This window comes from Luteibacter sp. 621, assembly GCF_050435445.1.
Classification (GTDB): domain Bacteria; phylum Pseudomonadota; class Gammaproteobacteria; order Xanthomonadales; family Rhodanobacteraceae; genus Luteibacter.
Genome location: NZ_JBNDKI010000016.1, coordinates 1 through 57,671 on the forward strand (window position 1 = coordinate 1; position 57,671 = coordinate 57,671).

Consider the following 57,671-nt stretch of genomic DNA (forward strand, 5'->3'; position numbering starts at 1 on the left):
ACCCCCCCCCCCCCCGCCCCCCCCCCCCCCGCCCCCCCACCCCCCCCCCCCCCCCCCCCCCCCCCCCCCCCACCCCACCCCCCCCCCCCCCCCCCCCCCCCGCGGGGGCGGCCCCCCGCCCCCCCCCCCCCCCCCCCCCCCCCCCCCCCCCCCCGCTCCTACAGGGCCTCGGGGCCCGGGCGTGCCATAATCACGTCATCTTAGGTTTTCCTCATTTCCCCATGTCCCAGGCCAGCGAAACCCTCGTGCGCGGCGTGCTCGACCGCGTCGTTGATCCCCATTCCGGACAGCCCCTGAGCGCGTCCATTCGCGCCGTGGGCGTCGATGGCGACCGGGTGTCGGTCGATATCCAGCTGGGCTACCCGGCCGAGGGCTATGTGGCCCAGGCGGCTGCGGATGCCAAGGCGGCCCTGGAGGCGGAGCCGGGCATCGCGGCCGCCGCCGTCTCCGTGGGCCGGCGCGTGCACGCCCATAAAGTGCAGGGCCAGCTCGCCCCCATGCCGGGCGTGAAGAACATCATCGCCGTGGCCTCGGGCAAGGGTGGCGTGGGCAAGTCCACCGTTTCGGTGAACCTGGCCCTGGCGCTGCTGGCCGAGGGTGCCAAGGTCGGCCTGCTCGATGCCGACATCTACGGCCCCAGCCAGCAGCGGATGCTGGGCCTGTCCGGCAAGCCGGTGTCGCCCGATGGCAAGAGCATCGAGCCGATGCGCGCACACGGCCTCCAGGCCATGTCCATCGGCGTGCTGATCGAGGAAGACACCCCGATGATCTGGCGCGGCCCCATGGTCACCCAGGCCCTGATGCAGCTGCTGAATGACACCCGCTGGGAAGAACTCGATTACCTGATCATCGACCTGCCGCCGGGCACGGGCGATATCCAGCTGACCTTGTCGCAGAAGGTGCCGGTCTCCGGCGCGGTCATCGTGACCACGCCGCAGGACATCGCGCTCCTGGATGCCCGCAAGGCCCTGGGCATGTTCCGCAAGGTGGAAGTGCCGGTGTTGGGCGTCATCGAGAACATGGCCACCCACGTCTGCACGAACTGCGGCCACGAGGAGCACATCTTCGGCCACGGCGGCGGCGCGCGCATGGCGGATGAGGCCGGTATCGCCTTCCTGGGCGAGCTGCCGCTGGATATCCGCATTCGCCAGCAGGCCGACGAGGGCAAGCCCACCGTGGTGGCCATGCCCGAATCCGACCTGGCGGCGCGCTACCGGGCCATCGCCCGGAGCGCGGCGGCCAAGCTCTCGCTGCAGGCGAAGAACAAGGCCATCTCGTTCCCGAAGATCGTCATCCAGAACACCTGATTGGTGGCGTGTTCGCCGCCGTTCCGATACCTTTCCGGCTCCAGCGAGGGAGTAACTGTAAGTGAGCATCAAGTCCGACAAGTGGATCCGCCGCATGGCCGAGCAGCACGGCATGATCGAGCCGTACGCGCCCGGTCAGGTCAAGGAACGCGACGGCCACCGCCTGGTGTCCTACGGCACGTCCAGCTATGGCTACGACGTCCGCTGCGCCGACGAGTTCAAGGTGTTCACCAACATCAACTCCACCATCGTCGACCCGAAGGCCTTTGATAAGGGCAGCTTCGTCGACGTGAAGTCCGATGTGTGCATCATCCCGCCCAACTCGTTCGCCCTGGCGCGCACCGTTGAGTACTTCCGCATCCCGCGCAATGTGCTCACCATCTGCCTGGGCAAGAGCACCTACGCCCGTTGCGGCATCATCGTGAACGTGACCCCGCTCGAGCCCGAATGGGAAGGCCACGTCACGCTGGAGTTCTCGAACACCACGCCGCTGCCCGCAAAAATCTACGCCAACGAGGGCGTCGCACAGATGCTTTTCCTCGAATCCGACGAGGTTTGCGAAGTGTCTTACGCCGATCGCGGCGGTAAGTACCAGGGCCAGCGCGGCGTTACCCTGCCGAGCACCTGAACGCCTTCACGGTCGCATCCGCGCCCGACACCCGAGCGCGGTAGACTCGCCTTTTCCGCCCGTACCAACGATCCACGGAGACACGCATGACCCGAGTTCCCACCCTGATGGGCCGCATTGCCGCGGCGCTGTTCCTCGCCAGCATGCTGGTGCTCGCCGGCTGCCACCGTGGCGCGTCCAAGGGCGACGTGATCGCCACGAGCTCCGAGCAGGGCAAGTTCGATTACACCCTCAAGGCGTACAAGAGCGGCCAGTTTGAAACCCTGGACGGTGCCGTGCTCTCCGCTGCCGATGCCGGCAGCCACTTCGCCTACCTGAAGGACACGGGCAAGCTGCCGAAGACCGTGCTGCTGCTGCCCAGCGACGATTCGAAGATCCGCGACAACCACCTGGGCTTCATGGCTCGCATGGCGCTGGATTACGGCTTTGCCGTGTACTACGACAAGAAGGGCGAACTCGTCCGCCTGAACGCGGTGGAGAGCGAAGCCCGCCAGCTGGAAGATACCCCGCACAAGGCTGACCTGCCCGATCGCATGAAGGGCAAGGAAGCGTCCAGCGGCGCATACGACCCGCAGACGCAGCAGTAACCGAAAAGGCCGGCGCAAGCCGGCCTTTTTTTTGGTTCTTCACGTATTCCCGGGACATGCGCTGTGTCGCGCATCGTCATCGGTTCATTCGCTTACGCGAATGCATGTGTTCAGCGGCTTGCGCCGCCTCAGGCTGGTGGCCTGGCGAATTCGGGGGCGGTCAGGCCCTTGGGGCCGCCAGTCGCGGACCTTCGGACCGGGCCGTAGCGTCGCGTTCGCGATCATCGGGACTCAAGGCGGCCCTCCGCTCATGTCGGCCCCAAGGGCCTGACCACCCGCGGCTTCCTCAACCCGGCACGCAAGAGGCGGCGAATGCCGCTAACAACACGCGTTCGCGAAGCGAATGAACCGGTTCATAAGAGCTGGTTGCGGCATGAGGCCTGGAAATGTGCGATTAGCCCGGTAACAGGGCGCGCCGCACCCGTTCCGCGAACGCGTCGACATCGGCATAAGGCTCCGCCTTTCCCGATCCCCAAACCGGCCCTGGCCACGCCGCATCCCCCTCCACCCGCGCCACCACGTGCACGTGCAACTGCCGCACGATGTTCCCCAGCGCCCCGATATTGAGCTTGTCGCACGGTGCCACGGCGCGCAGCGCGGTACCGGCCTGGTCCACCTCGCGCCACAACGCCACCCGATCGGCTTCCGCCAGGTCCGACACCTCGACCAGCCCTGCCTGCCGCGGCACCAATACCAGCCAGGCGAACCGCTGGTCACGCATCAGCAGCACCCGGCACAGCGGCAGGTCGCCGACGACGACCGTATCGCCGGCGAGCCGTGCATCCAGTTCAAACCGGGCGCTCATGCCAGTTCGCGGGCGAAGAAGGCGAGCGTGCGCTCCCAGGCCAGCGTGGCGCTCGGTTCGTCGTAGCTCGCTCGGACATCGCAGTTGAAGCCATGGTCGGCCGGGTACACCCAGGTATCCATTTCCGGTTTCAGTTCGCGGTGCTTCTCCACCATCTCCGGCGGGATCGAGTGGTCGCGTTCACCGAAGTGGAAAATGACGTTGGCTTTTGCCGGTTCGGTCAGGAACGGCACATCGCGCGAGCCGTAATAGCTGGAGGAAGGCAGGCCCAGACGCAGCGCGGCCAGCATGGCCACCGTGCCACCCCAGCAGTAACCGACCGTGCCGACCTTCACGCCATAGGTCGCCTGCAGGTACGCCGCAGCAATTCCCACATCCTGCTGCGGCCGGAGCAGGCCCAGTTCGGCCACCATCTTTACGCCCTTGGTCATGCCTTCCTGGTCGTACCCTGTCTCCACGCCCTTCTCGACAGGATCGAACAGGGCGGGGGCGATCGCCACGTAGCCCTCGGCCGCAAAGCGGTCCGCCACGCTACGAATATGGGCGTTCACGCCGAAGATCTCCTGGATGACGACGATGCCGCCCTTCGGGGCGCCAGCGGGTTCGGCCAGGTAGGCATCCATGCTTTCGTGGGGACGGGACGTATCGAGGATCAGGGTGCGACCCATGGGGGAAATCTCCGGTTGGGGTGAGAACACTGCGCGAAGATTACCCGTGACGCCGTCCAGAAGTCGTGCCCGCTGGCACGGCCGGACCGGGCGGCCCCAACCCGCTATAATGCGCGGTTTCCCCTCCCCGGTACCCACGGCATATGTCCCAGGCCGCCCAGTCCCAGAAGATCGGCTTTGTCAGCCTTGGCTGCCCGAAGGCGCTCGTCGATTCCGAACGCATCCTCACCCAGCTCAAGGTCGAGGGCTACGAGATCGTGCCCAGCTATGGCGAGGCCGATGCCGTGGTGGTGAACACCTGCGGCTTTATCGATTCGGCGGTGCAGGAATCGCTCGATGCGATCGGCGAGGCGCTGCACGAGAACGGCAAGGTGATCGTCACCGGTTGCCTGGGCAAGCGCTCGGAGCTGATTCGCGAGAGCTATCCCGATGTGCTCGCCATCAGCGGGCCACAGGATTACGCCTCGGTGATGAGCGCCGTGCACAGCGCGCTGCCGCCCATGCGTAACAAGTTCCTCGACCTGGTGCCGGATACCGGCGTCAAGCTCACGCCCAAGCACTACGCGTACCTGAAGATTTCCGAAGGCTGCAACCACCGTTGCAGCTTCTGCATCATCCCGTCCATGCGCGGCGACCTCGTCAGCCGCCCGGTGGATCAGGTGCTGATGGAAGCGGAGAAGCTGGTAAAGGGCGGCGTGAAGGAGCTGCTGGTGATCTCGCAGGACACCAGCGCCTACGGCGTCGATACGCGCTACGCCGAGCGTGAATGGCGCGGTAAGCAGTACCGCACGCGCATGACAGAGTTGTGCGAAGGCCTTTCGGAGCTGGGCGCGTGGACGCGCCTGCACTACGTGTACCCGTACCCACACGTGGATGAGATCATGCCGCTGATGGCGGAAGGCAAAATCCTTCCGTACCTCGATATCCCGTTCCAGCACGCCAGCCCGCGCATCCTCAAGCTGATGAAGCGCCCGGGCAATGTCGACAAGACGCTCGAGCGCATCCAGAACTGGCGTCGCCAGGTGCCGGACCTCACGATCCGCAGCACCTTCATCGTGGGCTTTCCCGGCGAGACCGACCAGGAATTCAGCGAACTGCTCGATTTCCTGCGCGAAGCCGAGCTCGATCGCGTGGGCGCATTCGCCTACTCGCCGGTGGATGGCGCCAAGGCCAACGATCTGCCGGGCCAGATCGACGAGGAGCTGAAGGAAGATCGCCTGGAGCAGTTCATGGCGGTGCAGGCCGAGATCTCGGCCGCCAAGCTGCAGCGCAAGGTCGGCAAGACGATCAAAGTGCTCATCGACGAGATCGATGCTGATGGCGCCTGGGGCCGCTCCAGCGCCGATGCGCCGGAGATCGATGGCGCCGTGCGTATCGATGACGGCCAGCTGCTGAGGCCGGGCCAGTTCGTCGACGTGCTGGTGGAAGAGGCCGACGCCCACGACCTTTACGGTCGCCTGGCGTAAACCCCATGCGCTACGTGGCACCCCCGCGCGAGCAGCTCGATCGCCGCGTGCTGGCCGTGCCACCGCTGGCGCACTGGCGTGAATTTTCTGCGCTTATCGCGAGTGATGCCTGGCCGGAAACGGCCGGGCTGAACGCGTTGCTGCCGGCCGACGCGGGCATACGCTTCGTTGCCCAGGATCGCGCGTTGCTGGATGACGGTCTGCACTACGAAGAGCGTATCGCACAGGGTGCCATCGCCACGCGTGAAGCGAACTGGCATGACTTGTTCAACGCATTCGTGTGGTTGCGCTATCCCACACTGAAGCGCGCGCTCAACGCACGCCAGGTGGCCGAGATCGCGCGCATGGGCCCGCGCGAACGATCGCGACCCCAGTGTGCGCTGACCCATTTCGATGAGGCCGGCATCATCGTGACGCTGCGCGACAGCGACATGCTGGCCGCATGGGATAAGCATGACTGGCACACGCTGTTCTGGGTTTACCGTGATGCGTGGCAGCGCGGCGACGCTCGCGCCGAGATCTTCGGGCACGCGCTGCTTGAGCATGCGCTGACACCGGAAAAGCTGCTGGTGGGCAAGGCGCTCGTGGTGATGGGAGGCGACGATGCCGCCGCCGTGTGCTCGCGCGCCATTGCGCAGGGCGACGTGCTCAACGACCCGCAGGAACTGCGGCCGCTACCGGTTTCGGGCGTGCCGGGCTGGCACGAGGACACGGAAAACGAAGCGTTTTACACCACGGCCCCGTGTTTCCAGCCGATAAGGGCAGGGCGGATGTACCCGCCTGCCCTAGGGGGCGCTTAAACCAGCCCGTGATCGCGGACGTAATCGCCGAGCAGGCTGTCGTGATCCACGCCGAGCTTGCGCATGGCATCACGCTTCTGCCGGCTGATGGTTTTCACCGACTTGCCTTCGCGATCGGCAATCTGCTGTAGCGACTGGCCGTTGACGAAGGCCTTGATGACTTCCTTCTCGCGCGGCGACAGCGGCGCGCCGGGCATGGCGACCGAGTTGTCGTCAGCCTCGTTGAGGATGTCGAGCAGGGATTCGCTCAGGTAGGTCTCACCATCGTGGACGGCTTTTGCCGCGGTGGCCAACTCGTCCATGGGCGCCCGTTTGTCGACAATACCGCGGGCACCCCGCGACAGCATCGATTGCAGGGCGGCAGGCCGGTTGACCATGGTCAGGACGATCACGGCGAGCTTGGGATATTTCTCAGCAATGGTGTCGAGCAGGGCGAATCCGTCGTCCTGCTGATCACTCGGCATGAGAAAATCCGTAATCACGACATCGCAGGGGCGGTCCGCCAGCATGTCGAGAAGCTCGCCAGCGGCCTTGGCCTTACCGACAACGTCGATATGCGCGTTCTCCAGCGCCAGAGCGCCGCCAACGAGTACGAGCGGGTGGTCGTCTGCCAGAATGACTTTCAGTGGCATGCGTTTGATTCTCCTTCTTTCCTAGCGACGCCATGTGGTTCGATCCGATTATGCCCACGATGGTTCCCCTGACGAAGCCCGCCTGTGACCCGATATCTGCTTCCGTTAATGCTACTTGTGCTGTCAGCCTCGGCCTACGCAGGCCCGGACGTGCCCTTGAGCCCGGAAGATGCCGAGTGGATCCGCCACCACCCGGTCCTCACGGTGGGCGCCTACCGGGAGGGCTACCCGCCCTTTGAGGAGCTGCGGGACGGCCAGCTGGAGGGCCTGGGGCCCGATTACCTGCACGAGGTGGCCACCGAGCTGGGGGTGACCCTGAAGACCCGGGTCTACGACACCTGGCCCCAGCTGCTGGCGGCCCTGTCCCGCGGCGAGATCGATGTGGCGACCAGCGTCACCCCGCTGGAGCAGGGCATGCCGGGTATCCGGGTGGGGGCTACCTACTTCGAATCGCTCCCGGCCCTGGTGCAGCGTGCCGATACCACCATCATCCACCGCACCAGCGATCTGCGCGGCAAGCGCCTGGCGGTGCACGCGGGCTATTTCGACATGGCCGCCCTGCGCCGCGAGCTGCCCGACACCACCCTGGTCGAGGTCGGGTCCACCGCCGAAGCGCTCCAGCGCGTGCGCATGGGCGAGGTGGCCGCTTATATCGACAACCCGTATTCCGCCCGCGCCTTCGTCACCCGGCTGGGTATGGAGCACGAGCTGCACGTGGGCGACCCCCTGGCGCTGCCGATCAGCGCCCTGGCGCTGGCCGTGCCTGCCTCGGAGGCGCCCCTGGGCCGGGCGATCGACCACGCCCTGTCCGACCTCACCGCGGCAGATCACGGCCGCCTGCGTGCGCCCTGGGTGGGCCGGGATATCGCCCCGCGCCCGCGCCAGTTCGCCATTCCGCTCAGCGAGCGGGAGAAGGCATGGCTGCACGACCTGCCACCACTGCGCCTGGGGGTTGATCCGAGCTATGCGCCTTTCAGCCTGATCACGGGCCAGGGGCAGGCCGAGGGCCTGTCGCTGGATTACGTTCGAGAGATTGCTGCGGAGCTAGGCCTGCGCCTCACCCAGGTCCCCAGTGAGAACTGGTCAGGCACGGTGGCCAGCGTAAAGCGGGGCGAGGTGGACCTGGTCGCGGCGATCAACCCGCAGAGCGCCACGTGGCCGTACCTCGAGCCCAGCACGTCCTACCTCGATTTCCCCATCATGATCGTTACCCGTGAAGGGGCGCCGGTCATCGCCGGCCGTGACGACCTGGCCGGCAAGCGGGTGTTGGGCAACACCACGCGTGAGCCGATCCGCCGGCTGCTGGGGCGCATCTCCGGCGTCACGATCGTCCCGGTGGATACCGAGGAGGACGGCCTGCGCCGCCTGGCGGCGGGTGAGGGGGATGCCTTCGTCGGCAACCTGGCGTCGGTCGATTATCTGATTCGCGAACACTTCCTCGGCCAGTTGAAGGTCGCCGCGCCCACGGGCGATAGCGAGGCCATTGCCATTGGCGTGCGCCGCGAGCTGGCGCCGTTGCTCCCGCTGATCAATCGCGTGCTGGTGAACCTGCCTACCCATCGCCAGCAGGAAATCCGCAATACGTGGTTCGCCTCGCATTACGTGGTCGGCCCCACCTGGCGTGAAATCGCCAGTCGCGTGCTGCCGTTTGTGGCGGTGCTGCTGGCGTCGCTTATCGCCATCAGCTACGCGTACCTGAACCTGCGCCGTGAAACGCGCCGGCGCGAACGCACCGAGCGGCGCCTGGCGGAAGTGACGGCCCACGTGCCCGCCGTGGTCTATGAGGCCGTGCGCGATACCGAAGGGCAATACCGCATGGCGTACGTTGGCGGTGATCCGCAGACTTTGCTCGGCATGGAGCCGGGGCAATTGCTGGAAGGTGCGGGTGATAGCTTGCTGGCCCCCGTCGCGCCGGAAGATCGCGACGCCTTACGCGAGGCCTTCGAACGCTCGGCACGTGACACGGCCCCGCTGCACGTCACGGTGCGTGCGCAAGTGGGCGAGCGCGTGCGTTACCTCAGTTCCGATGCCGTGCCCCTGGCCGCCGCCGATGGCAGCGTGCGCTGGAATGGCTACTGGGTGGATGTGACGGCGCAGGAGCTTGCTTCGCGCGGCATGGCGAAAGCGCGTGACGAAGCGGAAGCCGCGACGCGCGCGAAGAGCGATTTCCTTGCGACGATCAGCCACGAAATACGCACGCCGATGAACGGTGTGATCGGCCTGCTCGATGTGCTGGAGCGCACGCCGCTCGATGGTGAACAGCGGCGTATGGTCACCACGATCGAGCATTCCGCCGAAGCGCTGATGCATATCCTGGATGACGTGCTCGACTTCTCGAAGATCGAGGCGGGCCATCTCGCACTGGATCCGCGTCCGTCCGATCCGCGCGCCCTCGTCGAGGACGCGGTGGCCATCATGGTGGGCCAGGCGCAGGCCAAAGGCCTTTCCATCCAGGTCAATATCGATGATGCGCTGGCGCCCGCCGTGCTGGTTGATGATGGGCGACTTCGCCAGGTGCTGCTGAACCTCATCGGCAATGCGATCAAGTTCACGGCGGCCGGACATGTCAGCGTGGATGTTCACGTCGACCAGGAACACGGCGGCCGGCAGCGGATTCGCTTCGTGGTGAGCGACACCGGTATCGGGATCCATGCCGCAAAGCTGCGGCATATCTTCGCCCCCTTCAGCCAGGCCGAATCATCCACGACGCGGCGTTTCGGTGGCACCGGCCTCGGCCTGAGCATTTCGCGCCGCCTGATCGAACGCATGGGCGGCCACATCGTGGTGCAGAGCGAGCCGGGCAAGGGCACCGTGGTAACCGCCACGGTGGAGTTGCCGATCGCGGATCCGCTCGCGGTCACGCACGCGGTCGTGGTGGATGAATCGCGCGAGGTATCGCCGGATGTGCGGGTTGCCCGGATCCTTGTCGCCGAAGACCATCCGGTCAATCAGCAGCTCGTGCGCGCACAGCTATCGATGCATGGCCTCGGCTGCGAGATCGTGGATGATGGCGTGGCGGCCCTCGCCGCGCTCGATGCGGCGGACTACGACCTGCTGCTGGTCGATTGCCACATGCCACGCATGGATGGCTATGAGGTGGCGCGCGAAGTGCGACGGCGTGAGCAGGGCACGGGACGTCACCTGCCCATCGTGGCGATGACGGCGGACGCCCGGGCTGACCAGCGTGAGCGATGCCTTGCCGCCGGCATGGATGATCTGCTGCGCAAGCCCATCCGGCTGGAAGCGTTCCACCAGTCGGTATCGCGCTGGCTTGGCGCGGCGTCCTCCGTGCCGGTTACGAGCGAAGCGAGGCCGGCGACCAGCCCCGTGATTGATACGGAGCGGATGCGTCGCGCCTTTGGTTCGGACGAGAACATCGCGACGGTAATCCGCGCGGGTGCCGCGGCCACGCGTGAAGCCCTGGCACGCTTTGACGAAGTGATCGCTGGTGGTGACGCCGAAAGCGTCGCCGGTTGGATCCATCACGTGCTGGGTGGCGTGAACGTGTTCGGTGACTCTTCGGTGGCCAGTGAAGGTGAAACGCTTGAGCTGGCGCTGCGGGAAGGGGCATCGCTCGATGTCGACGCGGTGGCACGGTTCGCCGCCCATGTGGAAACCTTCACCGAGCAACTGGAGCAACACACAGCAGGCTCTCTGTAGGAGCGCGCTCGCGCGCGATCCCCTCAGTCATTCCACCCCGATCGCGCGCAAGCGCGCTCCTACAGGTAGCTCACGGCGACTACCGCGAAGCGGGTGGGGCCGCCGGGCAGCACGGCCTCGAATTCATCGTCCACGCGCTTCTTCAGCACGGCACGGGCCATGGGCGAGTCGATGCTGATCCAGCCCAGCTTTGCATCGGTCTCGTCCGGTCCCACGATGCGGTAACGCACCGTTTCTCCCGTCTCCACGTTTTCCAGTTCGATGAGGGCGCCGAAGAACACGGCATCCGCTTGTGAGGGCATGGCTTCTACCACCTTCAGCACGGGGATCCGCTTGCTGAGGTAACGCACGCGGCGGTCGATCTCGCCGAGCTGCTTCTTGCGGTAGGTGTATTCCGCATTCTCCGAGCGGTCGCCTTCGGCGGCTGCGGCGGCAAGCGCTTTCACTACTTCCGGCCGTACCGTGTGCCACAGGTGGTCGAGCTCCGTCTTCAGGCGCTCGAAGCCATCCCGCGTGATGATGGCGGTCGAGGAGGGAGCGGGTGGGCGCCAGCGGCTCACGGCGTCACCGGCCGCGAGGGGTCGAGCGTGTCGAGCATGTCCATCAGGTCCTGTGAAACGGGGTGGCCGGAATACGCGTGTAGCAGCGAACGCGCGAGCGTCGCCGCCTGCTCACGTTCCTCCAGCCGGAAGTGCATCTGCACGGCGAGCAGACCGTAGTTCGGCGCGCCCATATCCCCTGGCCAAAGGCGCAGGTAGCCGAGTGCCAGTTGCAGCGCCAGGCGCGGCATGCCGCCGTGGGCAGCGGTATCCGCCAGCGGCCCGCAGGTGTTGGTGGCATCCGGTACAAAGGCCGGATCGATACCGATGCAGTCCTGCACAACGCCGAGCGCGCGCCGGGTCTCGCCGCCGGCTACCAGCGCGGCAATCCAGATCTGACCATGCACGAGCAGCTCGGGCATGCGTTCCTGCGCACGAAGCAGCTGCCGGTAGCGCAGGTGTAGCGGTGCCGGCGTGAGGCCTTCGCGGATGCGTTCGGTCAGGATATCGGTCGCCGCGGGGATGTCATCGCGGGCGATCTCGTTCACGTGGGCAAGCAGCGCGTCATCGTCATCGGGGTGGGTGGCTTCGATCAGTGCTTCGGCCTCGGGGTGGTAGCCCAGTCGCTCGTGATGGTGGTGGATCAGCGCGCCCATCAGGTGGAAGTTGTACAAGGCCAGGTAGTTCGCGACCAGGTAATACACCAGGGTGCCGAGGAACATGGGCCCGCGCTGCTGCATGGCGTATTGTGCGCCCGCCTGCAGCAGGCCCGTGGCGAGCACCACGGCGAAGAGCTTGAAGTAGTCCACGCCGATGCGGCTGATCGCGGCGACCCATGTCAGCGGATTCAGCGCGGCGCCCACGCCATCGAACGTCAGCGACATGGTCATCACAGGCAGCACGAACGCAACCACCAGCGACACAAGCAGGCCTGATACACCGAACAGCAGCGGCGCGAGAATCGCCAGGGCGTTGCCGGTGAGCTGGATGACGATAAGCGCGAGGGCGGCCTTGTCCTCGGAATTCATCGCCATTTCCGGCGGGTTTTCAAACCCGTCGGCGCTGTGGCGAAGGCAGGCAAAGGCGTACGTGTACAGCGCGATCCAGCCCAGGCCCACGACCAGCAGGCGCAGGCCCATCATCGGGAAATACGCCAGCAGGTCGAATACCGCGATGGCGCCGATCGTGACCGGGGCCGCGCCGCGCAGCGGGTACCGGAAACCGCTGATGATCCGCTGGTTGAACGGCACCGATGCGTCGGCCAGGGCGACGTGCGGCATGGTCAGCGTTTTCCGCCGAAGATGCTGCCGAGGATGCCACGCACGATCTGCTGGCCCGCGCGCGAGCCGGCCGTGCGCACCATCGATTTAGCCATGGTTTCCAGCATGCCCTGGCGGCGCTTGGTGCCGAACACGGCATCGCGCACCGCATCGCCCCAGCCATTGCCCTGGTCCTCGCCCTTGTCGGTGTTCTTCACCGGCGGCGCGGCATCGTCGTTCTTTGCCGTGGCTCGGGCCGCAAGCATTTCTTCGGCGGACTCGCGGTTGACGGCCGTGTCGTACTTCGCACCCACCGGGGAGCGCGAGCGCACCGTCGTCCGCTCATCCAGGGTGATCGCGCCGATACGGCAGGTGGGTGTCGCCACCAGCACCTTCTGTACCGGCGAAGGCACGCCGCCTTCACTCAGCGTAGAGGCGAGGGCTTCGCCCGTGCCCAGTGTGCCGATGGTCTCGACCACATCGAGTTTCGGATTCTTGGCGAAGGTTTCCGCTGCCGCTTTCACCGCCTTCTGGTCGCGCGGTGTGTACGCGCGCAGGGCGTGCTGCACGCGGTTGCCCAGCTGCCCAAGGATTTCTCCCGGCACATCATCGGGATTCTGCGAGCAGAAATAGACGCCCACGCCCTTCGAGCGGATCAGGCGCACCACTTGCTCCACGCGCTGGCGCAGGGCAGGCGGCGCATCATCGAAAAGCAGGTGCGCTTCATCGAAGAAGAACGCCATCTTGGGCACATCCAGGTCACCCACTTCCGGCAGCTGCTCGAACAGTTCGGAGAGCAGCCAGAGCAGGAACGTGGAATACAGGCGCGGCTTAAGGATCAGGGTATCGGCGGCGAGCACGTTGACCACGCCGCGCCCGTTCATGTCCTGGCGCATCAGGTCAGCCAGCTCGAGCGCCGGCTCACCGAAGAAATTGTCGGCACCGTCCTGTTCCAGCTTCAGCAGTGCGCGCTGGATCGCAGCGATGCTCTGTGCACTGATCAGGCCGTAGCGCGTGGAGATGTCCTTCGCGTGCTCGGCGGCGAAGCTGAGCATGGCGCGCAGGTCGCCCAGGTCGAGCAGCAGCAAGCCTTCGTCATCCGCCACGCGGAACACCACCTCGAGCACGCCTTCCTGGGTGTCGTTGAGCTCCAGGATGCGCGAGAGCAGGGTGGGGCCCATTTCCGAGACGGTGGCGCGCACGGGGTGACCCAGCTTGCCGTAGATATCCCAGAACACCACGGGGTTGGCCTGCGGGGCCCAGTCGGTGAGGCCCAGTTTCGCCAGGCGATCCTTGAGCTTGTCGGAGGGGGGCGCGGCGGCCTGGGACAGGCCGGCCAGGTCGCCCTTCGCATCGGCGAGGAAACAGGGAACGCCCAGGCGTGAAAACCCCTCGGCCAGCAGCATGAGGGTCACCGACTTACCGGTACCCGTGGCGCCGGCGATCATGCCGTGGCGGTTGCCGTAGCGGGAGTCCAGTTCGACGGCGGTGGTGTCGTTGCGGCCAACAAGGATGCCTGGCATGTCCGTTCCTTATGAATGTCCTGAACAAGTTTACGCAAGGATGCGCCGTTACGGAGAATTTTCCGCTGCGCCGCTTGAGTCATGTAGGGTTCCGGCGTAACGTTGCCGGCATTGTCTGACCTGGTCCCACGCATGGCGCTTCACGCACGTTACGCCCTTCTCCTGCTGCCCCTGGCAGTGCTCGCTGGCTGTGCTTCCGGGGCGGCCCCGAAGGCCGGCAAGGCGACGCCCGAAGTGAATGCGTTGTACGACCGGATGAACCAGGCTAGCAAGGGCTATGAGGCGGCGATCGACCAGGCCCGCCGTGGTGACACCGACCAGGCGGCCCGCACCCGCAAGCAGGCGCTCGACCAGCTGAAGGATGCGTCCGCGCGGTGCGGCCTTACCCCCGGCTGCGATCCGCAACGCTTTGCCGCAGTGTTCGACCGCCTGCTGCGCCTGAAGGACGGCAGCTTCATCGAGGGCGAAGACTCCGACGATACCGAGCAGAGTGCCGAGGTGGGCGCGCAGCCGGGCGATACCAGCGGTTCGGTGGCGCTCAACGCGCTCCCGGAGGCCCAGCGCAGCGTCACGCTGCTGAAGGGCCAGAAATTCTCCGACATGATGGTGATGAACGGCCCGGTGAAGGCCGCGCTCGAGATGTGGCTTACCCAGCTGCGCCCGAACCTCATGGATGCCTACGTCAACTACCAGATGATGCGCTACAAGATGTGGCCGGCCTACCAGAAGGCCGACCTGCCCGAGGCGCTGCTGTTCGGCATCATGGCCAAGGAATCCGGTGGCAAGGTGCACGCTGTGTCGCGCTCCGGCGCATCGGGCCCGCTGCAATTCATGTATGCCACCGGCCTGCGCTTTGGCCTCTCCAGCGATGGGGGTTTCGACCAGCGCTTTGATCCGCAGCTGGCGGCCCAGGCGAACGCCGAATACATCAATGAGCAGCTCGGCGCGTTCAACAACAACCTCGAAATGACCCTGGCCGCCTACAACGGCGGTGAAGGGCGCATGCGCCGCATCGCGGCGGGCAGCCCCGGCGCCGGCTTCTACGACCCCTCGGTGTATGGGCAAATGTCCGCGGAAACGCGCGATTACGTGCCCATGGTGCTGGCGGCGGCGTGGCTGTTCCTGCACCCGGATAGCTACCACCTGAAGTGGCCCAAGGTGGATGGCGTACCAGGCCAGATCACGCTGACCCGGTCTGCCTCGCTTACCGAACTCACCGTGTGCCTCGGCTCGTCCGATGACATGCCCGAAGGCTGGTTCCGCACGCTGCGTAACCTCAACCCGCGCCTGGATCCGCAGATGAGCCAGCCCGCCGGCACGCGTCTGGAAGTGCCCAGGCAGCTCGAAAAGGCGTACATGGCCAGTTGTACCGATGGCCCGTGGCCCATCCTTGCGAGCGACCTGCACAGCGCGGTGAAGATCCTGGCGCCCCCGCCGCCAGCGGCGACCTCGGCTGCCCTGGCCTCGGGTGGCGCCAATGGTCCGAATGGCCCCGGCCCGCAATACCAGTACGGTAGCGGCTCATCGTCGTCATCGTCATCGAAGGGCGCGCGTGGCTCGAAGAACTACACCGTGCGCAAGGGCGATACGCTGGTCAGCATCGCGCGCGGCAGCAGCTGCGCGGATGTGGAAGACATCGCAAAGATGAACGGCTTGAAGACCCACTCCCTGAGGGTGGGGCAATCGCTGAAGGTGCCTGTCTGCCGCTGACCGCCGGGCCGGGATCAGGCGAGGGCGGAGGGTTCCATCCACTCGGCGCCAAAGTCGCGGCGGTCCGGGGTGGAAAGCTCCTTGATCTGGCGCATCAGGCGCAGCACCTGGCGGTGCAGCTCTTCCATGCCCGGGCGGCGTGAATCCAGCGTTTCGTGGTACACGGCCGCGATCCACAATGCCACGCCACGTGTGGCGATCAGCGGGTTATCCGAGCGGGCCTTGCCCAGGCCCAGGTCAGGGCCGTGCCCGTACGTGCTGTAACGCTCATCGGGCGGCGTGCCATACAGGTGCGGGAAATCACAGGCGGCGACTTGTTCCATCTCGCGTCGAACCAGCTGCTGCAGGTCCGCATGCGTGCGAACGGGCAGGGCGAGAACCACGCGCTCGATATCCGCCAGCTGGCGGCGAAGGCGGATTTCGCGATTGACGGCAATGAGATGTGTAACCAGACGCATGACGGCTTCCCCTATACGGCACTGCGTGTCTGGATGCCAACCCTTTGCCCCGTGGCATCCGAGGGTCGAAGCATACCGTGCCGTTACGTCAAATGTAAGACGTTTTCGTCACAATGTGACGCGTAGGGTCAACCGCTTTTAGCCGCCACCATTCCATTGGCCGAGCCGCTGGCCAACCGTAACCTGTTGTTGAGGCTGGAGATTGTCCAGCTCGTAGCCTTCGGGCATCAGTAGAATTACCGTAGAGCCCATGTTGAAACGGGCCATTTCGGCAAAGCGTTCAAGCTTCACGCCCCGCGTGCGGCAGTCGGTACGGATGATGTCCGAGGCATAAGGCGGGATCGCCAGGCCATCCCACACCGTCGCCACGCTGGAAACCAGAATGGCGCCGACCATCACCGAAACGAACGGACCGTGCTCGCCATGGAAGTGGCAGACCAGGCGTTCGTTGCGGGCGAACAGGCGCGGAATCGCTTCCACCGCAAACGGCGCCACGCTGAAGATGCGGCCCGGCACATGGGTCGTGCCGGTGAGTTCGCCTTCGAGCGGCATGTGCACGCGGTGGTAATCACGCGGCGACAGATAAATGGTCACGAAGCTACCGTTGCGGAACGGCGCGGCGGCGGCTTCGTCGCCGAGCAGTTCCGCCGCGGTGTACTCCTGGCCCTTCGCCTGGAAGATGCGGCCGTCACGGATGCGGCCCGACTGGCTGATACGACCATCGGCCGGGCACAGGATGGCCTGGCGGTCCGGATCGGCCGTACGCGCGCCCGGTTTCAGCTTGCGGGTGAAAAATGCGTTGAAGTGCGGGTAGGCCAGCGGATCAGGCTGGGCGGCCTGGCTCATATCCACGTTGTAGTTCCGCACGATCGTCTCGATCAGGTAGTTCTTCCATGGCGCCCACTCCCAGCGTGTCGCCTGGTAGACGATCCGGGAAAGGAAGCGATGCGGGAGGATGTACTGCAACAGGACGCTTGGTTTCATCGGCGGGAGTATAGGGGAGAGAGGCCTGAGCACCAGCCCGTTGTGTGTCGCCCGTATGACGGACCCCTGCACACCCCCTTCATTGCCGGATTTGTATAGACAAATTCGGAGGCGATTTTTGCAACGCATTGTTGCGCATCGCTGCTCTGCACGGTAGCCGTCAGGCTTCGGGTGGGGCGGAGTGAGGGGGCTCGCTCAACCTGGGGCTGGATGCCTGCCCGTGCCTTTTGAAGCCGCTCCGGACGGCGGCTTCCAACGGGAAGAACACACAATGAAGATCACGTACCACACGCCTGCCACCCGCCCGGCTCCAGGCGCCCGCCGCCGCGCGGTGCTCTTTATGGCCATTGCCGCCTCGCTTGCCATGCCCGCCACGCGGGCCCATGCCCAGACCACGACCGTTCCCGCCTACAACCCGCGGGACAACGATGGCGAAGTGGGTGCCACACTGGTGCAGGGCGGGGCCACCACCACGCTTACCGGCAGTTCCGCCCAGTTCGAGCAGGGGCAGACGGGTAACCAGAACACGACGCTGCAGGCCCTGTTCGATGCGGGCCGTATCACCAACGGCTCGGAACAGTGGATTGGCCGGCCACGGCTCAATCCCGGCCCGCAGAACACGGGCATCACGGTGAAGGACCCGATCACCGGCACCAATCGGGTCGTTTCGGTCTACAACTCGGCGAACTTCAACGATCTACCGGCCGTGTCGTACCAGACCCAGGTCCCGGATATCGTCAACGTCGGCGATAACCAGTACATCGACATGCGCGTGGGCCAGGTGGCATCCACCGGCGGCACCCTTAACGTGGCACTTGGCGATAGCGGCTCCAGCAGCACCAGCGCGAACAACAGCTTCGTGCTGGCCGCCAAGCAGAGCACGCTGTTTGCCGCGGATGGTACCGGCAATGCCGACAGCAACATCAACTGGCAATCGAACAACCGGTTCACCTTCATTGGCGACCAGAACCCGGCAACGACGCAGGGCTACGCGGTGAGCTACGTGTCGCAATACGGCGGCACGTTCAATGTCACGGACAAAAACAACGTGACCACCTCACACACCGTGACCAACGCCGCGCAGCTGAAGGATTACAACACGTTCCTGATTGCGGGGCTGCAGAACGGTTCGCTTGACTATGCGCAGTACAGCAGCCTGTTCAGCCAGGCGTACAGCTACAGCAGCCAGAGCATCACCTACGGCATCTCGGCGGATGACCAGCAGGATGGTTTTCAGCCCGTCGGCATGCGCGTGGTCATGGGCCTTGATGGCGCGCGTGCGCACGGCACCGTCGCGGCCGGGGCGACGCTTGAAGGGGTGAACACCAACGGCGGACTCATCCGCGCGAGCAACGGCGCCACGGTCAACGTGCTGGGAACGATCGGTACGGCGGGAACCAGCGGTGATCGCGTCGCGCTGGAACTACAGGGTGCGGGCGGAACGAACGCGGGCGTCATCAATGGCGGCTTCTTCGGCACGACGACCTCGCTCCCGACCACATATGGCTTGAGTGCGGTTGACCTTAACGGAACGGCGACGACCCGTTCGACGTTCACCAACAGCGCGTCGGGGATCATCAACAGTGCCCTCGGTACCGTGAACGGGGCGGGCGTAAGCAATGGCATCCGCCTCGGCGCACGTTCGACGGCGACCAATGAGGGTGCGATCAACGTGGGGGTCACGGGTTCGCGGTCGAACGGCTCGATCAACGGCGTATTCATCGGCACGCCCACGTCATCGTTCACCAACAGCGCCGGTGGCCTTATCTACCTCGGCCGCGGCCCACAGGCCTCCGTGACGGACGCCCCTGCCGATGTCGCGCTCAACCAGACCACGATCAGCACGGGCATCAATGTCGCCAGCCCAGGCACCGTGAGTAACCAGGGCACGATCACCCTGGGCTCGCTGACCCAGAACGCCGCCGGCATCCTGGTCACCGCACCGGGCGCGAACGTCGAGAACGCGGGCACCATCAATATCAACGGACGTGCGGCCGCCGTGCCGCGCGACAACGTCGGCATTTCCGTGATCAACGCGGGCGCGACCGGTGCGGGTATCCGCAACACCGGCACCATTAACGTCGCGGGTGTGAACGGCACCGGCATCAAGGCCCTCTCCACGGCGGGTACGGCGTCGCTTGTCCGCACCACGGGAACCATCAACGTATCGGGTGCGGCGGATCCTGCCAGCGGCACGCGTAACTACGGCGTATGGGTTGAAGGGCAGGGCACGGCCATGGCGACCGGCGATGTGCAGGGCCATGTCAACCTGACTGGTAACGGTGCGATCGGTATCCGTGCCCGCGGGCGGGCGACGGTGAACGTAGCGGCCGGGGCCGCGCCGACGTTTGCCAATGGAAGCGATCAGATCGGTTTCTTCGCGTACGGGAATGACGCCCATATCAATGTCGCTACGGGCTCCAGCCTCGACGTATCCACGCTGCGCTCCACGTTGTTCCGCCTGGATAGCGGTGCGGACTTCGATGGCACGGGATTGTCGGCCGCGGTATCCGGCGAGCAAGCGACAGGCATCCTGGGATCTGGCGCCGGCTCGGTGATCAGTACCCGCAATGCAGCGATCAACGTCAGCGGCGCGTCGGCGCAGGGCGTCCGCATCGAAGGCGGAGCCACGGGCACGATCGATGCCGCCACGAACGTCACCCTGAGTGGTGATGGTGCCGTGGCTGGCGTGGCGGATGGTCAGAAGCACGATCTCACGGGTGCGAACGTTGGCGCCCCTTCCTCGGCCACATCGCTGACCAGCCTGGCCACGATCAACTCGGCGACCGCGGGTGTCACCGGCTTCATCGCGCGCAATAGCGCGTCCCTGACGAACGCGGGTGCATTGAACTTCACGGGGGCCAATGCGACGGGCCTTGTCGTGGAAAGCAACGGTGCCGCGACCAATAGCGGCACCCTGGATCTGTCCGGCCCAGGCGCCACGGGTGCCGTGCTGCGCACGGGCGGAACGCTGGCGAATACGGGCAGCATCCACGTAGGCAGCGGTACAGGCGTGCGCGTGGAAGGCGCCGGTACGCAGCGACTGAATCCGGCGGGCACCGTTGCCGTGGATGACGGTGTGGCAGGTGTTCAGCTGGTGGATGGCGCAGGGCTTCAGCTGGGCAGTGGTGATTCGGCGATAACAACCGGCGGTAGCGCCCACGGCATCCTGCTGGATTCGGGCGCAGCGTCACTGGTCGCCAATGGCACGACGATCACCACGCTAGGCACGGGCAACGCGATCGAGAACGCCGCGGAGACCGGTGCCATTACACTGAATGGCGCGACGCTGCGCGTGGGTGATGGCGCTGGCCTGCGTACCGCTATGGCGATCGACCCTTCCTCGACCGCTACGGTCGACATCGATGGCAGCGGCACCGGCTACGCATTTCGCCGGGCGGATGGTTCGCCGACGGCGGCTGACCTTTCCATCGGCAGCGGGTTCACCATCCATGGCAATGCGGCAGGTAGCACGGGCATCCAGGCACTTACCAGCGGCGCGGTGAACACCGCGGCGACGGTCAACATCCTCGATGCGGCCGGCGGCTCGGCACTCGTCGCCGGTTCGGCGGCGTCCGTAGCCAATGCCGGTTCGCTCACGTCGGCGAGCCTCGTGGCACCCGTGGTGGACCTTTCCGATGGCAGCGGCACCTCCCTGACGAACAGCGGGATCATCGCCGCGGCGTCGCCCGCGGCAGAAGCCGTGCGAGGTAGCACGGGCAACGACACGGTCGCCCTGTCGGCAGGCGCGGTGACCGGCGAGGTAGCGATGGGTGAAGGCAGCGATACGTTCAACTGGAGCGGGGGCACCCTTCAGGGTGGCCTGACCATGGGCAATGGCACCGGCAACAGCGCGACGCTTGGCAACGTGGACACATCCACGACCCGCCATCTGCTGGCCGGCACCGGTGGCAATAACTCACTCACCTTCAACGGCACGCAGGCGCGCGGCGGTACGTTCGATAGCGATACGCCCGACAAGGGTATACGGATAGCGGGCTGGAACAGGTTCAGCCTGGTCAATGGTGCGGCGTTCGAACTTACCGATAACCTCACGCTGGCAGGCAGCGATGTTGATATCGATGGCACCTCCACGCTACAGGCTGGCAACGATATTCACCCTGTGATCGCCGCAGCGACGCCTGGCATGGCGACGGTCAGCAACCGCGGGACCATCGACCTCACGAACGGTGGAGGTTCGCCGGGCAACTCGCTCACCATCGATGGCAATTACAGCGGCGATGGCGGCCGCGTGAACCTGGCAAGTGAGCTCAACGAAGGTGGCGCACTCGCCGCGCAATCGACCGACAGGTTGCTCGTGAACGGCGATGCCAGCGGCGAAACGATCCTTCATGTCGCGCCAGCGACGCTCAGTAAGGGTGCGTTGACCGATCTGAATCGTGATGGCTACGTGGGGGCGGGCGAAGGTATCAGCGTGGTACAGGTCGCTGGCGCATCGACGGGTGGTGCATTCCGGTTGAACGGCGGTTACCTCACGTTCGGGCCCTACCAATACGGGCTTTATGCGTTCCAGCCAGGTGCCAGTGATCCGGCGCAGCGCGTCGTCGGTGGTGCCACGACCGGAGGTAACTATTGGGACTACCGCCTCGCCAACGTCCTGGTCTGCGACGGGCCATGCCCGGCACCCACGACATCGACGCCCGCGGCAACGCCCCCGCCTGGCCAGCCGTACGTGGCGCCACCGGTCGCGACCGGCGCGCCAACGCCCATCGAGGTGCGCCCGGCGCTCGCGCCACAGGTGCCGAACGCCATCGCCACCCCTTCGGCGTTGGGGCTTTACGGGTATCGCGCTGTCGATAACCTGCACCGTCGCCTTGGTGAAACCCGCAACATCGACGACATGGACAAGGGGCTGGGCGGTGAGGCCTTCGTGCGCTACTTCGGCGGCGACTACGATGTCTCCACCGACCGCTCGTTCAGCCAGTACGGCGCTGACTACGACGTGGATACGCGGGCAGTGCAGGTGGGTACCAACATCTTTGACCTGGACCTGGCCCGTTCCAGCCTGCGTGCAGGCGTGGCTTATACGCACGGCACCACCCGGCTGGATCCGAAAGCGGCCGACGGCTACAGCCACTCGAAGTTCGATACGAACTCGGTGGCGATGTTCGTTACCTGGCAACAGCAGAATGGCTTCTACATCGATGCGATTGCCCAGGGCGATCGCCATGTGGGCGATGTGGATACCGCCCGGTCGAAAGGCGTGGCGCGCGTGCACGGCAGTGGGTGGGAAGGCTCGCTGGAAACCGGCTATCCCTTCCGTTTCGCGGGCGGCTGGGAGCTTGAGCCGCAACTGCAGCTCACCCGCCAGCACGTGGGGTTGCGTGACCAGGTGGACCTGGAAGGCGTGACCACGCACTACCGGTCTTTCGACCAGACCATTGGCCGCGCTGGCCTGCGTTTTGACCGGACATGGGTGACCGATGGCGGCAGCAAGGCCACGCCGTACGCCCGCCTGAACTACATCAAGGGTTGGGGCGGCGGACCGAAGGTGGATGTCGGTGCAGAGGGCTATGACATCAGCCAGCAGTTCGTCGGCGGCACGTTCGGGCAGGCGCTGGAGATGGGCCTGGGCGGAACCTACGCATGGCGAAACCACGTGTCGGTCTACGGAGAGGCCGACTGGCAGAAAAACCTCGGTGAGGCCGGTGCGCGTGGCTGGTCGGCCACCCTGGGCGTTCGCTGGGATTTCTGACCCGGCGGCCGCCTTCTGCACATTTTCTTCATGTTCCCGCACCTATAGACGCAATCGGAGGCGAACCGCACGGGATGTGCGGTCCGCCGCTCTGCACGGAAGGGCCATGAGGCCCCGGGGGTGGGAGCGGAGGAAGGGGGCCTTTCGCAGTACCCGGGCGAACCATGCCCGCCCGTGCGCCATGCCGCTCCGGACGGCGGCGCTAACGGGATAAGAAGATGAAAACCTGTGATGCGCTACTCCGCCGCCCCACCCTGGGCGGCGCCAACCGTGTTGTGCTTGCGCTCGCCATTGCCACCGCGCTGCTCGGGCCCTTCGCCGCCATACGGGCGCAGACCGTCACCGTGCCGCCCTATGACCCGGTGAATAACGACCTTGAAGTGGGACGCACCGACGTGCCCGCCGGTGGCAACGTCACCATCAACGGGCCGCAACAGTTCCAGCCAGGTCAGACCGGTACGCAAGACACCACGCTGCAGCAGCTGAGCGACCTGGGCCGGATCATCGCCGGGCAGCAGTGGATCGGCGCCGCCCGGCTCAATCCCGGCAGCCAGAACTTCGGCATCACGGTGAAGGATCCAATTACCGGTACCAATCGCGTCGTCTCGGTCTACAACACCAGCAACCTGTTCGCACTGGCCCCGGTCGCGTACGCCACGGTGGTGCCCGACATCGTCAACGTCGGCGACAACCAATACATCGATGCGCGGGTAGGCCAGGTCGGCGCCGGTGGCGGCACGCTCACGGTGGCTATCGGCTCCGGCGCCAATAGCCAGGCCGCTACCAACGCCTGGAGCATGGCAGCCAAGCAAACCGATCTGTTCTACGCCGATGGCACCGGCACGGCAGCCAGCAACATCCTATGGGCGGGCCAGAACCGCATTACGTTCAACGGCGAAGTCGCCGACCCGACCCAGCCGCGTACGTACGGCGTCTCATTCGTGGCCCATTACGGCGGCACGTTCAACGTCACCACCGCCGACGGCACCGCGTCCCACACGGTGACCAACGACGCCCAGTTGCGCGACTACAACAATTTCCTGATCGCGCAGATCCAGGCTGGCAAGCTGGATCCCGCGCAGTACATCACGTTGTTCTCGCTCGGCTATACCTCGACCACCGAACAGATTACCTACGGCATCACCGCCGATAGCCCCCCGGATGATGTGGCACAGCCCATTGGCGATCGCATCGTCATGCGCCTGGTGGGGCCGAACGCGCATGGCACGATCAACGCCGGCGCCGTTCTGGAGGTGATGAATGCCAACGGCGGTGCCGTGCGTGCCGACAGTGGCGCCACGTTCGTCAACCAGGGCTCGCTTGGCGCGCAGCACAGTAGCGGGGACGGTTCGGCGCTGGTGCTTACCGGGGCCAGCTCGGGAACGAACGCGGGCGTCATCAACGGTAACTTCTACCCGAACGCGGATGGCGGTATATCGAGCGGCGCGTTCGGTGCGAACATCGTCGATGTGCAATCCGGAAGCACGTTCAACAATGCCGCGGGTGGCATCATCAACCTCGCGACGGGTACGACCAACGGTGCCGGCAAGTCCACGGGCATCCGGGTGGGTGCCAACGCGAATGCCACGAACGACGGTTTCGTCAACGTGGGTGTCACCGGTTCACGTTCCAACGGGTCGATGGATGGGGTATACCTCAACGATGCCACTGCCTCCTTCACCAATAGTGCGAGCGGCCTGATCTACATCGGTCGCGGGCCGCAGTACGCATCCGGCGATACACCGGCAGACGTGGCGATCAACCAGGGTACGATCACCACGGGTATCAACGTGCCCACGGCCGCCACCGTGAACAACCAGGGCACCATCACGATCGGTGCCGGGACGCAGAACGCGGCGGGCATACTTGTTACGGCACCCGCGGCGAACGTCACCAATGCCGGCACCCTGAATATCGCAGGGCGCGCCGCGGCCGTGCCTCGCGAGAATATCGGCATCTCGGTGGTCAATGCCGGGGCGACCGGGCCAGGCATCCGCAACACGGGAACCATCAACGTCACCGGGGTGAATGGCACGGCGCTCAAGGCCGTGTCGACCGCTGGCACGCCGTCGTTGATTCATTCCACCGGCACGATCAACGTGGCCGGCGGCGCGGATCCCGCCAGCGGCACGCGAAACTACGGTGTATGGGTCGAAGGGCAGGGCAGTGCCACCGCCACGGGCGATATCCAGGGCCCGGTCAACCTGCAGGGCGATGGCGCCATCGGCATCCACGCGCGCGGCCGTGCAACGGTCAACGTCGCGGCAGGCGCCGCACCGACGTTCCAGTCCGGCAGCAGGCAGATTGGCTTCTTTGCATTCGGCAACAACGCGAAGATCAACGTGGGCGCGGGTGCAGCGCTCGACGTGTCTACGCCGCAGTCCACGCTGTTTCGACTGGACAGCGGTGCGGATTTCGATGGTACGGGCCTGACGGTATCGGTATCGGGATCCCAGGCGACCGGTGTGCTCGGCTCGGGCGCCGGTTCCGTGCTCAATACGCGTAACGCCGTCATCAACGTCAGCGGTGCTGGCGCGCAAGGTGTCGTTGCCGAGGGTGGTTCGACGGCGACGATCGACGCGGCGACGACGATGTCGTTGACCGGCGCCGGAGCGGTCGCCGGTATCGCCGATGGGCAGAAACACGACCTGACCGGGGCGGCATCGGGCGCGCTATCAACCGTGACTTCCGTCAACAACCTCGCGACACTGAACTCGTCAACGGCGGGCGTCATCGGCCTGATCGCACGCAACAAGGCGACGCTCACGAACGCGGGCGCGCTTAACTTCACTGGCGCGAACACGACCGGCCTTATCGTCGAGACCGGCGCGGTAGCGACGAACCGTGGCATGGTGAACCTGGGTGGTCCCGAGGCCACGGGTGCCATCCTTCGCTCCGCAGGCTCACTCGCCAACACGGGCAGCATCGCGGTCGGGAATGGTACGGGTGTGCGCATTGAGGGCGCGGGCACGGTGTTGAATCCCGCCGGGTCCATCACGGTCGACGATGGCCATGCCGGCGTCTGGCTTGCCTCGGGAGCCAGCCTCACCTTGGGCGCCGGCGACTCCGCCATCACGACCGGGGGCAGTGCCCATGGTGTACTCGTCGACGTGGGCGCGACATCGCTGGTGGCCAACGGCACCACCATCACCGTGTTGGGTAGCGGCAACGCGATCGAGAATGCCGCGGAAACGAACGCGATCACGTTGAATGGTGCCACGCTGCATTCAGGCAATGGCGCGGGCCTGCGTACCGCGGCGTCGATCGATCCGGCATCGACGGCAACCTTCGAAGTCGATGGCCGTGGCGTTGGCTACGCCTTCCGGCGTGCCGATGGTTCGGTCACCGATGGCGACCTTGCCATCGGCAGTGGCTTCACGATCCATGGCAACGGCACCGGAAGCACGGGGATTCAGGCCCTGACCAGCGGCACCGTAAATACGGCCGCGGAGGTGAGCATCCTCAACCCCGCCGGAGGGTCCGCGCTGGTCGCGGGGACGGCATCGTCGGTCGTAAACAGTGGCACCTTGTCGTCGGCAAGCACCGTGGCGCCCGTCGTCGACCTTTCCAACGGCGCCGGCACATCGCTCACGAACACCGGCAGCATCCTGGCCACGTTGCCCGGTGCGGTTGCCGTGCAAGGCAGTGCTGGCGCCGACACCATCACGCTCTCATCCGGCGGCGTGCGCGGCGAGCTGGCAACGGGTGAGGGTGGCGATACCCTCCTCTGGACGGGTGGCACGCTGGAGGGTGGCGTGACGATGGGGAGCGCGGGCAATACCGCTACGGTGAGTGCGGTGGACACGTCGACCACGTACCACCTGCTGGCCGGCTCCGGCGGTGGCAACACGCTCACGTTCGACGGCACGCAGGCGCGTGGCGGTACATTCGATAGCGATACGCTGGCCAAAGGGATCAACCTGCAGGGATGGAACACCTTCAACCTGTTTCAGGGAGCAGGCTTCACGTTGACCGATAAACTCGTGCTTGCCGGGAGCGACGTGAACATCGACGGTTCGTCTACCTTGTTCGCAGGCGATGGCGTGCATTCGGTCATCTCCGCTGCGACACCGGGCGGAGCGAGCGTAACCAACGCAGGCACCATCGATCTCACCAACGGGGCGGGTTCACCAGGCAATACGCTTACCATCGACGGAAACTACACCGGCGACATGGGGCGGCTGCGGCTTGTCACGATGCTGAATACGGGTGGCGCACTGGCGGCGCAAACCACTGACCGCTTGTTGGTACAAGGCGATGCCAGTGGCGAGACCGTGCTCGACATCACGCCCTCGTCGCTCAGCACCGGTGCCATCACCGATACCAATCACAACGGCTACGTGGGCGCGGACGAGGGCATTTCGGTCGTGCAGGTGGCGGGCGGGTCCGGCGGCGGTGCGTTCCGCCTCAATGGGGGATATCTCGCGTTCGGGCCCTACCAATACGGCCTCTACGCGTTCCAGCCGGGATCGAGCGAGGCACCGCAACGCGTCGTCGGCGGCGCGACGTCGGGCGACGCTTACTGGGACTACCGCCTCGCCAACGTTATTGTCTGCGATGGGCCATGCCCGGCACCCACCACGGAGTCTCCCGCGCCCACGCCGGCACCCGGGCAGGCGTACATTGCGCCACCCCCGCCTTCCGGCCCGTTAGCTGAGGCCGATGCGCGACCTGCCGTCGTGCCGCAGGTACCCACGTCCATCGTGTCCCCGTCCGCACTCTCGTTCTACGGCTATCGCGCGATCGATAACCTGCACCGCCGTCTCGGCGAGGTGCGCAACATGGATGGCCCTGGCGAGGGCCTGGGTGGCGAGACCTTCGTCCGTTACTTCGGTGGCGACTACCACTACGCCACCAACCGGGCGTTCCGGGACTACGGGTACGACTACGACATCGACATGCGCGCGGTACAGGTGGGCACCAACATCTTCGCGCTGGATGCGGATCACTCCGCGCTGCGCGCGGGCGTGGCCTATACCCATGGCACGACGCAACTGGACCCGAAAGCGGCCGATGGCTACAGCCATGCGAAGCTGTACACCAACTCCATCGCCATGTTCGTGACCTGGCAGCACGTCAACGGGTTCTACATCGATGTTATCGCCTCGGGCGACCGCCATGCAGGCGATGTGGACACGGCGCGCATGAAGGGCACTGCACGTGTCCGCGGTTCGGGATGGAACGGTTCGGTGGAAGCCGGTTACCCATTTCGGTTCGATGGCGGCTGGGAACTCGAGCCGCAGTTTCAGCTGATCCGCCAGCACATCGGCCTGCGCGACCAGGTGGATACCGACCAGGTAACGACGCGCTATGAGCCGTTCGAGCAGACCGTGGGCCGCGCGGGCCTGCGTTTCGATCGCACATGGACGACGGCCGCAGGCAGCCGGTTTATCCCCTATGCCCGCGCCAACTACATCAAGGGTTGGGGTGGCATCTCGAAGGTGGATGTCGGTGCAGAGGGCTTCGACGTCTCCCAGCAGTTCGCTGGCGGCAAGTTTGGCCAGATGGTGGAGTTAGGCCTGGGTGGCACGTGGGCCTGGCGCAACAAGCTATCGGTTTACGGTGAAGGCGATTGGCAGGACAACATCGGCGATGCCGGTGCACGCGGCTGGTCGGCGAATATCGGATTGCGCTGGGATTTCTAGCGGATCTGCTTCTGTAGGAGCGCGCTCGCGCGCGACGGGTACTCGCGGCAGGCCCGAATCGGGCGCAAGCGCGCTCCTGCATTCCCTTATTTAACCACCGGCAGTTCAATGTACGTGCCGTTCTCGCCATCGCGAACGATCTTCTGCGTGGCTTTCACGTAATCCGCGGGCTTCGCGTTGAAGATGTTCGGCACGAAGGTCTGCGGGTTACGGTCGTACAGCGGGAACCAGCTCGACTGGATCTGCACCATCACGCGATGGCCCGGCTGGAACACGTGGTTCACCGTGGGCAGCGGGAAGCTGAAGGGGAGGGCCTTGTTCGCTTCCAGCGCCTTGGGCTTGTCGTAACCCTCGCGGTAGCGGCCGCGGAAGATCTCCATCGCGACCGGAAGCTGGTAGCCGCCCATGGAAGGCTTTTCCTCGACCTCGTCCGGATACACATCGATCAGCTTCACGACCCAGTCGCTATCCGTGCCGCTGGTGGAAGCGAGCAGATGCACGAGCGGCTCACCAGAGACACCCATCGGCTGCTCCAGGACGGGCGATACATAGGTCAGCACATCGGTGCGCGTCGCGAACTGGCGCTGGTCATCCACCAGCCATTCCGGCCAAGAATCCTCGCGATCGGCCACGCCATGCGACCACGACTGGATGGGGCGCACGCGGTAGGGCACCGGCTTGGCCGGATCGGAAACGTATTCGTCATCGCCCGCGGCGGGCGCCGTGGTCGCGAACCCGCCGTTCGGCTCTGCATACCAGCGCTGCATGGCCGGTGCACAACCATCGCGGCACGAGGACGGCCACGAATCCAGCTGGCGCCACGTGTTCTCGCCGGTCACAAACGCGTTGACCGGGGCGATGCTTGCTTTGGGTGCGCCATCCTTCAGGTACTGCGCAAGGAACGGCCGCAGCATGGTCTGGCGGAAGGTCTTGCCGGTGTCGCTACCCAGCTCGATCGCGCCAATCGTGCTTGCGTTCTCCCAGGTCTTCGCGTGCCGCCACGGGCCGAGCACCAGCCACAGCTTTTCGTGGTTCGGATCGCGTGGCGCGAGGGCACGGTACACCGCCATGTCGCCGTAGTTGTCTTCCTGGTCCCAAAGGCTGTGCACGAGCATCGTCGGCACGGTCATCGGTTCCTTCGCCGCGATCTTGTCCAGCGCCTGCTCCGACCAGAAACTGTCGTAAGCAGGGTGGGCGAGTACCTTTTGCCAGAAGCCGAGCGCTTCCATGCCGTAAGCACGACCCATGTCGCCCGCCGAGCCGCCCTGCAGGTACAGGTCGTAGTCGTCGCGGTAGCCGGTGGTCCAGCCGATATTGCTCTTGCGCGAATTCACCATGCCGTAGATGTACGGGATCATCTGCTGGCGGAACGCGCCACGGTGGAACCAGTCGTCACCCATCCAGCCATCGATCATGGGATTGATCGGCACGGCGACTTTCAGGGCTGGGTGGGGATGGATCGTGGCGATCATGGCCTCGAAACCATCGTACGAGATGCCGATGATCCCGACCTTCCCGTTGGATTCCGGCACGTGCTTCACGAGCCAGTCGATGCTGTCGTAGATGTCGGTCGATTCGTCGATCGATGTGGGATTGCCGTGGCCGATGGGCGGCCGGTTCATCACGAAGTCGCCTTCGGAGCCGTTCTTGCCGCGGATATCCTGGATGACACGGATATAGCCATCCTGGACGATGATATCGGCCGGGTTGTCGTAGCCGCGCAACGCCGAATCCAGGTTGGGGCTATCCGAGCGATGGCCCATGCCATCGGCGCCGTACGGCGTGCGGGTGAGAAGGATGCCGGCGTGGGTGGCGCCCTTGGGCACCAGGATCACCGTATGCAGCTTCACGCCATCGCGCATCGGGATATCGACCGTGCGCCGTTCGTAATTGAAGCCCGGGTTGGTTGGCGTGAAGTGTGCCGGGATTTCCGTGGGCAGGTCTTTGTAGGTCTTTTCGCCACCGACCGCCGGGGTCGCGAGGACCCCGGCGGCAAGTGCGACGATACCCAGTCGCAGGAGTGGATGCATGGACGCTCCGTCAGAAGTCGTACGTGATGCCGAAGCGGGCGTAGCGCGGCTGGGTGTAGCTGATGACCTGCTGGTAGCCATCGTTCACCGAGTTCGTGCTGCCCGAGACCGGGTTGGTGCGCTGCGAGCGCTGCTGGTTCAGGATATTGAACACCGACACGGTAAAGGCAAGCTTCTTGTCGGCCCACAGCGGGCGGTACTCGGTGCTCACGTCCACCAGCTCTTCCCACGGCTCGCGGCCCTTGGCGCCGTACGCCGACGGAACGCCGAAACAGAAATGGTAGTAGCTGCCATAACCCGACGGATCGCTTTCATTCGCGCCATAACGGCCCAGGCACGACTTCGGCAGGCCCGACTGGATCAGGATGTTGGCCGAGACCAGCCATTCCGGGGCGATCTGGTACGAACCGTACAGCTTTAGCTGGTGCTTGCGATCGTTGCCCAGGTCGCCGTTGGCGTAGTTCATCAGCGTGGCGTAATCCCAGTCACGCGATGCCGCGACCGAGCCCTGGCCCACGTCGGAACGCACCTGGCCTTCGGTATTGCCGTAGCTGTGCGACCACAGGTAATCGACCTTGCCCGACCACTTGCCATCGAACGGATGCGACAGGTACAGGTCCAGCCCGTAGTAGTTGCGCTTCAGGTGCGGGAAACCGAAATCGGCGTTGGTCACGGTCACGTTGGTGTAGCCACCGTTCGCGTTGGCCAGCTGATACACGTTCGCCCGGCCCGGGTTGCTCAGGTAGCAGCTGCCCACCGTCACCGCATCGATATCGGCGCCCTGGGCGATGGCGGCGCGGGTGATCGCACCGTTATCGCACACGTCATCCAGCGCGTTGCGCAGCTTGCGCGCCGTGGCCTTCGCACCGGCCACCCATTCGGCGTTGATCTGCTTGTCCGCGCCCAGGATGAACTCGTCCTGGTACTCGGACTTGATGTTCTTGGCGCTGACAGTCTTGGGATCGGGCGGCTGGCCGTACTCGCCGTTAGGCGACACAGCGCCACCGGTGGCCGACTGGATGAAATTGACGCCCGTGGGCATGCCGTTCGCATCGATGCCGGTATAGGTGAAGTACTGGTTGGTGGCCAGCGAGCCGGCCGAGGTGCGCAGCGCCACCGAGGCGGGCATGGCAAGGAAGTAACGCCCCGCGTTGCCGTACACCTTCAGCGAGGAATCGCCGTTCACGTCCCAGCTGAAGCCCAGGCGCGGAGCCCACTGCGGCTTGGTCAGCTTCAGGTACGGCTGGCCCGACGGGTTGTAGTTGGTGAACTGGTCATTGCGGATGCCGAGCGAGAGCAGCCAGCGGTCGTTGAGCTGCCAGTCGTCCATGATGTACTGCGCGCGCTGCTTCACGCGCACCGAGGCGAGCGTGTTGTAGTGGCGGTAGTAGCCGTAGTAACCGGTCTGGCCGCCCGGGTAGTCGCCGGGCTTGCCGACGAACGGGCTGTCGCTGATGTTGAGGTTGGGGTCGCCCTTGGCGTACCACAGCTCGTAGCCGTCACCGCCGATGGTGGTGCCGTCGTCGATATCCTTCGAATCCTGGTTATCAATACCGGCGGTGATCGAGTGGCTGCCGATCTTGTAATTCAGATCGACGCGCAGGTTGCGATTGGTCGATTCGTGGTCCGGGTTATCGATCGTATCCAGGGTCTGGCCGTTGCTGATCGGCGTGCCACCGTTCAGTGCCGGGTTCTGCTGGCTCACGTTGCCGATGAACGGCCCGGTGACGCCGGTATCCGGCGGCTCGTTGTAATAGGTGAGCTTGGATTTGCCGTACAGCGCGGTAAGGGTCAGGTCATCGGTGATGTAGCTGGTGTACTTGGCGACGTAGACCATGGCCTTGGTCTTGTACGTCGTATCTTCGCTGGCGTAATCGCCAATCGTGTTGGTGTCGTAATCGTAGTTGTACTTGTTGCCGTTGGAGCGGTGGGTCTGGTTGACGCCGGTCAGCTCGAGGATGTTGTTGTCGTTGATGTTCCAGTCGAGCTTGCCGTACCACTTGGGGTCTTTGTACGTGTACTTGGTGTCGTAGGCGTGGTTCACGTCGCCCAGGCTGTTGCCCTGGGTGCGCTCCATTTCCACCGCGGCAAAGGCGTAGAGCTTGTCCTTGATCAGCGGGCCGCCGGCGTAGGCGCTGATCGTGGAGGACCACTCGTGGTTACGGTCGTTGCGCTGGTTGATCGTGCCCGGGGGCGCCGGGTTGTCGTGGCCGTAGGTGATGTTGCGCGCGCTGGCACGGGCAAAATCCGGTTCCCACAACACCTGGGCACCAAAGTGCCATTCATTGGTGCCGCGCTTGCCCACCTGGCTGATCACGCCGCCATCGGAGCGGCCGTACATGGCGGAGTAGCCGCCGCTCAGGATTTCCTGCTGGTCGATAGCACCGTAGGGCAGGGTCACGCCGCCGAAACCGCTGAGCGGGTCGGTCGTGTTCATGCCGTTGATGTAGTACGCGTTCTCGGAGACCGCCGAACCGGCGAAGCTCACCAGGGTGCCGCCGAAGGCGTTCTTGAAGCCGCTGTAACCCGGCGAGGCGCCGGGTGCGAGCAGCGCGACGGCCTCGGCCGAACGCTGCAGCGGCAGGCGGGCCAGGTCGGCCGAGGTGATCACGGTGCTCGATGCGACGGTGGCGACGTCAATCTTGGGCAGCGAGGTTGCCGACACGGTAACGGCGCTCAGGTCCTGCGCACTGGATGTGGACGCAGCATCGAACGACACCTCGGTGGCGGCACCGACACGCAGGGTGATGTTGTCGCGCGTATCGACGGGCTGGCCGTTGGCGCGCAGGGTGACCTTGTAGGTGGCGAGCGGCAGGGATTCAGCGCTGTAACGGCCGCGCGAATCGACAGCCACCTCGCGGGTAAGGCCATTGCTGCCTTCGATCAGCACGGTTTCACCGGCGCTGGCAGGCGCCGAGCCAGTGATGCGGCCCGTGGTGGCCTGGCCATTGGCCAGGCCGCTGAACGTCGCGGCGACCGCGGCGCACAGCAGGGTACGGCGGAGGGCGGGGAGGGAACTCATGGGATGCTCCGGAAAGGCTTTGGTCTGTGACAGTGAGGTTCAATCGATTTAAACGACAGGCGTAAAGCGGCCTTCCTGGCGCGTTGTTGTAGGTGGATCAGGCGAGCGCGACCTCGCCGACCGCCTTGCGGACGGCAGCGAAAGCGCGGGATTTTTCCGACTTGCGGTCGGTAACGAGGACATCGATACGTTCAGGGGCGCACCAGCTGGCGCGGCTGCGAACGCCGATCTTGGAGTGATCGGCGGCGAGGATGACCTGGCGTGCATTGGTGCACATCGCGCGGGCCACCTCGACTTCATCGTGCTCAAAACTGCTGGCACCGGCCTTCGCATCCACGCCCACTGGCGAAAGGATGGCGACGTGCGCCTGGTACCGGTAGATCTCGGCGACGGTGCCGGCGCCGATCGTGCAGCCGATCTGGGCGTTGAAGCGGCCACCCAGCAGGTGCACGGTATTGCCTTCGCGCGCGGCGAAACGCGTGGCGACATCCACCGCGTTGGTGATGATGGTGAGGCCGCTACGCGTGGCCAGCGCTTCAGCCACGACATTCATGGTGCTGCCTGCATCCATGAAGATCGTCTGGCCGCTTTCCACCAGGCTGGCCACGACCTTCGCGATCGCACGTTTCTCGCGAACGCGGGTCGCATGGCGCACATCGATGGGTGGCTCATCCGACGTGAGCACGGCGCCGCCATGGACACGGCGGATTTCACCGCGTTCGGCCAGTTCCAGCAGGTCGCGGCGGATGGTTTCGCGTGACACGCCGAGTTCGGTGACGATGCGTTCCACGGAGACCTGGCCGCTAGTGCGCAGCAGGTCACGGATGCGGGTGTGTCGTTCTTCATGCCACATGGCGTCGTTCCTTGAGTGTGTGCAAAAGCAGGCGCATGGCGCCGAGCGCGAGGGCGCCGGCCACCACCACGCACATGGCGTAGGCGGCGGCCTGGGCCAGGAAGCCGTTTTCGTCCAGGCGCATCACGGTGACCGAGGCCAGGCCCACATCGGCGGTGACCAGGAAGATCACGCCGGAAAGGGTCACCATGGAGCGCATGAACAGGTAGAAAAACGTTGAGATGGCGGCAGGTGCGGTGAACGGGAGCACGGCATCGCGAAGGACTTCGCGGGTGCCGCCGCCGAACGCAGCGACGGCGTCCTCGAGCGCATCCGGCACCTGGCGCATGCCCGTCTGCATCGTGAGGAAGGCCTGCGCGTGGTAGTGGTAAAGGCTGCAGGCCGCGATGATGATCAGGCTGCCGTAGAGCCACCCGGACCATGGGCCGTGGTTAAAGGCCATGACATAACCCAGGCCGATCACCATGCCGGGCACCGCGGCAGGCAGCGATGCGATGAACTGCACGGGCCGGGCGAGCGCAGGCGGTGCCTTGCGCAGGCCGGCGCACAGCGCGAACACCAGCGCCGTGCCGGCCACGGCAGCGATGAACGACATGCTGAGGGAGGTCCACACGGGGCCAAACCCTTCGGTCATGCCTGTGTAGTTCGCCAACGTGAACGCCTGCTGGTACGGCCACAGTTTGACGAACGAGACGTATGCGACTGTGCCCACGACGGCGATCATCGGCAGGAGCGCGGCGAGCGAAACCACGGCCAGCACGGTGTCGCGGCCCGCATGGCGCGCAGGCATGAGCGTGCGGCCGGGGCTCGCATCGCCACTATCCTGGCGACGCTTTGCCAGCCGGCTAAGCCAGACCGAGAACAGGGCAGGAAGCAGCAGCACCATGCCCAGCGTGGCACCCATGGCGAAATCCAGCTGGCCGACCACCTCGCTGTAAATCTCCATGGCCAGCACGCGGTAGTTGCCGCCCACGATGACTGCGCTGCCGAAGTCGGTCAGCGTTTCGGTGAACACCAGGAAGGCCGCAGCGAGCAAGGCGAAGCGCAACCGGGGCAGCGTAACGTCGATGAACTGGCGCCACGGTGTCGCGCCCATCGATGCGGCGGCATCGTAGTGACGCGCGGGCGTCCGGCCGAGCGCTGCGGAGATGATGAGCACCGCCTGCGGAAGCCCGTACAGCGTATTGGCGATGACCAGGCCGGGGAAACCGTAGATGTCGGTAGGCAAGCCGGTGAGTCGGTGGATCAGGCCGTTCCTGCCTAGCAGCAGTACCAGGCCCAGGCCGAGCACAAGCGAAGGCGCGAGCATGGGCAGCAGAAGCGTCGCACGGATGAATGCTTTGCCAGGCAAACGCGAGCGATGCAGTGCCATGGCAATGCCAAGGCCGAACAATACCGTCGCCACGGTGGTGGCCACGCCGGTTTCAACGCTGTGCAATGCGGCGCGCGGCAGGCCTGGGTCGTCCCATAGCTTTGCGTAGTTAGCCAGCGTGAAAGCGCCGGAGGCATCGGTGAGGCTGCGCCATGCCACGGTCAGCAACGGATGCAGGAAGAACAGGAGCAAGCCGGCGCAAGGCACGGCCAGCAATAGCCACGCCACGCTGCGCGTGCGCGCTACGGCGTGCGGCGTGGTAACGGAACTCATGTACACACCCACGCGCCACGGATGGCATCGATGGAGACCGCTTCGCCCGGGGACAACGTGCTGCGCCCATGCAACTCGGCGACCACGCGCTGGCCGCGCCATGCGATACCCGCGCGGGCAAGATTGCCGAGGAAGGTCACATCCGCGACCACGGCATCGCCGCGGGGATTTGCCTCGACCACCAGATCTTCCGGGCGCAGGCACAGTTCCCATGTACCGTCCGCGCCCGGTGGCCGGCGTTCAAGGAAGCCCGGCATGGCTTCGCGTACGAACGCCGTGGGCAGCAGGTTCGCATGCCCAATGAAGTCGGCAACGAAACGCGAAGCGGGGCGCTCGTACAGATCCCGCGGCGAGCCGATCTGCTCGATACGGCCGGCTTTCATGCAGACGATGGTGTCGGCCAGCGCCAGTGCTTCATCCTGGTCGTGGGTGACCATAATGGTAGGAATGCCCAGCGAGCGCTGCAGCGAACGGATCTCGCCACGCAGTTGCGCGCGGATGGCCGGATCAAGGGCCGACAGCGGCTCATCGAGCAAAAGCAACGCCGGTTCGGCTGCAAGCGCGCGGGCAAGCGCAACGCGTTGCTGCTGGCCGCCGGATAGTTCATCGGGAAAGCGCCCGCCGAAGCCGCCCAGGCCCACTTTGGCAAGGAGCTCGGTGCTGCGTGTCGCGATGGTGGATGCAGGCACACCGCGCAGGCGCATGGGGTAGCCCACGTTCGCCGCGGCCGTAAGGTCGGGAAACAGGGAATACGACTGGAACACGATGCCCATGCCACGCTCGCGGGCAGGCACGCGGGAAATGTCCTTGCCACCCAGGTGCACACGCCCGGCATCGGCTTCGGTAAGCCCGGCCACGATGCGCAGCAGGGTGGTCTTGCCGCAGCCACTGGGGCCCAGCAAGCACACGAAATCACTGGCGCCCGCGTTGAACGACACGCGGTCGAGCACCGTCTGGCCGCCCCAGGCCTTGCTGATGTCTTCGATGCGCAGATGCATGAAGCGTTATCTCCCCCGCAACCCGCGCCTTAGCGCGTGAGGTGCTTGAATCGAGCTATAAGTGCCGCACGCTCGCGCGCCGCGGCTTCGAAATCACGCGCGGGCAGGGTGGCGACCACATTGGCCGGCAACCCTGCGCGCTGTTGTTCTTCGGTGGGCATGCTGCCCGGTGCCGCCACGATTTCCTTGTAGCCGCGATAAAGCGCGGCTGCGGCTGGCGATGCGGTCCAATCGAGGAAGCGCTTCGCATCGGCGACGTTGGTGGCGCCCTTCATCAGGGCTGAGCCTTCCAGTTCGTAACCCGTGCCATCCGCGGGCAGAACCATGGTGATGGGGTAGCCCTGGCGGATGGACTGCATGGCCGAGAAGGCAAAGGACACGCCGATGGGGAACTCACCGATGCGTGCGAGCTTGCACGGCGCGGATCCGGAAAGCGTGACCTGGCCCAGGTTGGCGGCGATATCGGTCACCAGCTGCATGCCCTTGCTATCGCGCCCGGCATCACTGAGCGACGACAGCACCATGTAGCCCGTGCCTGAGGACGCCGGATCGGGCATGGCGATCTGGCCGCGGTACCTGGGCGAGGCAAGGTCGCGCCATGTCCGCGGCATTGGCAGGCCATGCTCCGCCAGCGCCTCGCGGTTTACGCACAGAGCCGCCATGTAGCCCGTGGGGGCGAACCAGCGGCCGTCGGCGCCACGGAAGCGGGCGGGCAAGGCATCGATCGCGGGGCTATGCACGGGCTGCAAGAGCGCGGCAATACGCGGGTCCAGCAGGTCGGTGGCCGCCATGCCCCACACCACGTCGTTGCGTGGCTCAGCCGATTCGGCCAGCAGGCGCGCGGCCAGGTCCCCACTGGAAAGGCGCAGCACGTGGATATCCACGCCGGGGAGCGCCTGCTTCGCGCCGTCCATGTAGGTGGCGATCTCGTCGCTCTCCAGCGCCGAATACACCGTGAGGCTGCCCGCGTGCGCAGAGGCACACAGGGCAAGCAGCGCGGTGGTGCTGGCGATGTGGTGGACTGGACGCATGGAAGACCCTGGGGTTAATTCCTAGGCGACACGGTGGAAAAGATCACCCACCCGTGTGGCGTTTTGGGTATATTTGCAAACATGTGGACTCCGAGTCCACAGGAAAATTTTCGATTTCGTCATTAATGTGAAACGTGCAAACGCTAGATCGCGCACGTCTTTTTGGAGTCCAGAGTGACCGTCCACGCCTCGCTGTCCGCCGATGAGCGGGCTGAGTTCGAAGGCTTTGCCACCGGCATCGCCAACAATGCACGTGCTTTGTCACTCCCACGTTTCCGCCGCCCGGTCGATGTGACGCTGAAAGGGGACATGAGCCCCGTGACCGCCGTGGACCGTGGTGTGGAATCCATGCTCCGCGAGCGCATTGAGATGGCCTGGCCGACCCACGGCCTGCTCGGTGAGGAATACGGCGCTACCCGCGTGGATGCGGAGTTTGTCTGGTCCATCGATCCGATCGACGGCACGCGCAGTTTCATCTCCGGCTGGCCACTGTGGGGCACGCTGATCGCCCTGCTTCGCCACGGCAAGCCAGTACTTGGCGTGCTCGATATGCCGGTGCTGGATGAGCGCTGGGTAGGTCACGTGGGCGTGGGCACCACCATGAACGGGGTGCGCTGCCACACCAGCGGTTGCCAGGCGCTGGCCGAGGCTACGCTCTACACCACCACGCCGGACATGTTCACGGCGGAGGAATGGGCCCGTTTCGAGCGTACCAGTCGTGCCGCGCATGCCCGCCGCTTCGGTGGCGATTGCTACAGCTACGGCATGCTGGCGGCCGGTCACATTGATGCAGTGATCGAGTCCAATCTTATGCCGTACGACTACCTGGCCATCGCCCCGGTGGTCGAGGCGGCCGGCGGCGTCATGACCGATTGGGAGGGGCGCGCACTTGGCCTCGACAGCGGTGGGCGCGTGGTGGCGGCCGCCACCCCCGAGTTGCATGCTGCGATCATCGCTTCCTTGAAGGACTAGCCCCATGTTTTCCCGCGACCGCCGCCGGTTCCTGCAAGGCGCTGCCGCCGCCACCGCCGCATCGCTGGTCGCGCAAGGTATCCCGGCGAGCATCGCCCGCGCGCTGGCGACCGCGCCAGACCGACGCAGCGGTAGCATCGACGACGTGGGGCACGTGGTGATCCTGATGCAGGAGAACCGCTCGTTCGATCATTACTTCGGCACCTTGCGCGGTGTGCGCGGTTTCAACGACCCGCGCGTACTTGAGCTCGGCGATGGTGATCCGGTGTGGAAGCAGCCCACCACCGCGATCCATACAAAGTTCTGGAAGCCGCGCGGTATAGGCGCCGATACGGGATGGGTCTATCCCTTCCACCTCGATACACGAGCAAGCGGCGACCATCACGAAGGCACGGACCACGGCTGGAGCACGGGCCATGGCTCGTGGAACCTGGGGCGTAACGATAAGTGGATCGAGCAGAAGCAGGATGTGCTCACCATGGCCTACCTGCGTCGTAACGACGCCGCATTCCACTATGCGCTGGCCGACGCATTCACCGTTTGCGATGCGTATCACGCCTCCGCATTGGCAGATACGGCTATCAACCGGATTTACCTGTGGAGTGGCACGTCGGATCCCTCCGGTCGGCTGAGTGCCAAACCCAATGGCCCCGGCACGGAAGAGCGTGCGAACACGAATGGCTACACGTGGACGACGTACCCCGAGCGGCTGGAGAAGGCCGGCATCACATGGCGCGTTTACCAGGGTGGCACCGGCGAGCCCGGCTCGCCGACCGACAACTACACCGACAACTCGCTGGAGTTCTTTGCGGCTTACCAGGTGCAGGAAGGCGCGGATCCGAAAAGCCCGCTGGTGCGCAATGGCGTCTCCACGCACACCTTGCGTGATCTCCGCAATGATGTGATCCACGACCGCCTGCCGCAGGTCACGTGGATCGTTGCCCCCTACAAATACAGCGAGCATCCGACCTCATCGCCGGCGGATGGTGCGTACTACATCCGGGCCGTGCTCGATGCGCTGACCGCGAATACAAAGGTATGGAGCCGCACCGTCCTGTTCCTTAATTACGACGAGAACGACGGGTTCTTCGATCACGTCGTACCACCTGCACCGCCGCTGGAAAACGGCGAGGGAGGTGTGGTTTCCGCCGCCCTCGCCGACAGCCTTGTCGATGAGGTGATGGATCTCGATGAACACCCAAAGATCTCCAACCCGATCGTCCCCGGCAGTGACCCGAATGGCCTTCAGGTCGTCGGCCTTGGCAATCGCGTGCCGATGATCGTGGTATCCCCATGGAGCCGCGGCGGCTGGGTGTGCAGCGAAACGTTCGATCATACCTCCGTGCTCCGCTTCCTTGAAAAGCGCTTCGGTGTCGAAGAGCCGAACATCAGCGGCTGGCGTCGCTCGGTGTGCGGCGACCTCACCAGTTGTTTCGATTTCGCCGGCACGCACGATGACAAGGTACCCGCCATCGCGGTGCCCGCTGGGTCCGACGGCAAGAAGCCGATCACGGTACCCACCGATCAGGTGATGCCCTCGCAGGAGCCGGGCCAGCGTCCCGCGCGCGCCCTTGGTTACGCGTGGTCGGTTGAGCACCGCCTCGATGGTGGTCAGAGCCGCATCGCTTTTCGGAACACTGGCGTATTGGGCGCGGCATTCCTCGTCTACGATGGCCTGGATCGCGACGCGCCACCGCGCCGCTATACCGCTGCCGCCGGCGACCGCATCGAAGACGCGTGGGCGCTGGCCGCGAAGGGTGACGCGTACGATCGGCGCATCCATGGGCCGAACGGCTACTACGCCGCATTCCGCGGCTTCACCGATGATGCGCTGGAAGCCGTCATACGCGGTGTTCCCAATGAGCGGCGCATCGAGGTCGCGATCACCAACAGCGGAAAGGTCCGGGCCACGTGTCGTGTGGCTAATGCGTATGGCGCAGCCGAACCGCTGCACGTGAACATTGACGTGGGCGCCACGGAAGCGGTTTCCTTCGATCTTGCGCCGAGCTCGGGCTGGTACGACGTGACCATCACCACGCCCGAAGCCCCCCGCTACCTGCGTCGTTTTGCGGGCCACCACGAAGATGGCAAGCCCGCCACGAGCGACCCCGGCCCGCGGAAAGCGTAAGCGGGCTTCGGTTACGGCGCGGCCTTGGCCTTAGCCTCGCCCCGCAACGCACCTGCCCGCCCGGGCGCTTGTGCCAACGCATCCTGGAAGGCCGCAAGCGCAGGCCCGGGCTTGTTCTGTTCAAGCATCAGCTCGCCGAGCTGCTCGCGCGCCGGAACGATGGGCCCCGGCGTAACGGGGCGTTTCTCCAGCGCATCTTCCTTCTCGGCGGCATCGCTCAGCAACGCAACGGCCCCGGCGCCCTTGCCGCGCGCCTGCGCGGACCACGCCGCAATCTCGGTAGCGAGGATCCCCGTCTGGTCCGCCCAGTACATATCCCCCGATGTCCTCAGCCGGGCTTCCATGGCACGCAGCCGTGCCGCCTGCACATCGGCCTGGTCGGGGTGGCCGGAGCGCGCGAGGCCCAGCCCCTTCGCCCACACGGAAATCGCCGCCACCGAGTCGGGTGCCCCGGGCGGCGGTGTGATCGCCGCGGCTTCATCCCAGCGGCCTTCTTCCACGGCGACACGAACCGGCATGGCTGCGGCCGCATAGGCGATGGCAAAGTTGGTCATGTCCAGGCGGGGCAGGGCTTTCATATCAGCGATGACTTGCCGGGCTTCGTTGTCACGCCCCGTCTGCACATAGGCGTACACGAGATAGTCCATCGCGTGCAGCTCGCCCATCATGTCGCCTTGCGTGCGAGCGGCTTTCTCGGAGGCGAGGTTGGAGCGGATCGAATCCTCCCAAAGCCCCATGCGCGTGAAAATGTGCGAGGGCATATGCAGCGCATGCGATGCCGATGGTGCGATATCGGCGTATTTTCTTGCCGCGTCCAGGCCATGCTGTGCCAGCTCCGCACTGTCACACGCGTGGATGAGGTAATGCGCGATGCCTGGGTGGTCCGGGTACTTCTTGAAGAGTGGATCGAGGATGGCCACCGCCTGCTTCTGCCGCGCATGGGTCTTGTCGGCCATCGAGGCATTCGCTAGCAGCGCCACCGCGTAGAACACCTGAGCTTCCACGTCATCGGGGTGGTCCTTCGCTAGCTTCGCCATAGCCCCCTCATAGGCCATGGTGCGTTGCTCAGGCTTGAGCTTCGCGTCTGCCGCGTAGAGCAACGAAAGCGCATGGATATATTCCCGCTCGCGCCCCGCGGCTGGCTGCAGTTGCACCGCCTCCTGCATTTCCTTCTGCCCGGCGGCGAACGTTTCGGGCGGCAGCGCGGGCTGCCACACCGGATGAAAATCGGTCATGGCGATACCCCAATGCGCCATCGCGCACTTCGGGTCCTTCGCGGCAACGTCCCGAAACGCCTTCTGCGCCGCGCCGTAGGCAAACGAGTGGAGCAGGGCGACGGCACGGTTGAAGGGCTGCTGCACGGAGGCAGCACACGAAACAGGAAACGACACCGTACCCAGCTTCTCGGGGATGCCGTGGTCGTGATCGTGCATTTCTTGAGCATGAACTGGGCCGGCGGATGCCAGCAGGAAAAGCAGGGCGCGCCAGCGGAAAATCATGGCGAAGTCCTTAGCTTGAAAGGGCCGCAAATACTCTACGCGCCGACCGTGATCCCGCGTATCGGCAATCTGGCTATGCCATTTTCAGGGGCTTACCCCCAAATAACCGAAGGCGAGCCCTGCCGGAGGCCGAGCGGGCGACAGACGGCTATACTCCCCAGTCAGCCCCAAGAAAGCCCCCGCCCGTGACCAGCGAACTCAGCTCCATCATCGATTTCATCCGCTACGGCGCCAGCCGCTTCTCCGCCGCCGGCCTCACCTTTGGCCATAGCCATGACAATCCGATCGACGAGGCCACCCACCTGGTCCTGGCGGCCCTGCACCTGCCGCCGGACCTGCCCCCGGCCTACGGCGCGGGCAAGCTGGTGGCCGAAGAGCGCGAGAAAGTCCTCGCCCTCATTGAGCAGCGCATCACCGATCGGGTCCCGGTTGCCTACCTGGTAGGCGAAACCTGGTTCGCTGGCCTCAAGTTCAAGAGCGACCGCCGCGCCCTCGTCCCGCGCTCGCCGATCGCCGAGCTCATCGAAAGCCGGTTCACTCCCTGGCTCGATGACCGCCACGTGGAGCGCGCCCTCGACCTGTGCACCGGCTCCGGCTGCATCGGCATCGCCATGGCCGAATACAACCCGGAGTGGCAGGTCGATATCGTCGATATCAGCGACGATGCGCTCAGCCTGGCCAACGAAAACATCGCCTACCAGCACGTCGAAGGCCGCGTCCGTGCGGTCAAGTCCGACCTGTTCTCCGGCGTGAAGGACGAGGTCTACGACATCATCGTGTCGAACCCGCCCTACGTCACCAACGATGAATACGCCGCCATGCCGGCCGAATACAGCCATGAACCGGTCCTCGGCCTGACATCCGGCGATGATGGACTGGATATCACCCTGCGCATCCTCGACGAAGCCGCCAGCCACCTCAGCGAAGATGGCCTGCTGATCGTCGAGGTGGGCGACAGCGAACATGCCCTGGTCAACCTGTTGCCGCGCGTCCCGTTCGTGTGGATCGAGTTCAAGGTAGGCCAGATGGGTATTTTCGCCCTCGAACGCCGCGACCTGGTCGCGCACGCCGCGGAAATCCGCGCCGCACGCGCCGCGCGGAACTAACCACCCAACGGAAGTACCGTGTCCTCCAATACGTTCGGCAAGCTCCTCTCCGTTACCACCTTCGGCGAAAGCCACGGCCCGGCGATCGGGTGCGTGGTCGACGGGTGTCCCCCTGGCCTGCCGCTGGAGGCGGGCGAATTCCGGGCAGACCTGGAGCGGCGCGCCACCGGCCGCTCCCGGCACACCTCGCAGCGCCGGGAAGCTGACGACATCGAAATCCTTTCGGGCGTGTACGAGGGTGTCACCACCGGCACCCCCATCGCGCTGCTCATCCGCAACACCGATGCGCGCTCAAAGGATTACGGCAACATCCTCGATACATTCCGCCCGGGCCACGCGGATTACACGTACTGGCAGAAGTACGGCGTGCGCGACCCGCGTGGCGGCGGCCGCTCCTCGGCCCGCGAAACCACCATGCGCGTGGCCGCCGGCGTCATCGCCAAGAAATGGCTCGCCCAGCGCTACGGCGTGACGGTGCAGGGCCACGTCAGCCAGATCGGCGAGGTGGTTCCGCGCAGCTTCGAGCCGGAGGCCATCGAAACCAGCCCGTTTTTCTGGCCGTTTGCCGAGCAGATCCCCGAGCTCGAGGCCTATATGGACGCCCTGCGCAAATCGGGCGACTCCGTGGGCGCGAAGGTCACCGTGGTGGCCCAGGGCGTGCCGGCGGGGTGGGGCGAGCCCATCTACGGCAAGCTCGATGGCGAGCTCGCCGCCGCCATGATGTCGATCAATGCCGTGAAGGGCGTGGAGATTGGCGATGGCTTCGATGCCGTGCACCAGCGCGGCACCCAGCACCGTGATGAGATCACCGCGCAGGGTTTCCTTTCCAACCACGCGGGCGGGATCCTGGGTGGTATCGCCACCGGCCAACCGGTCGTGGTGTCCATGGCCTTCAAGCCCACCTCCAGCATCCTCGTGCCCGGCCGCAGCGTCGATCGCGAAGGGAATGCCACCGAAGTGGTCACGAAGGGCCGGCATGATCCCTGTGTCGGCATCCGCGCCGTCCCGATCGCCGAGGCCATGCTGGCCCTGGTGCTGATGGACCAGGCCCTGCGCCACCGCGCCCAGTGTGGCGACGTGGCGCCGGTGCCGCCGCAGATCCCGGGCACGTTGCAGGAGTAAGTGATGAGCAAGCCGAAGGCCTGGGTCTCCCGGCCATTCTTCCCCGATATCGTCGATCGCCTGCGTGAGCACTTCGACGTGGTGGCCGAGACCGAGGAGCGGGCGTTCACGCCCGAGGAACTGATGGCGCGCCTGGCCGACGCCGACGCCGCGATCGTCGGCCTGGCCGACCGGATTGACGCCAACGTGCTCAAGCACGCCCCCAAGCTGCGCTTTGTGGCCAACCTGGGCGTGGGCTACAACAACCTCGACCTCGATGCGCTGACCGAGGCGGGCGTGGGTGCCTCTAACACGCCGGATGTGCTGAACGAGACCGTGGCCGATTACGCCTGGGCGCTCATGCTCGCCGCGGCCCGCCGGGTGGGTGAGGCGGAGCGCTGGCTCAGGGCAGGGCAGTGGAAGGGCTCGCGCTTCGAAGGCTGGCTTGGCGCCGACGTCCACGGCAAGACCATCGGCATCCTGGGCATGGGCCGGATCGGCCAGGCCATCGCCCGCCGGGCGCAGGGTTTCCGCTCGCCGGTGATCTACCACAACCGCTCGCGCCTTGATGCCGCCATAGAGAAGGAGTGCGGCGCCACCTACGTGGACAAGGCCACCCTGCTGGCGCAGGCCGATCACCTGGTCCTGGTATTGCCGTTCACGCCGGCCAACCGGCACACCATCGGCGCGGCCGAGCTGAAGGCCATGAAGCCGACGGCTACCCTCATTAATATCGCCCGTGGCGGTATCGTCGATGACGAGGCCCTGGCCCGGGCGCTGGCCGATGGCGAGATCGCCGCGGCGGCCCTCGATGTGTTCGAGGGCGAGCCGAAGGTCCATCCGGACCTGCTCCAACTCGACAATGTGGTGCTAAGTCCGCACATCGCTAGCGCAAGTCGCGACACACGTCGCGGCATGGCGTCGCTGGCTGTGGACAATGTGCTGGCGGCGTTTGGGCATGGTCCCTGCGCCGGCCGGCCACCCACGATCCTCAATCCGGGTGTGCTGGCCGACGCCAGCTGACCCTCTACCCCCGCCAACAAGAGCGAAGATGAGCAAGAAGACGAGTTACAAGGTGGCCATGGTCGGTGCGACCGGTGCGGTCGGTGAGACCCTCCTGTCGATCCTGGCCGAACGGGATTTCCCGGTCAGCGAGCTGATTCCCCTGGCGAGCGAACGCTCGGCGGGCGGTACCGTCGATTTCGCAGGAAAACCTTGTGTCGTCAAAGACCTGGCCAAATTCGACTTCGAGGGCGTGGACATCGCGTTCTTCTCGGCCGGTGGCTCGGTAAGCCGTGAGCACGCGCCGCGCGCCGCCGCCGCGGGCGCCGTGGTCATCGATAACACCTCCGAATTCCGTTACCAGGACGACATTCCCCTGGTGGTCTCGGAGGTGAATCCGCACGCCATCGCCGATTACACCGTTCGCGGCATCATCGCCAACCCCAACTGCTCCACCATGGGCATGCTGGTGGCGCTGGCGCCGATCTACCGCGAAGTGGGCATCGAGCGGATCAACGTGGCCACCTACCAGTCGGTCTCCGGTGCAGGCCGTAGCGGCCTGGAGGAACTGGGCAAGCAGACGGCGCAGATGCTGAACTTCCAGGACGTCGAGTCCAACAAGTTCCCCAAGCAGATCGCCTTCAACGTCATCCCGCACATCGACGACTTCCAGGCCAACGGCTACACCAAGGAAGAAATGAAGATGGTCTGGGAGACCCGGAAGATCCTTGAAGATCCTTCGATCCAGGTGAACCCGACCGCGGTGCGTGTGCCTGTGTTCTACGGCCACTCCGAGGCGGTGCACATTGAAACCCGTGACAAGATCACCGCGGAACGGGCTCGCGAACTGCTGGAGCAGGCCGAGGGCGTGGTGGTGATCGATGAGCGCCAGGCGGGTGGTTACCCGACCCCGGTCAGCGATGCCGCCGGTAAAGATCCGGTGTACGTCGGCCGCATCCGTGAGGATATCTCGCACGAAAAGGGCCTGGATCTGTGGGTCGTCTCCGACAACATCCGTAAGGGCGCGGCGCTCAATGCCGTGCAGATCGCGGAAATCCTGATCAGGGATTACCTGTAATGACCCCCGGCCGCGCCGCCATCGCCTGCCTGCTCCTGTCGCTGCCGCTCGCTGCGGTCGCCTCGGGCCAGGCCGGGCCGAAGGCGGCGCAGGCCGGTCCGGACGAGGCCGCCCGCGCAAAGCTTGATGCCACCCGCGGGCAGGCCCAGGCCGAGGATAAGAACGTAAAGGACCTGAAGAAGCGCGTCGACGCGCTCGAAACGAATTCGCAGGCCTCCAGGAAAGCCCTGGAGGAACGTGATCAAAAGATCGCGGAGCTCGAACGGCAGTTGGAAGCCGCGCGGCACCCGTAAGGGTAAACATGTAAGGGGGGCGTGTACGGGCCTCGCGAACGAGTCAAACTTGTCGCGTAAATGCCCGTAGCCGCTATTGTTAGTTGTTGCTGGGGTGCACTACAGTGGCGCCTTCGCGGCCGACCGCCCGTAGAGGCGCGCCGCCAGCGTGGAATTGTTCGGGGGATGCGAGTGATGAACCGTACTTTGAAGCTGTCGATCATGCTGGCGCTTGCCATGGGGGGCAGCCAGGCCCTGGCGCAGAGCCTTGGCGCCGTCCAGGTGCATTCCACCATGGACCAGCCGCTTTCCGCGGATATCCCGCTTACCGGCGTTACCGGTAACCCGGGCGATATCAAGGTCACGCTGGCGTCGGATGAAGCCTTCTCCCGTGCTGGCCTGAACAAGTCAGGCATGCCGGTGCAGCTCAGCTTCACCGTCGGCAAGAATGCCGCCGGCCAGCCGGTGATCCACGTCACCAGTGGCGCGCCGGTGCGCGATACCTACCTCGATTTCCTGGTCGAAGTCAGCAGCGGCAAGGGTGGCTCCGCCATCCGCGAAGTCACCATGCTGCTCGATCCGCCGGGTGCCCCGGCCACCCCGGCAGCGAATTCGGCCCCAGCGCAGCGCCCGTCGCGCACCGAGGCCGTTCCGGCCCGCGTGCCGGCCAAGGCCGCCACCCCGCGCGCTGCCAGCACTGAGCCGAAGACGGCTGCCGCCCCATCCGCGCAGGCTGCCAACGGCAGCATCGGCCCGGTCCAGCGTGGCCAGACCCTCTCCACCATCGCCCGCGACAACGCCAACGGCGCCGACCTGAACCAGATGCTGGTCGCCTTGCACAAGGCGAACCCGGATGCGTTCTACCGCGACAACATCAATGCCCTGAAGACCGGCGCCGTGCTGCGCATGCCGTCGCAGGACGATATCCAGGCACAGACCGCGGCGGCGGCACTCGCCGAAGTCCGCCGCCAGAACGAGGCCTGGCGCTCGGGCGCCGCGCGCGCGCCGGCCTCAGTCGCGGATGGCGCCTCCACGGGGAGCGAAGCGCCGGCCAAGGCCAGCGCCGCGAAAAGCGATCGCCTTGCCCTGGTCCCGGCGAAGGAGGGCGGCGAAGCCGTATCCACCCGCGCTGGCGTGAAGGGCGGCACGGGCGATGCGCAGGTTGCCGGCCTGAAGCAGGAGCTGAGCACCTCGCAGGAGGCCGTCGTCTCGCTCAAGCAGCAGGGTGCCGAACTCAAGTCGCGCATCGGTGACCTCGAGGCGATCAATACCAAGAACGAGCGCCTGCTGAGCCTCAAGGATTCGGAAATCGCCGAGCTGCAGCACAAGCTCGCCGAAGCCCGCAAGAACGCCGGCCAGCCGGCCGTGGCGTCCAGCGCACCGGCACCGGCCGCGGCGAGCCCCGCTGCCGCGCCTGCCGCCGCGCAGTCGGTAGCCGCTGCGGCGCCCGTTCCGGCTCCGGCAGCAAGCGCGCCGGGAACGGCCGCGAGTGCGCCTGCACATACCGCCACCGTCGCGAGCGCGCCGGCCCCGGCCCCGGCCGCTGCCCAGCAGGCCACGCCGCCCGCCACGCAGCCGCCGAAGAAACTGGTTCCCGCGCCGGCCCCGGTCGAGGAAGATCCGTGGTTCATGCAGCCATGGGCATGGGGCGGCGGTGCCGTTGTCATCCTGTTGCTGCTCGTTGCCGCCGTGTTCGGCCGCCGCAAGAAGCCGGCGACGGCGTCCGTCGCGCCAAGCTCGTTGGCCGATCGCTTTAGCCGCGAGCCGACCTTCGGCAGCTTCGACGCCGAGCGGGATGAAGCCATCGATCCGGACCAGCGCGAAATCATCGATGCGCTGGCCGAACATCCGGACGATATTGGCCTGCACCTTGAGCTGGTGAGCCTGTATTACGGCCGTCGCGATGTCGATCATTTCGAAGCTGCCGCGGAAGCGATGTATGCGCACGTGGCCGACCCTGAGCAGCCGGAATGGCGCGAAGTGGTGATGATGGGCGAAGCGCTCGCCCCGTCGCATCCGCTGTTCGGTGGCCAGCCGGTGGACGAGATCGACGAGCCGTACGAGGGCGATACGTACACCCCGGTGCACGGCGAACACGAGAACGCGGAGGCCCTTGAGGCGTTCGATCTGGGCAGCTACGTGACTAGCCCGGATGACGATACCCATCCGGCCCCGCCGGCCCCGCAGAAGCACAGCGAATACCACTTCAACTTCGACCTGACCCCGGCGCAGCGCACCGAGGCCGATCGCCGCCCGCATGCGCCGGATGTGTTCGATGTGGACGCGCCGGAGTCGCCGTATACCGAGGCGCACGAGGCGCCGGCCTTCGGCGATATCCTGGCCGAAGAGAAAGCGCCGGTGGAAGAGCGCTCCACCTGGTCGTTCGACGAAGAGGCGCACCACGCGACGCCGGTCACCCCGACCGAGCCGCCGCGTTTCGACGAGCCCACGTTCCCCGACGAAGAGCCGGTGGACACCGCAGGCCCCGAGAGCTTCAGCGATGATCCGGTCGATACCAAGCTCGACCTGGCCCGCGCCTACCTCGACATGGGCGACGCCGAAGGCGCCCGCCTCATGCTCGATGAGGTGATCAGCGAAGGCACCCAGATGCAGAAGGACACGGCCCGTCGCATCCTGGATGGGATCGCCTGATCGTGCCGAGGGGGCTTCGGCGGTGGTAACCTTCCCGGTTTCCACCGCCCCGTGACCCCATGCGCATCGCCCTAGGCGTCGAATACGACGGCACCGACTTCTTTGGCTGGCAGAAGCTGAGCCACGCGAAGACCGTGCAGGGCGCGCTGGAGGAAGCTCTTTCCTTCGTCGCCCACCAGCCCATCGAAGTCACCGCCGCCGGCCGCACCGATGCCGGCGTGCATGGGCGTACCCAGGTCGTGCATTTCGATACCGATGTGCCGCGCGACATGCGTGGCTGGGTGCTGGGCGCCTGCTCCAACCTGCCGCGCACGGTCGCGGTGACCTGGGCGCAGCCTGTTGCGGATGATTTCCACGCGCGCTTCTCAGCGCGTGCCCGCCGTTATCGTTATCGCTTGTTGCCCCGCTATGTGCGCCCGGCGCTCGATGCGCGTTTCGTGGCGTGGGAGAAGAAGCCGCTGGATGCCGCGCGCATGCACGAGGCGGCCCAGGCCATCATCGGCGAGCATGACTTCTCCGCTTTCCGCGCCATCTCCTGCCAGGCAGCGCATGCCCGCCGCAACGTGATGAACATCCGGGTTTACCAGGATGACATCCACATCGTCGTGGAGATCGAAGCCAATGCGTTCCTGCACCATATGGTGCGCAACATCGTTGGCTCGCTGATCCCGATCGGCCGTGGCGAGCAGCCCGTCGAATGGATGGCCGAACTGCTGGAAGGCCGCAATCGCGACGTAGCCGGTGCGACGGCTCCCGCCGAAGGCCTTACCTTCCTTGGGCCGCGCTACGAAGCGCATTGGGGCCTGCCGGCGGAGGTGACGTTGTGACCCGCGTGAAGTACTGCGGCTTTACCCGCATCGAGGATGTGCAGGCCGCCGCCGCCCTCGGCGTGGATGCGGTCGGCTTCGTCATGACCCGCAAGAGCAAACGCTTTGTCGATCTTGCGCAGGCCGTGGCGCTACGCGATGCCGTACCGCCGTTCGTCACCACGGTCGTACTGGTGATGGACGATGAGCCGGCATGGGTCGATGAGATCGTGCGCCGCGTGCGCCCCGACATGCTGCAGTTCCATGGCGCGGAGACCGACGAGGCGTGCGCGGCCCATGGCGTGCGCTACCTCAAAGCCATCGCCATGGGCGAGGGCGAGGGCGCCTTGCCGCGCCTGCGCGCGTACCCGCGCGCGGCGGGCTTGTTGCTCGATGGCCATGGCCTGGGCGAGACCGGTGGCAGCGGCCAGCGCTTCGACTGGTCGGCCATGCCGCGCGACCTTGCGCAACCGCTCGTGCTCGCGGGCGGACTCACCGCCGATAACGTCGCCGAGGCGATCCGCCTGGCCCGGCCCTGGGGCGTGGACCTGTCCAGCGGCATCGAGACGTCGCCGGGCCTGAAGGATCGGGCTAAGATGGAATGCTTCCTCGCCGCCGTGCGCGCCGTCCCCAGCGCGTGAGCCCCTTTTAGCAACACACGGTATAGCAATGACCCAGATCCCGGATTTCCACGCCTACCCCGACGCGCACGGGCGCTTCGGCGATTACGGCGGCATTTACGTGGCCGAAACGCTCATGGAGCCGCTGGCTGAACTCACCGCCGCCTACGAGCGCCTGCGCCAGGATCCGGCATTCATCGCCGAGCTCGACCGTGACCTGAAGTACTACGTGGGCCGCCCCAGCCCGGTGTATTTCGCCGAGCGCCTGACGAAGCACGTGGGCGGCGCGCGCATCATTTTGAAGCGCGAAGACCTGAACCACACCGGTGCGCACAAAATCAACAACACCGTGGGCCAGGCGCTCGTCGCCCGGCACATGGGCAAGAGCCGCATCATCGCCGAGACCGGTGCGGGCCAGCACGGCGTGGCTTCCGCCACGGTTGCCGCACGCATGGGCCTGAAGTGCGTCGTGTACATGGGCGCTGTCGATATCGAGCGCCAGAAGATCAATGTGTACCGCATGCGCCTGCTCGGCGCCGACGTGGTGCCGGTCACCTCGGGCTCGCAGACGCTGAAAGATGCGCTCAATGAGGCCATGCGCGACTGGGTCACCAACGTCAACGACACGTTCTACATCATCGGAACCGTCGCCGGTCCGCACCCGTATCCGCAGATGGTGCGTGACTTCAACGCCATTGTTGGCCGTGAAGCGCGTGAGCAGACGCTGGAGCAGTTCGGTCGCCTGCCGGATGTCATCACGGCCTGCGTCGGTGGCGGCTCCAACGCCATCGGCCTGTTCCACGCATTCCTCAACGACCGCGATGTGCGCATCGTGGGCGCGGAAGCTGCGGGCGATGGCATTGAGGCCGGTCGCCACGCTGCGTCGCTGGCCGCCGGCAAGCCGGGCGTGCTGCACGGCAACCGCACGTACGTGCTGTCGGATGCGAACGGCCAGATCGTGGAGACCCATTCGGTGTCCGCCGGTCTGGATTACCCGGGCGTTGGCCCGGAGCACGCCTTCCTCAAAGATGCCGGCCGTGCCGAGTACGTAGGCATTACTGACGACGAAGCGCTTGAGGCCTTCCATCTGTTGGCTCGCACCGAAGGCATTCTTGCCGCGCTCGAATCCAGTCACGCGATCGCCCAAGCGATCAAGCTGGCCCGCGAACTGCCGAAGGATGGCCTGGTCTTGGCTAACCTGTCCGGCCGTGGCGACAAGGATGTACACACCATCGCCGCGCGCGAGGGGATCGAACTCTGATGAGCCGCATTGAACGCCGCTTTGCGGCCCTCAAGTCCGCCGGCCGCACCGGCCTGGTCACCTTCATCACCGCGGGCGATCCGTCGCCCGAGGATGTGGTTCCGCTACTGCACGGGCTGGTCGCGGCGGGCGCCGACGTCATCGAACTGGGCGTGCCCTTCTCGGATCCCATGGCGGATGGCCCGGTGATCCAGCATGCCTCCGAGCGCGCCATCGCCAAGGGTGTTGGCCTGCACAATGTGCTGGCATGGGTCGCCGCCTTCCGTGAGACGGATAACGAAACGCCGATTGTCCTGATGGGTTATCTCAACCCGGTGGAAATGTACGGTTACAGCTCGTTCGCCGAAGATGCGCTTGATTCCGGCGTAGATGGCGTCCTGATGGTGGACTGTCCGCTGGAGGAATCCCACGTACTGGAACCCCTGCGCGCGGCGGGCCTCGACCAGATCCTGCTCGCCTCGCCGACCACGGCGGAGGGCCGCCTGGCCAGGCTTTGCGAGGCCGCATCGGGCTTCCTGTATTATGTGTCGTTCGCTGGCATCACCGGCGCCGCGCAGCTCAGCACCGGCCAGATCGCCGAGCGCGTGGCCGGTATCCGCGCCCGTTCGAAGGCACCGGTTGCGGTGGGCTTTGGCGTTCGCGATGCCGCCTCGGCCAAGGCGATCGGCGAGTTCGCCGATGCCGTGGTCATTGGCAGTGCCCTGGTCGACCGGCTCGCCGGTGCGGCTTCGGCGGACGATGCCGTGTCGCGGGCGAAGGATTTCCTGGCCCCGATCCGCGCGGCGCTCGACGCCCGCTGACCGGGCAATCTCGCACCACCGCACCACATTCAGGCATTTGTAGGAGCGCGCCCGTGCGCGATCCCACACGCACCATCGGAGACAACGCATGAACTGGCTTCAGAAAATCATGACCCCGAAGACCCGCGGCCCGGCAGCGGGCGCTGGCAAGGGCAAGGTGCCCGAGGGCGTGTGGGAAAAGTGCGCGGGCTGCGGCACCGTCCTGTACAAGCCGGAACTGGAAAAGTCGCTGATGGTGTGCCCCAAGTGTGGCCATCACCACGCGATCTCGGCGCGCGCGCGTCTGGCCGCGCTCTTTGACGAAGGTTCGACGACCGAACTCTGGGCGAAGATGGAGCCGGTGGATGCGCTGAAGTTCAAGGACCAGAAGAAGTACAAGGATCGCGTCATCGCCGCCCAGAAGAACACGGGCGAAAAGGATGCGCTGATCGCCATGTCGGGCAAACTGCTTGGCCGTCCCCTGGTTTCGGTGGCATTCGAGTTCTCGTTCATGGGTGGCTCCATGGGCTCGGTGGTGGGTGAGAAGTTCACCCGTGCCGCCGAGAAAGCCCTGGCGGAGAAGAGCGCATTGGTGTGCTTCTCGGCCACGGGTGGCGCGCGCATGCAGGAAGGCCTGTTCTCGCTGATGCAGATGGCGAAGACCTCGGCGGCGATCGCGCGCATGCACGAGGCCGGTGTGCCGTACATCTCAGTGCTGACCCATCCCACCACCGGTGGCGTGTCGGCATCGCTGGGCATGCTCGGCGATCTGAACGTCGCCGAGCCGAAGGCGCTGATCGGCTTCGCCGGCCCGCGCGTCATCGAGCAGACGGTTCGCGAAACGCTGCCGGAAGGCTTCCAGCGCTCGGAGTTCCTCGTAGACCACGGCGCGGTCGACGTGATCGTCGATCGCCGCGAGATGCGGGAGAAGCTCGGCGCCATGCTCGGCATTCTTGAGAAAATGCCACGTGTAGACGCCGCCTGATCGAAATCACCCCGCCTCGGCGGGGTTTTTTTTGCCGTGGTGAAAAGGCTGCCCGTCACTCATCGGCGGCGCGGCTAGCGTGCGGCTGAGTGCTATCTCAGTGCGCCTGATTCCGTACGCGTCTCTCTTCGCCGCCCCGCGCCGACGAAGCGCGCGGCATTATTCCGTATGCAATTGTCTTGAAGAGAAAATTTTGGCATCTGAACCGGGGCGTATTGGCCTTGAGCTATGTCGGATGGACAAGCGGTCGTGGCTCGACGCAACGTACGCAAACGCAAGGGGAGGGAAGCATGGCCATTTTTTTCGTCACGCCCATCGATGATGTCTCGATGGGCGACCACCATCCGGGGAACGTTTCACATGAAGGGTACGATATGAGCAGGGGCCGTACATTCAAACATGCGCAAGGCGGCGCGCCGGGCGATGCTTCCACGGGTTCCGCAGGTCTGGCTGGCGGCGACCTTTCGTCGTCCCTCCTCATCCAGATGAAAGACGCCATCGCGCGCATCGAAACGGAGTTGGCACACCTCACGAAGGTCGCGGAGGCTACCCGTAAAGATGTTGATGACCTGAAAACCTGGAAGGCGCTCGTGCTGGGCGGTGCTGCCGTGCTCGGGCTTCTCTTTGGCCTTTACAAAACCATGGCGGGAACAGTCCACGTCGGGCTTGGTACCGCTTCGCCCGCGGCTGTGGCGCCGTATGTGGCGGCTCCGTCTCCGCCCGGTGATTTCGCGGCGCGGTCAGCGTGAAGCGGCAATCGCCGTGACTGGCATCTGCGAGACGCTGGTCGTCACCATCGCGCCCATCGTCAGCACGCAGGCGATGACGGTAACGGCAAACAAGGTTTTCAGCAGGATGAATTCGGCTTTCATGGCTGGTCTCCGTAGCGGGTGGTAACGCGGGCGCCTGCGCCCTTCGCCTGAGAGGTTGCATCGCTCGTGCCAACGGCGGGGAGGCCCTGGAACACGTGGAATCAAGCCGTTTTCGCGAGTCTCACTGTGTTGCGAACAGTGTCCGCGGACGAAAGCGTGTCCGCGTTTGGACGTCCGTGTGAGGATCGTGGATCGGCATTCCGCCGATCCTTAAAAAATAATCCGCTCCAGCCACAGCGAAAGCGTACCAAGGCCGCCGCCGATCGCCGTGGCTGCCAGCACATCGCTCGGGTAATGCAGGCCAAGGATGACGCGCGAGGCGCCGATCAGCGCTGCAAAGCCAATCAGGAAGGGCGCCAGCACCGGATAGTGCGCGACGGCGACGACCGTGAATGAGACGGCCTGCAGTGTATGCCCCGAGGGGAAACTGAATTCATCCAGCGGCGGTACGTGAGCGATCACACCAGGGCACGAGCGGAACGGGCGAGGGCGCTTCGTCCAGCGTTTGAGCACGCGGTACATCATCAGGGCCGTGAGGCCGGTCAGTGCCATCTGCACGGCCACAGCCAGCCCATGCATCCCGCCTACGATGGCGATCACGGTCATCAACGCGTACCAGAACACGCCATCGCCCAACCGGCTGACGATGCCGAAAAACACGCCGATGGCGCGGCGCGCGCCCCAGCGGTTGGCGGCCACGCACATGCGGCGATCGAGGTTCGCTCTACGCGGCGACGGCGGTGCTGCGTTCATGGATGTTCTCCTGGGCGAGCGACTGCATGATGGATTCGAAATCAGATACGACCGATTCCGGTGACAAGCTCGCCACGGATGCACGCGCGGCGCGTCCCATCGCCGCGCATGCGGTGGCATCCGCGCCGAGCGTGGCGGCGCGTTCTACCAGGCCGCCTTCATTGCCAGGCGCGACGCGGATACCGTTCTGGCCATTGCGGATGTATTCGCGTGCCGCCGCTTCGGCGTACGCAACCACCGGGATGCCCGATGCCATGGCTTCCAGCACGACATTGCCAAAGGTTTCAGTGAGGCTGGGGAACACAAAGAGGTCGGCGCTGGCGTAGAAGGCGGCCAGGTCGTCGCCGCGCCGGGTGCCGGCGAATATCACGTCGGGATGTGCAGCTTCCAGCGCGGCCCGGCCCGGGCCGTCGCCGACAATGACGCACTTCGCATCGGGGGCGCGGCGGCGCAATGCCTCCCATGCGTCGATAACGACATGCAGGTTCTTTTCGGGGGCCACGCGACCCACGCAGATCATTACCGGCGCATCCGGGCCCGCCCCCCACGAGGCACGCAGCTCGTCGCTGCGTCGATCAGGGTGGAAGCGCACGGTGTCGACTGCACGGCGGAGTACCCGCACGTCATGTACGCCCAGGTCGTTAAGTTCGTCTGCAAGCTGGCCGGTCGGCACCAGGGTGGTCTGCGCGCGGCGGTGGAATCGGGCCAGGTAGCTGCGTACCACTGGCGTGAGCGCGCCAAAACCGTAATGCCCGACATAGAAATCGAAGCGGGTGTGGAAGCCGGTCGCGACCGGGATGCCAAGCCGGCGGGCGGCACTTACCGCGCTCCAGCCCAGGGGGCCTTCCGTGGCCACATAGACGGCATCCGGCCGGTCGGTGCGCCAGCGGCGCTCGATTCGGAAGCGGGCTGGCAGGCCAAAACGAAGGCCTGCGTAGCGCGGCAGGGAGGCGCCATCCACTTCAAACACATCCATGCCTGCATCGGCCATGGGCGGCGTTGCCGGGTGGATGGGGCGGACGAGGTCGACGCTGTGGCCGCGGCGGACAAGGCCGCGGGCAAGGGACTGGACGGTAAGGGCTACGCCGTTCACGTCCGGTGCGTAGGTCTCGGTGACGATGCCAACTCGCATGGCGGTGCCCTCTGGCCTGGCTTGGTTCATGCTCTCGCGCGGCCGTGTCGCGGCGGTTATGGCGGCATGACTGGCAGATGACAGGAACCTGCCAAATCGGCCGGAACGGGCCCGCCTTGCGTCCGGGTAAGGTGCAGAGCACAGCAGGTTGTGCCCGAACCGGATAAAATCGCTGGTCTGACCGCTAAAGCCATGACCCCACGATGACCGTCCGCACCCGTTTTGCCCCCAGTCCCACCGGCTACCTGCACATCGGCGGCGCGCGCACCGCGCTGTACTGTTGGCTGGAAGCGCGCCGTCGCGGCGGCGAGTTCATCCTGCGCATCGAAGATACGGACCGTGAACGCTCCACGCAGGAGGCCGTCCAGGCGATCCTCGACGGCATGAACTGGCTGGGCCTGGCGCATGACGAGGGTCCGTACTACCAGACGTTGCGCATGGACCGTTACCGCGAAGTGGCCGACCAGCTGCTGCGCGAGGGCAAGGCTTACTACGCCTACGAGACCAAGGACGAGATCGAGGCCATGCGCAATGCCGCCATGGCCGCGGGCGAAAAGCCGCGTTACAACGGCTACTACCGCGATCGCAACGAGCCCCTGCGTGACGACCCGAACCGCGTCATCCGCTTCAAGAACCCTACCTCGGGTTCGGTGGTGTTTGATGACAAGGTGAAGGGTCGCATCGAGT

General features: G+C 65.5%; 42 protein-coding genes (1 of these 42 running past the window's edge). 24 read left to right on the forward strand and 18 right to left on the reverse strand.

Translation table 11 applies throughout. The features are described 5' to 3' along the window. The first annotated feature begins 221 nt into the window (after positions 1 to 221). The 3 genes from apbC to ABIE56_RS16030 all read left to right on the forward strand — a co-directional run bounded on the left by apbC (position 222) and on the right by ABIE56_RS16030 (position 2,522). A complete protein-coding gene (apbC, locus tag ABIE56_RS16020; RefSeq protein WP_429244790.1) occupies positions 222 to 1,307 on the forward strand; it encodes an iron-sulfur cluster carrier protein ApbC in 1,086 nt (361 codons plus the stop codon). A gap of 61 nt (positions 1,308 to 1,368) precedes the next feature. Then, positions 1,369 to 1,935: a dCTP deaminase gene (gene dcd, locus ABIE56_RS16025; RefSeq protein ID WP_247435326.1), complete on the forward strand. Its 567-nt coding sequence runs from the start codon at positions 1,369 to 1,371 to the stop codon at positions 1,933 to 1,935. Between the two features lie 86 nt (positions 1,936 to 2,021). Beyond that, positions 2,022 to 2,522, forward strand: coding sequence for a hypothetical protein (locus tag ABIE56_RS16030; RefSeq protein ID WP_247435329.1), 501 nt, complete (start codon positions 2,022 to 2,024; stop codon positions 2,520 to 2,522). Positions 2,523 to 2,916: 394 nt separating this feature from the next. On the opposite strand, the gene ABIE56_RS16035 is transcribed toward ABIE56_RS16030, so the two are convergent. Both ABIE56_RS16035 and ABIE56_RS16040 read right to left on the reverse strand, forming a co-directional pair. After that, positions 2,917 to 3,327, reverse strand: coding sequence for an HIT domain-containing protein (locus ABIE56_RS16035; protein ID WP_429244791.1), 411 nt, complete (start codon positions 3,325 to 3,327; stop codon positions 2,917 to 2,919). Beyond that, positions 3,324 to 3,995, reverse strand: coding sequence for a dienelactone hydrolase family protein (locus tag ABIE56_RS16040; RefSeq protein ID WP_429244792.1), 672 nt, complete (start codon positions 3,993 to 3,995; stop codon positions 3,324 to 3,326). The genes ABIE56_RS16035 and ABIE56_RS16040 overlap by 4 nt, the downstream gene beginning before the upstream one ends. Positions 3,996 to 4,138: 143 nt before the next feature. Between ABIE56_RS16040 and rimO the strand changes: the two genes are divergently transcribed. Both rimO and ABIE56_RS16050 read left to right on the forward strand, forming a co-directional pair. Continuing rightward, on the forward strand, positions 4,139 to 5,461 hold the full coding sequence (gene rimO / locus ABIE56_RS16045) for a 30S ribosomal protein S12 methylthiotransferase RimO (RefSeq protein ID WP_429244793.1): 1,323 nt from the start codon (positions 4,139 to 4,141) through the stop codon (positions 5,459 to 5,461). 5 nt (positions 5,462 to 5,466) lie between these two features. Further along, positions 5,467 to 6,261 (forward strand): DUF3025 domain-containing protein, encoded by a 795-nt coding sequence (locus tag ABIE56_RS16050; RefSeq protein WP_429244794.1) that lies wholly within the window; start codon positions 5,467 to 5,469, stop codon positions 6,259 to 6,261. On the opposite strand, the gene ABIE56_RS16055 is transcribed toward ABIE56_RS16050, so the two are convergent. Next, the gene (locus ABIE56_RS16055) at positions 6,258 to 6,893 is read right to left on the reverse strand and encodes a response regulator (RefSeq protein WP_429244795.1); all 636 of its coding nucleotides are present in this window, start codon (positions 6,891 to 6,893) and stop codon (positions 6,258 to 6,260) included. The two genes, ABIE56_RS16050 and ABIE56_RS16055, sit on opposite strands and share 4 nt — an antisense overlap. Positions 6,894 to 7,049: 156 nt before the next feature. Here ABIE56_RS16055 and ABIE56_RS16060 point away from each other — a divergent pair, with 156 nt between their 5' ends. Beyond that, positions 7,050 to 10,553 carry an ATP-binding protein gene (locus ABIE56_RS16060; RefSeq protein ID WP_429244796.1) on the forward strand — a complete coding sequence of 1,168 codons (3,504 nt, stop codon included), beginning with the start codon at positions 7,050 to 7,052 and terminating at the stop codon, positions 10,551 to 10,553. A 59-nt stretch (positions 10,554 to 10,612) separates the two neighbouring features. Here ABIE56_RS16060 and greB read toward each other — a convergent pair whose 3' ends face one another. Genes greB through ABIE56_RS16075 form a run of 3 tightly spaced genes read right to left on the reverse strand, consistent with a single transcriptional unit; the run spans position 10,613 to position 13,874 of the window. Beyond that, on the reverse strand, positions 10,613 to 11,113 hold the full coding sequence (greB, locus tag ABIE56_RS16065) for a transcription elongation factor GreB (protein ID WP_429244797.1): 501 nt from the start codon (positions 11,111 to 11,113) through the stop codon (positions 10,613 to 10,615). Continuing rightward, positions 11,110 to 12,372 (reverse strand): hypothetical protein, encoded by a 1,263-nt coding sequence (locus ABIE56_RS16070; RefSeq protein WP_429244798.1) that lies wholly within the window; start codon positions 12,370 to 12,372, stop codon positions 11,110 to 11,112. The genes greB and ABIE56_RS16070 overlap by 4 nt, the downstream gene beginning before the upstream one ends. 2 nt (positions 12,373 to 12,374) lie before the next feature. Beyond that, complete coding sequence (locus ABIE56_RS16075; protein ID WP_429244799.1) at positions 12,375 to 13,874, reverse strand: helicase HerA-like domain-containing protein; 1,500 nt, start codon at positions 13,872 to 13,874, stop codon at positions 12,375 to 12,377. 132 nt (positions 13,875 to 14,006) lie between these two features. Here ABIE56_RS16075 and ABIE56_RS16080 point away from each other — a divergent pair, with 132 nt between their 5' ends. Further along, complete coding sequence (locus tag ABIE56_RS16080) at positions 14,007 to 15,584, forward strand: transglycosylase SLT domain-containing protein (RefSeq protein ID WP_429244800.1); 1,578 nt, start codon at positions 14,007 to 14,009, stop codon at positions 15,582 to 15,584. Between the two features lie 14 nt (positions 15,585 to 15,598). On the opposite strand, the gene ABIE56_RS16085 is transcribed toward ABIE56_RS16080, so the two are convergent. Both ABIE56_RS16085 and asd read right to left on the reverse strand, forming a co-directional pair. Beyond that, a complete protein-coding gene (locus ABIE56_RS16085; protein ID WP_429244801.1) occupies positions 15,599 to 16,042 on the reverse strand; it encodes a hypothetical protein in 444 nt (147 codons plus the stop codon). A 138-nt stretch (positions 16,043 to 16,180) separates the two neighbouring features. Continuing rightward, on the reverse strand, positions 16,181 to 17,026 hold the full coding sequence (gene asd / locus ABIE56_RS16090) for an archaetidylserine decarboxylase (RefSeq protein ID WP_429244802.1): 846 nt from the start codon (positions 17,024 to 17,026) through the stop codon (positions 16,181 to 16,183). 271 nt (positions 17,027 to 17,297) lie between these two features. On the opposite strand from asd, the gene ABIE56_RS16095 reads away from it, so the two are divergent. Together ABIE56_RS16095 and ABIE56_RS16100 are read left to right on the forward strand one after the other, a co-directional pair. After that, positions 17,298 to 22,742, forward strand: coding sequence for an autotransporter outer membrane beta-barrel domain-containing protein (locus ABIE56_RS16095; RefSeq protein ID WP_429244803.1), 5,445 nt, complete (start codon positions 17,298 to 17,300; stop codon positions 22,740 to 22,742). 218 nt (positions 22,743 to 22,960) lie between these two features. Next, positions 22,961 to 28,387, forward strand: coding sequence for an autotransporter outer membrane beta-barrel domain-containing protein (locus ABIE56_RS16100; RefSeq protein WP_429244804.1), 5,427 nt, complete (start codon positions 22,961 to 22,963; stop codon positions 28,385 to 28,387). An 86-nt stretch (positions 28,388 to 28,473) separates the two neighbouring features. Here ABIE56_RS16100 and ABIE56_RS16105 read toward each other — a convergent pair whose 3' ends face one another. The 6 genes from ABIE56_RS16105 to ABIE56_RS16130 form a co-directional block, all read right to left on the reverse strand. Continuing rightward, positions 28,474 to 30,417, reverse strand: coding sequence for a CocE/NonD family hydrolase (locus ABIE56_RS16105; protein ID WP_429244805.1), 1,944 nt, complete (start codon positions 30,415 to 30,417; stop codon positions 28,474 to 28,476). Between the two features lie 10 nt (positions 30,418 to 30,427). Further along, positions 30,428 to 33,439 carry a TonB-dependent receptor gene (locus ABIE56_RS16110; protein WP_429244806.1) on the reverse strand — a complete coding sequence of 1,004 codons (3,012 nt, stop codon included), beginning with the start codon at positions 33,437 to 33,439 and terminating at the stop codon, positions 30,428 to 30,430. A 97-nt stretch (positions 33,440 to 33,536) separates the two neighbouring features. Next, on the reverse strand, positions 33,537 to 34,292 hold the full coding sequence (locus ABIE56_RS16115; protein ID WP_429244807.1) for a DeoR/GlpR family DNA-binding transcription regulator: 756 nt from the start codon (positions 34,290 to 34,292) through the stop codon (positions 33,537 to 33,539). After that, a complete protein-coding gene (locus ABIE56_RS16120; protein ID WP_429244808.1) occupies positions 34,282 to 35,937 on the reverse strand; it encodes an ABC transporter permease subunit in 1,656 nt (551 codons plus the stop codon). The genes ABIE56_RS16115 and ABIE56_RS16120 overlap by 11 nt, the downstream gene beginning before the upstream one ends. Further along, a complete protein-coding gene (locus ABIE56_RS16125) occupies positions 35,934 to 36,935 on the reverse strand; it encodes an ABC transporter ATP-binding protein (RefSeq protein WP_429244809.1) in 1,002 nt (333 codons plus the stop codon). The genes ABIE56_RS16120 and ABIE56_RS16125 overlap by 4 nt, the downstream gene beginning before the upstream one ends. Before the next feature lie 29 nt (positions 36,936 to 36,964). Beyond that, entirely contained in the window at positions 36,965 to 37,966 is a 1,002-nt protein-coding gene (locus ABIE56_RS16130; RefSeq protein ID WP_429244810.1) for an ABC transporter substrate-binding protein, read from the reverse strand. A 174-nt stretch (positions 37,967 to 38,140) separates the two neighbouring features. On the opposite strand from ABIE56_RS16130, the gene hisN reads away from it, so the two are divergent. Further along, positions 38,141 to 38,938 (forward strand): histidinol-phosphatase, encoded by a 798-nt coding sequence (gene hisN, locus ABIE56_RS16135; RefSeq protein WP_429244811.1) that lies wholly within the window; start codon positions 38,141 to 38,143, stop codon positions 38,936 to 38,938. 4 nt (positions 38,939 to 38,942) lie between these two features. Beyond that, a complete protein-coding gene (locus ABIE56_RS16140) occupies positions 38,943 to 41,066 on the forward strand; it encodes a phosphocholine-specific phospholipase C (RefSeq protein WP_429244812.1) in 2,124 nt (707 codons plus the stop codon). Between the two features lie 11 nt (positions 41,067 to 41,077). On the opposite strand, the gene ABIE56_RS16145 is transcribed toward ABIE56_RS16140, so the two are convergent. After that, positions 41,078 to 42,565: a hypothetical protein gene (locus ABIE56_RS16145; RefSeq protein WP_429244813.1), complete on the reverse strand. Its 1,488-nt coding sequence runs from the start codon at positions 42,563 to 42,565 to the stop codon at positions 41,078 to 41,080. A gap of 185 nt (positions 42,566 to 42,750) precedes the next feature. Between ABIE56_RS16145 and prmB the strand changes: the two genes are divergently transcribed. The 12 genes from prmB to ABIE56_RS16205 all read left to right on the forward strand — a co-directional run bounded on the left by prmB (position 42,751) and on the right by ABIE56_RS16205 (position 54,976). Next, positions 42,751 to 43,671, forward strand: a complete 921-nt coding sequence (prmB, locus tag ABIE56_RS16150) for a 50S ribosomal protein L3 N(5)-glutamine methyltransferase (protein WP_429244814.1) — start codon at positions 42,751 to 42,753, stop codon at positions 43,669 to 43,671. Positions 43,672 to 43,689: 18 nt separating this feature from the next. After that, the gene (gene aroC, locus ABIE56_RS16155) at positions 43,690 to 44,793 is read left to right on the forward strand and encodes a chorismate synthase (RefSeq protein ID WP_429244815.1); all 1,104 of its coding nucleotides are present in this window, start codon (positions 43,690 to 43,692) and stop codon (positions 44,791 to 44,793) included. A gap of 3 nt (positions 44,794 to 44,796) precedes the next feature. Beyond that, positions 44,797 to 45,795: a 2-hydroxyacid dehydrogenase gene (locus ABIE56_RS16160; protein WP_429244816.1), complete on the forward strand. Its 999-nt coding sequence runs from the start codon at positions 44,797 to 44,799 to the stop codon at positions 45,793 to 45,795. 28 nt (positions 45,796 to 45,823) lie between these two features. After that, the gene (locus ABIE56_RS16165; protein WP_429244817.1) at positions 45,824 to 46,852 is read left to right on the forward strand and encodes an aspartate-semialdehyde dehydrogenase; all 1,029 of its coding nucleotides are present in this window, start codon (positions 45,824 to 45,826) and stop codon (positions 46,850 to 46,852) included. Continuing rightward, positions 46,852 to 47,145: a hypothetical protein gene (locus ABIE56_RS16170; RefSeq protein WP_429244818.1), complete on the forward strand. Its 294-nt coding sequence runs from the start codon at positions 46,852 to 46,854 to the stop codon at positions 47,143 to 47,145. Before ABIE56_RS16165 ends, ABIE56_RS16170 begins: the two co-directional genes overlap by 1 nt. A 174-nt stretch (positions 47,146 to 47,319) precedes the next feature. Beyond that, on the forward strand, positions 47,320 to 49,776 hold the full coding sequence (locus tag ABIE56_RS16175) for a FimV/HubP family polar landmark protein (protein ID WP_429244819.1): 2,457 nt from the start codon (positions 47,320 to 47,322) through the stop codon (positions 49,774 to 49,776). A 59-nt stretch (positions 49,777 to 49,835) separates the two neighbouring features. Then, positions 49,836 to 50,603, forward strand: a complete 768-nt coding sequence (gene truA / locus ABIE56_RS16180) for a tRNA pseudouridine(38-40) synthase TruA (RefSeq protein ID WP_429244820.1) — start codon at positions 49,836 to 49,838, stop codon at positions 50,601 to 50,603. After that, positions 50,600 to 51,223 (forward strand): phosphoribosylanthranilate isomerase, encoded by a 624-nt coding sequence (locus ABIE56_RS16185; RefSeq protein ID WP_429244821.1) that lies wholly within the window; start codon positions 50,600 to 50,602, stop codon positions 51,221 to 51,223. The genes truA and ABIE56_RS16185 overlap by 4 nt, the downstream gene beginning before the upstream one ends. A gap of 28 nt (positions 51,224 to 51,251) precedes the next feature. Continuing rightward, positions 51,252 to 52,463 carry a tryptophan synthase subunit beta gene (trpB, locus tag ABIE56_RS16190; RefSeq protein ID WP_429244822.1) on the forward strand — a complete coding sequence of 404 codons (1,212 nt, stop codon included), beginning with the start codon at positions 51,252 to 51,254 and terminating at the stop codon, positions 52,461 to 52,463. Next, positions 52,463 to 53,263, forward strand: a complete 801-nt coding sequence (gene trpA, locus ABIE56_RS16195; RefSeq protein ID WP_429244823.1) for a tryptophan synthase subunit alpha — start codon at positions 52,463 to 52,465, stop codon at positions 53,261 to 53,263. Before trpB ends, trpA begins: the two co-directional genes overlap by 1 nt. 88 nt (positions 53,264 to 53,351) lie before the next feature. Beyond that, the gene (gene accD, locus ABIE56_RS16200; protein ID WP_429244824.1) at positions 53,352 to 54,227 is read left to right on the forward strand and encodes an acetyl-CoA carboxylase, carboxyltransferase subunit beta; all 876 of its coding nucleotides are present in this window, start codon (positions 53,352 to 53,354) and stop codon (positions 54,225 to 54,227) included. A gap of 290 nt (positions 54,228 to 54,517) precedes the next feature. Continuing rightward, complete coding sequence (locus tag ABIE56_RS16205; RefSeq protein ID WP_429244825.1) at positions 54,518 to 54,976, forward strand: hypothetical protein; 459 nt, start codon at positions 54,518 to 54,520, stop codon at positions 54,974 to 54,976. On the opposite strand, the gene ABIE56_RS16210 is transcribed toward ABIE56_RS16205, so the two are convergent. The 3 genes from ABIE56_RS16210 to ABIE56_RS16220 all read right to left on the reverse strand — a co-directional run bounded on the left by ABIE56_RS16210 (position 54,968) and on the right by ABIE56_RS16220 (position 56,984). Continuing rightward, positions 54,968 to 55,099 carry a hypothetical protein gene (locus tag ABIE56_RS16210; RefSeq protein ID WP_429244826.1) on the reverse strand — a complete coding sequence of 44 codons (132 nt, stop codon included), beginning with the start codon at positions 55,097 to 55,099 and terminating at the stop codon, positions 54,968 to 54,970. The two genes, ABIE56_RS16205 and ABIE56_RS16210, sit on opposite strands and share 9 nt — an antisense overlap. 210 nt (positions 55,100 to 55,309) lie before the next feature. After that, complete coding sequence (locus ABIE56_RS16215; RefSeq protein WP_429244827.1) at positions 55,310 to 55,852, reverse strand: phosphatase PAP2 family protein; 543 nt, start codon at positions 55,850 to 55,852, stop codon at positions 55,310 to 55,312. Further along, complete coding sequence (locus ABIE56_RS16220) at positions 55,824 to 56,984, reverse strand: glycosyltransferase family 4 protein (RefSeq protein WP_429244828.1); 1,161 nt, start codon at positions 56,982 to 56,984, stop codon at positions 55,824 to 55,826. Before ABIE56_RS16220 ends, ABIE56_RS16215 begins: the two co-directional genes overlap by 29 nt. A 203-nt stretch (positions 56,985 to 57,187) precedes the next feature. On the opposite strand from ABIE56_RS16220, the gene gltX reads away from it, so the two are divergent. After that, positions 57,188 to 57,671: the 5' portion of a glutamate--tRNA ligase gene (gene gltX / locus ABIE56_RS16225; protein WP_429244829.1), read on the forward strand. Its footprint extends 917 nt past the window's final position; the window shows 484 of its 1,401 coding nt (coding positions 1–484); it begins with the start codon at positions 57,188 to 57,190; the stop codon falls past the right edge of the window.

What these genes read in the sequence shown, in the direction of transcription:
- apbC (WP_429244790.1), top strand. Translation starts at nt 222, where the DNA reads ATGTCCCAGGCCAGCGAAACCCTCGTGCGCGGCGTGCTCGACCGCGTC.
- ABIE56_RS16030 (WP_247435329.1), top strand. Translation starts at nt 2,022, where the DNA reads ATGACCCGAGTTCCCACCCTGATGGGCCGCATTGCCGCGGCGCTGTTC.
- ABIE56_RS16035 (WP_429244791.1), bottom strand. Translation starts at nt 3,327, where the DNA reads ATGAGCGCCCGGTTTGAACTGGATGCACGGCTCGCCGGCGATACGGTC.
- ABIE56_RS16040 (WP_429244792.1), bottom strand. Translation starts at nt 3,995, where the DNA reads ATGGGTCGCACCCTGATCCTCGATACGTCCCGTCCCCACGAAAGCATG.
- rimO (WP_429244793.1), top strand. Translation starts at nt 4,139, where the DNA reads ATGTCCCAGGCCGCCCAGTCCCAGAAGATCGGCTTTGTCAGCCTTGGC.
- ABIE56_RS16050 (WP_429244794.1), top strand. Translation starts at nt 5,467, where the DNA reads ATGCGCTACGTGGCACCCCCGCGCGAGCAGCTCGATCGCCGCGTGCTG.
- ABIE56_RS16055 (WP_429244795.1), bottom strand. Translation starts at nt 6,893, where the DNA reads ATGCCACTGAAAGTCATTCTGGCAGACGACCACCCGCTCGTACTCGTT.
- ABIE56_RS16070 (WP_429244798.1), bottom strand. Translation starts at nt 12,372, where the DNA reads ATGCCGCACGTCGCCCTGGCCGACGCATCGGTGCCGTTCAACCAGCGG.
- ABIE56_RS16075 (WP_429244799.1), bottom strand. Translation starts at nt 13,874, where the DNA reads ATGCCAGGCATCCTTGTTGGCCGCAACGACACCACCGCCGTCGAACTG.
- ABIE56_RS16080 (WP_429244800.1), top strand. Translation starts at nt 14,007, where the DNA reads ATGGCGCTTCACGCACGTTACGCCCTTCTCCTGCTGCCCCTGGCAGTG.
- ABIE56_RS16085 (WP_429244801.1), bottom strand. Translation starts at nt 16,042, where the DNA reads ATGCGTCTGGTTACACATCTCATTGCCGTCAATCGCGAAATCCGCCTT.
- asd (WP_429244802.1), bottom strand. Translation starts at nt 17,026, where the DNA reads ATGAAACCAAGCGTCCTGTTGCAGTACATCCTCCCGCATCGCTTCCTT.
- ABIE56_RS16095 (WP_429244803.1), top strand. Translation starts at nt 17,298, where the DNA reads ATGAAGATCACGTACCACACGCCTGCCACCCGCCCGGCTCCAGGCGCC.
- ABIE56_RS16100 (WP_429244804.1), top strand. Translation starts at nt 22,961, where the DNA reads ATGAAAACCTGTGATGCGCTACTCCGCCGCCCCACCCTGGGCGGCGCC.
- ABIE56_RS16105 (WP_429244805.1), bottom strand. Translation starts at nt 30,417, where the DNA reads ATGCATCCACTCCTGCGACTGGGTATCGTCGCACTTGCCGCCGGGGTC.
- ABIE56_RS16110 (WP_429244806.1), bottom strand. Translation starts at nt 33,439, where the DNA reads ATGAGTTCCCTCCCCGCCCTCCGCCGTACCCTGCTGTGCGCCGCGGTC.
- ABIE56_RS16115 (WP_429244807.1), bottom strand. Translation starts at nt 34,292, where the DNA reads ATGTGGCATGAAGAACGACACACCCGCATCCGTGACCTGCTGCGCACT.
- ABIE56_RS16120 (WP_429244808.1), bottom strand. Translation starts at nt 35,937, where the DNA reads ATGAGTTCCGTTACCACGCCGCACGCCGTAGCGCGCACGCGCAGCGTG.
- ABIE56_RS16125 (WP_429244809.1), bottom strand. Translation starts at nt 36,935, where the DNA reads ATGCATCTGCGCATCGAAGACATCAGCAAGGCCTGGGGCGGCCAGACG.
- ABIE56_RS16130 (WP_429244810.1), bottom strand. Translation starts at nt 37,966, where the DNA reads ATGCGTCCAGTCCACCACATCGCCAGCACCACCGCGCTGCTTGCCCTG.
- ABIE56_RS16140 (WP_429244812.1), top strand. Translation starts at nt 38,943, where the DNA reads ATGTTTTCCCGCGACCGCCGCCGGTTCCTGCAAGGCGCTGCCGCCGCC.
- ABIE56_RS16145 (WP_429244813.1), bottom strand. Translation starts at nt 42,565, where the DNA reads ATGATTTTCCGCTGGCGCGCCCTGCTTTTCCTGCTGGCATCCGCCGGC.
- ABIE56_RS16160 (WP_429244816.1), top strand. Translation starts at nt 44,797, where the DNA reads ATGAGCAAGCCGAAGGCCTGGGTCTCCCGGCCATTCTTCCCCGATATC.
- ABIE56_RS16165 (WP_429244817.1), top strand. Translation starts at nt 45,824, where the DNA reads ATGAGCAAGAAGACGAGTTACAAGGTGGCCATGGTCGGTGCGACCGGT.
- ABIE56_RS16170 (WP_429244818.1), top strand. Translation starts at nt 46,852, where the DNA reads ATGACCCCCGGCCGCGCCGCCATCGCCTGCCTGCTCCTGTCGCTGCCG.
- ABIE56_RS16175 (WP_429244819.1), top strand. Translation starts at nt 47,320, where the DNA reads ATGAACCGTACTTTGAAGCTGTCGATCATGCTGGCGCTTGCCATGGGG.
- truA (WP_429244820.1), top strand. Translation starts at nt 49,836, where the DNA reads ATGCGCATCGCCCTAGGCGTCGAATACGACGGCACCGACTTCTTTGGC.
- trpB (WP_429244822.1), top strand. Translation starts at nt 51,252, where the DNA reads ATGACCCAGATCCCGGATTTCCACGCCTACCCCGACGCGCACGGGCGC.
- trpA (WP_429244823.1), top strand. Translation starts at nt 52,463, where the DNA reads ATGAGCCGCATTGAACGCCGCTTTGCGGCCCTCAAGTCCGCCGGCCGC.
- accD (WP_429244824.1), top strand. Translation starts at nt 53,352, where the DNA reads ATGAACTGGCTTCAGAAAATCATGACCCCGAAGACCCGCGGCCCGGCA.
- ABIE56_RS16205 (WP_429244825.1), top strand. Translation starts at nt 54,518, where the DNA reads ATGGCCATTTTTTTCGTCACGCCCATCGATGATGTCTCGATGGGCGAC.
- ABIE56_RS16210 (WP_429244826.1), bottom strand. Translation starts at nt 55,099, where the DNA reads ATGAAAGCCGAATTCATCCTGCTGAAAACCTTGTTTGCCGTTACCGTC.
- ABIE56_RS16215 (WP_429244827.1), bottom strand. Translation starts at nt 55,852, where the DNA reads ATGAACGCAGCACCGCCGTCGCCGCGTAGAGCGAACCTCGATCGCCGC.
- ABIE56_RS16220 (WP_429244828.1), bottom strand. Translation starts at nt 56,984, where the DNA reads ATGCGAGTTGGCATCGTCACCGAGACCTACGCACCGGACGTGAACGGC.